The organism is Rickettsia peacockii str. Rustic, from assembly GCF_000021525.1.
GTDB lineage: Bacteria > Pseudomonadota > Alphaproteobacteria > Rickettsiales > Rickettsiaceae > Rickettsia > Rickettsia rickettsii.
This window is the reverse complement of sequence record NC_012730.1, coordinates 922460-980130: the sequence shown is the minus strand read 5'-3', so window position 1 is coordinate 980130 and position 57671 is coordinate 922460. Positions and strand designations below refer to the sequence as shown.

Here is a 57671-nt window from a genome sequence, read left to right as displayed (position 1 = left end):
AAAATAAAGGGCAGCAAACATAGAAATACCTGCTCCTATCGACGAAACCATATTCCAGCTGGCGAAAGCTTCAGGGTAGTCCGGTATTCTTCTTGGCATGCCCGCAAGACCTAAGAAATGCTGCGGGAAGAAAGTTAAATTAACGCCTATAAAGGTAATCCAAAAATGAATTTTGCCTAAAATGTCCGGATATTGTTTACCAGATATTTTGCCAAACCAATAATAAAAGCCTGCAAATGCCGTAAATAAAGCACCGAGCGACATCGTATAATGGAAATGTGCAACAACATAATATGTATCGTGCAGAACTCTATCAAGTGCCGAATTTGATAGGATTATGCCGGTTACGCCGCCGATCGTGAATAATATAATAAATCCTATCGAAAATAGCATAGGAGTTGGGAATGTAATCGAACCACCCCACATAGTCGCTATCCAGCTAAATATTTTAATACCCGTCGGAACTGCTATAATCATCGTTCCGGCAGTGAAATATATAAGTGCATTATAAGAAAGCCCAACAGTAAACATATGGTGAGCCCATACGATAAATCCAACAAAGCCTATGATCACCATAGCCCCGATCATACCTTGATAGCCGAATATAGGTTTGCGTGAAAAAGTTGAAATAACTTGACTTACTATACCAAAGCCTGGAAGTATTACGATATATACTTCAGGATGACCGAAAAACCAAAATAGATGCTGAAATAATACAGGATCACCGCCGCCGTTAGGCTTAAAGAAAGTAGTTCCAAAATTACGATCTGTAAGTAGCATAGTAATAGCTCCACCAAGTACCGGCATCGCAAGAATTATTAGAAATGCGGTAACTAAAATAGACCAAACGAATAATGGCATCTTGAAAAGTCCCATTCCCGGAGCTCTCATATTAAAGATAGTAACGATTAAGTTAATTGATCCAAGGATTGACGATAGACCGGTTAAATGTAAACTGAAAATAGCCATATCAACGGCTGCACCGGGGTGACCGCTTAAATTACTTAAAGGAGGGTAGAGCGTCCAGCCCGTTCCTGGCCCACCGTCAACAAAAGCTGATCCCATAAGTAAAAGAAAAGCAGGCACTAGTAGCCAAAAACTGATATTGTTAAGGCGTGGAAATGCCATATCGGGAGCCCCTATTAACAGAGGTACGAAATAGTTACCAAAGCCACCGAACAAAGCCGGCATAATCATAAAGAATACCATAATAACCGCATGTGCTGTGATAAGCACGTTATATAGCTGGAAATCATGATTTAAGAAAGTGCCGCCGGGCATTGCAAGCTCTAACCTAAAAAGCAGTGAGAACAAACCTCCGACAATTCCGGCAAAAACGGCAAATATGATATACATAATGCCGATATCTTTGTGATTGGTAGAAAAAAGCCATCGCCTCCAACCGTGTGGGGTGTGGTGGCCATCGTGATAAATTTCGGTAGTAGTTATATCCATAATTATTATTCTGCCTGTTTTAATTTTTCGATATCTGCTCCAACAATTGCCGGAATATTCCGAGTGATTTTATCATAATCCCAATCCCACCATTGAATTTCAAGTAATTGCTCAACTATCTCATCAGGAAATCTATATCTTTGCAGGATTACCGACAACAATACTATACTAGTACCCATAGCAATAGCACAAAATTTTCCTATAATCAATTTAGCAAAATGAGCTCCTCTAACATTTTCATATTCAAATTTCTCAGGGTGATTAGCGTCATTGTAATAAGTGTAATCTCCGACTATTATATTTAGATTATGGATAAAATGTTTTAAAAATATCGTTTCTTTTGCTTGTTTAGGAAAAAGATGGGGATAAGGGTTATTGTGGTTAGGCATATATTAAAAAATTTAAAGTAATAGTTTTAGTTTATAAAATACTTTCGTTATAAATTACCATGCTTCTTTACCTGCTGAATCATCACTACTTAATAATTTCTTGATGTCGATTAGAATCGGTTATATCGTTTAGTAATTTATCTAGTTCAGATATTTTTGTATTATAATTTTCCATAGAACTTCTAAATATAATTAGTTAGCTGCCAATTTTGGCTTCTTGCCATTCATAGCAGTCTTATTCTTGCTTGCAATCCAATTGTCGAAATCCTCTTTACTTACTATTTCTATAGCAATCGGCATGAAGCCGTGATGGATGCCGCATAGTTCGGAGCATTGTCCGTAATATACGCCTTTTTTAGCCACTCTTGTCCAGGTTTCGTTTATTCTGCCTGGGACTGCGTCTATTTTAAATCCAAGTGATGGAACGGCAAAACTATGTATTACGTCACCTGCGGTAATGAGAAACCTTACGGTAGCATTTTCAGGGATAACAATTCGATTATCAACATCTAATAATCTTTTGTGGTTAGGTTTTAAATTTTCATCAGAGATCATTACGCTATCAAATTCTAAATTATCATGATCAGGATATATATAATGCCAATACCATTGATAACCTACTACTTTAATAGTTAAATCCGTTTCGGGTATTTTTTCGGCATGACGCAATATTTTAAAAGACGGCACTGCAATAATAACTAAAATTATTATAGGTATTACAGTCCAAATTATTTCTATTAAAACATTATGTGAAAATTTTGCCGGTACGGGATTATTTTTTGCATTAAATCTGATGCATACAAAGCCAAGTAATCCGGCAACAAATAAAACAATAGCTGTTGAGATATAAAGCAGAAAATTATGAAAATGATGTAATTCCTCCATAATCGGACTTGCCGGCGGCTGGAACGTTACTTGCCAAGGTAACGGCTCGGAAGCAAAGCAATTACTGCTAACAATCAAAAAACAAATTAAAGCAATAGATATTTTTCCAAATTTCGCTTTTGGAGGTAATGTATACGTCAATCCGGTACTCGCATCCTCACTTACGCTTTTGTACTCTGCGGTTCGAGGGGAAGTGTCTTCTTTAAATTCCTCTCTATAAGCTGGTTTGGAAAGATGTCTAATAATATTTTTCATAGCACATATAAAGTTATTTACATTTAATATAAATGGATATACACTTTTATTAAAGTAAAAATCGATAAATTTTTGTAAAAACTACATATTTTTAATAATATTTGAGCTAGACAGGGTACCTATATTAGGATGTTGCAGTAAGTCAATAACTTCTATTACTTTCGCATTTCTTAATTTTGCTTGAATTTATTTATTAACTGAGGATCGTGCTTTGTTACGGCGATTACAGAAGGACAAATATTTTGCACTAACCGAGCATAATCATTAAAATCTTTTAGTTTAGGTAATATGAGTACTTTATCAACAAATGTGAAAGAACTTAAAATTTTTGCTTGTTGTAATTGATTATGGATAGGTTGACGTTTTTTATATTGAATAATTGTTTTATCCGGCTCTAAAGCAACGATTTTACCGTGTTTTTTAGCTTTGCGTAGAAATTCTATATGACCGTAATGTAATAAATCAAAACAACCGCCTACTAGAACTATTTCACTATTTATAGGACAGTTTTTATTTAAAGAAATATTCTCATAATATTCTATTTTGGGTAATTTGATAGTATTATGGCTAGATGAGCAGGACATAAGATTTATAAAAATTAATAAAAAATTAATACAAATAGGAAAAGTCTAGGCATAATATTTATCTATATAAGTTAATAAAAATTAACTTATATTAAAAATTAAATTTTAATCAATAAAAAACTAATTAAGACAGAAATAAAACAAAATTTTACAATTTTCTATTGTAATTTGTTTGTATATAGTGCATGTTATTACTAGTAATGAAAAATTGATTCAAATAATCTTCAGAGCAATTTTAATGAATGATACCGCACTATCTTATGATTTTAATGGCATATTACCATCATCTTTTATTAGTGCACGTCTCAGGAAAATCCTCACCTCTGCCTCCTTATTATTATTTATAGGATTAGTTGTTTTTGTCTCTTTTGCTGTTAATAATTATGTTAACAACACTTTATCCATAACCTTAGTACAACCTGATAGTAGTGAAGAAGAAACAATTTCATTTAAAGAAGTAGTAGTAAAAAAAGGCGATACTATAAAGTCAATTTTGATAGAACAACATATCCCTAAAAATGAAATAGACAAAATTGTAAGTTTAATAAAGGAGGGAAAATTATCTTCTGCTCTGAAAATAGGGCAGCAAATTACTTTTGAATATGAAACAAAAATTATCGAAAACGAGGATGAAGATTTAACCTCAGAGGTAGCATTCTTAAATAAAATCGTTATAATTATCGATAAGCTAAAAACTATTGAAGTAATTAGAGAAGGTGATAATTTTAAAGTTGAAGAAATTGTAGTACCTTTAAATAAAAAAGTTGCTAAATCGTCTGTAAGTATTGAGGCAAATTTTATGTCAGCTCTTAAAAAACTGGGCTTATCGGATAACAGTATAATAGAGCTGATTAATGCTTATGCTTATCAAATCGATTTTCAGCGTCAAATAAAAAGCGGTGATACTGCAACCGTAATAATGGAAAAATACGTAACGGAAGATGGTAAATTTTCCCACCACGGTAAAATTCTATATGTTTCATTAAATCTTTCAGGGAAAGAATATAATATATATCGTTATTCTCATGACAATAACGCAAATAATCATGCATTTTTTTCCGAAGACGGTAAAAGCGTAAAAAGAAGCTTACTTAAAACTCCGCTAAAAGTTATAAAAGTTTCTTCACATTACGGTAATAGAAAGCATCCGATACTCGGTTATACTAAAATGCATAGGGGGGTTGACTTTGCAGCTCCAACCGGTACGCCTATATATTCCGCAGGAAACGGAGTTATAACAGAAATAGGTTGGAAGTCGGGTTATGGCAAATTTATTCAGGTAAAACATAGCGGTACGCTATCTACTGCTTATGCGCATGCTTCAAATTTTGCAAAAAATTTAAAAGTGGGAAGTATCGTAAAACAAGGACAAATCATCGCATATGTCGGAAGTACCGGCAGAGCTACAGCTCCACATTTACATTATGAAGTTAAAATTGATGGCAAACATGTTAATCCTATGTCAGTTAAAACAACACCGGGTATAGAATTAAACGGAAAAAATTTAGAGAAATTTAAACAATTTAAAAAAGAAATAAAAACTTTAAGTGTTAAGCTTGATAAGGAATTGCAAGCTGATAAAGCAGCCACAGTTTCATTGTAGAGTGAATCCTTGTCATACCGTAATCAATTTTGTGTTGTACGACTCTTATGTCATTCCCGCGAAAGCGGGAATCTAGTAAAATCTATAAAAAACTTGTTTTTTATAGGTTTATTTTATCAAATATATAATTTTGTATTAATATTAAGGTTGTTTTTTCTGGATTCCCGCTTTCGCGGGAATGACATTTACAATTATGCTCCCACTACTAAAAAAACTATATCTCACATTTGCTCGTAGTAGTCGTATAATAATAACCTTAGTGATTATTGATCAGTTAAGTAAATGGTGGTTTATTGATAATTTGAGATGGAAGCCGGGCTTAATGCTTAAGGTTACTTCTTTCTTAAATATGGTTTATACTTGGAATTACGGTATTAGCTTTGGTCTAATGCGTGAATATTATCAATATAGCAATGCTATTTTCTTAATAACGAACACGATTATTGTCTGTTATTTATATTATTTGATGATACGTTCAAAAACGATCGGAAGCTTTGCCGGTTATAGTGTTGTAATCGGCGGAGCTGTTGGTAATCTAATTGATAGATTTTTTAGAGGAGCAGTTTTTGACTTCATCCATTTTCATTATCAGAATTATAGCTTCCCCGTATTTAATTTAGCTGATTGCTTTATTACAATAGGAGTAATTATCTTAATAGAAGATTATTATAGTACTAAAAAAGTTATTGAAGAAAAGGCTAAAGGGAATTATGATAATGCTCAAATTGAAGCTATGGCTGAAAAAATTCGTAATACCGATAAGGGTGGTAACGATAAAATAGCCTCCTTGCAAAATTAAACTTATAGAGAGGAATTTGAAGGAAACACAGAACGCAGAACCGTAGCGTAGTAGACCTACGTGAGGATTCAAGTACCGGATTGACGTACAAATTACCTTCTAGAAGTTCATTTTGCAAGGAGGCTATTTTAATTTTAATTTATAGGTGTTTAAGTGAAAAAGATTTTTGTATTATTTACTGTTTTATTAATTACTTCTGCTTGTAGTAAAAAGTTAAAAGAAACCGTAGGTATATCAACAGTTGGACCTAATGAGTATCAAGTACAGCGTGCTAAAGCACTAGAAGTTCCGCCTCATTATTATTTACCTGATCCTGGGCATAGCAAAACAACTTACAGTAATGTAAAAGGACAAGGTGAATTTAATGAAGGTGAACAAGCATTAATGCAGGACATGCATTAGTATACTTGATCAACTTCAAAAATTGGCTACGTCGTTTTACAAGATCTGCGGTGCTTACGTATTAAGTATACGCTCCGCTCCTCGACGTGTAAACTCCTTGCTCTTTTTGAAGTTGATCTTCATATACCTGTTCTTGAATACTAAGACTGCAATGTTTTTTCAAATTAATTCATGAATTCTCATACAAAACAAAAAATAGGTGTTTTTGGGCTTGGTAAAACCGGTATATCGGTTTACGAGGAATTGCAAAATAAATATGATGTAATTGTTTATGATGATTTAAAAGCAAATAGAGATATATTTGAAGAATTATATAGTAAAACCGCTATCGCTGCTTTATCTGATTCAAGATGGCAAAATTTAGATACAATTGTCTTAAGTCCTGGAATTCCTTTAACGCATGAGATAGTCAATATTGCAAAAAGTTTTAATATTCCAATCACTTCCGATATAGACTTATTATTTGCAAAATCAAAAAACTTAAAATTTATAGCTATAACCGGTACAAACGGTAAAAGTACTACTACTGCTTTAATAAGCCATATCTTAAATAGTAGCGGTTTAGACTATCCGGTTGCCGGTAATATTGGAGTTTCTGCTTTGCAAGCTAAAGCAAGTAAGGATGGATATGTACTTGAATTGTCTTCTTTTCAGCTAGATCTAGTAAAAACCTTTACAGCTAAAATAGCCGTGCTTCTTAATATAACTCCCGACCATTTAGATAGACATCAGGATATGCCCTGCTATATTGCAGCAAAATCTAAGATCTTTGATCGAATGGATCAAGAGAGTTATGCGGTAATTAATATCGATAATGATTATTGTCGTGAAGTCTTTATAAAATTGCAGCAAGAGCAGCGTATAAAGCTAATTCCTTTTTCGGTTACTCAAATTCTTGAAAACGGTATTTCGGTAGTTGATGATAAAATTAGCGCTAATTTTTTTGATGATATAAGTTTTGAATTACAGCATAATTCAGAAAGTTTTAGACAAGATGAATTTCAAGGTGAGCCTGCGGAGCCGGAGTGTATAAAAATACGTGAGCACAGGCAAGACCTGCAAAATTCGCTTGTATCAAGCTTTATGCATTATGCTGTACCTTTTAATAAAAACCTGCAAGGAATTCATAATTGTGAGAATATTGCAGCAAGTTATGCAGTAGCTAAAATAATAGGAGTAGAACCTAAAAAAATACTTGAATCTATAAGTAGTTTTCAAAGTTTACCTCATAGAATGCAATATATCGGTAGTATAAATAATATAAGTTTTTACAATGATAGTAAAGCGACAAATGCCATATCTGCCGTGCAATCAATTAAAGCACTCGATAATATTTACTGGCTTGCGGGAGGAATCCCTAAAGAGGGTGGTATTGAGGAAATAAAGCCTTATTTCAGTCAAATTAAGAAAGCTTATTTTTATGGTCAAGCTAAAGAAATATTTGCAAATACTGCTAAGAATATAGTAGATTTTGTAATATGTGATAATCTTGAGCAGGCTTTCGATCTTGCTTATAAGGATGCAGTAGGTGATAACTCGGAGGTAAAAAATATCTTGTTAGCACCTAGTTGTAGCTCATATGATCAGTTTAAAAATTTTGAAGAGCGTGGCGAGTTGTTTATAAAATTGTGTAGTATCCTGTCACTCCGTGGCTTGACCACGGGGTCTAGTTAAAAATACTAAATAATATTAGTATTTTTTATTGTTTTTCTGGATACCGTGGTCAAGCCACGGAGTGACATCGAGGGTGTTTTCCGATCCATGCAATAACATTATAAATATAGCCATAATTGAATAACTATAATATGAATAACGAAATATCTAATAACTTTATAAAATTATGGTGGCGGAGTACCGATAGGCAAATAATCATTTCTTTAATTATCTTATTTGCTTTTAGTCTAATGCTTGTTACTACCTCAGGTTCAGCAGTAGCAAGTAGAATAGGTCTTGAAGAAAGTTATTTTGCATCTAGACAAATATTTTATTTAGCTGCCGCTTCAGGACTTATATTATTATTTTCATGTCTTAATAAAAAATGGTTAAGGCGTTTTGCAATAGTTGGATTTATTGCTAGTATAGTTTTATTAATAGTAGTTAAATTTTTTGGCTATGAAGTAAAAGGCGCAGTGCGATGGATTAATATTCTAGGTCTATCTATTCAACCTTCGGAATTTATCAAACCGTTTTTTGCAGTTGTTACGGGCTGGATATTATCGCTAAAATTTAATGATGATTTTCCAAGTTTTACGATTTGTGTAATACTTTATTCTATTGTTGCTATTCTCTTAATTATTCAGCCGGATTTTGGAATGCTTGTAATGATTACGGCAGTTTTCGGTATTCAACTGTTTATTGCGGGTATGCCGATATTTTGGATTGTTTTAGCCGGTTTTTTAGGAATGATAGGAGTAACTATTGCTTATTTTTGGTTACCGCACGTAACGCAAAGAATTAATTCGTTTTTAGATCCAGATAGTAGCGAGAATTATCAAGTTAGTACGTCTCTTAAGGCGTTTGAGCATGGCGGGTTATATGGACGAGGTCCAGGGGAGGGGGCAGTCAAGCAGGTACTACCCGACTCGCATACGGATTTTATTTTTGCTGTAGCAGGTGAGGAGTTTGGAGCTATTATTTGCCTTATTGTTATAGGTATATTTGCTTTTATAGTATTAAGAAGTCTTATTAAGTTATTAAACGAAACAGATAAATTTGTACAATTCGCTGCTAGCGGTATAATTGCACAATTAGGGCTTCAGGCAATAATTAATATGGGTGTGACTTTACATTTACTTCCTACTAAAGGTATGACATTACCGTTTATTAGTTACGGTGGTTCTTCAACGCTTGCAATAGCTATCGCTACCGGTATGCTTCTTGGCTTTACAAGATACCGAACGCCGTTAAATTCGTACAAAATTCGTAATATTGAAATATGAAAAAAATCATTTTGGTAGCAGGAGGTACGGGGGGACATTTTTTTCCGGCAGTTGCTCTTGGAGAAGAATTAATCAAACGTGGCTATGAAGTTCATTTTATTACTGATTTAAGATGCAAACAATATATAAAGCAGGATATGAAAGTAATTTTTCATATCCTAGATTTAAAACGCTCAGGTAATATTTTCTTGTTTTTACCTAGGTTATCAATTGCAGTTTTAAAGGCTATTAAATTATTATATAATATGAAGCCTTCCGTTACTGTAGGGTTTGGCGGTTATCCTGTTATAGCTCCAATGTTTGCGGCAATTTTTTTAAGAGTACCGATTATAATTCATGAACAGAATTCTTACCTTGGAAAAGTTAATAAATTTTTTGCAAGCTTTGCTAAAAAGATAGCTATTTCTTATGAAAAAATAAAGAATTTACCGGAATTTGCAAAAAGTAAAATAGTAGTTACCGGTGGGGTAGTTAGAGAGAATATTAGGGAATTAAAGGTTATAGAAATGTCGTCCCGTGGCTTGACCACGGGGTCCAAAAAGTCTTTAATAAAAGCACTGGACTCCGTGGTTAAGCCACGGAATGACAAGCTTTTTACAATATTCATCTTTGGCGGTAGTCAAGGAGCTAAGTTATTTTCAGAGCTGATACCTGCAAGTATCCAAATTTTGATGCAAAAACAGCCAAGTCTTGAATTAAATATAATCCAGCAAGCGGCATTAGATGATCAAGTAAAAATAAAAGATATATACTCGAAATTAAACATTACCTATGAATTTGCTGAATTTTTTGATAATATGGCATTGCAATATAAAGAAGCCGATTTAGTGATTTCAAGAGCAGGAGCATCTACTATAGAAGAATTGACCTATATAGGGTTGCCGGCAATCTTTATTCCACTGCCTAGTGCTGCGGATAATCATCAATATTACAATGCACAATTATTGGAAGATGAAAAAACAGGATGGTGTTTAGAGCAGAATAATATTTCTGCAGGAAAATTAGCAGATAAAATACTCGATTTGATAAGTAATCCAAAAATATTAGAGGATGCTTCACAAAATTTATTAAAAAGAAGAAAAGAAGGGCATAAGCTATTAAGTAACCTAATAGAAGAGGTGATTTAGATTTTGTTTTCCGTCATTGCGAGGAAAGACTGTAAGTTTTGACGAAGCAATCTCGTGCTAAAGTCCTGAGATTGCCACGCTCCTTTTAGTCGCTTGCAATGACGGGGTGGAGACATACAACAAGACCAAAAATACCTCAGAATAACAATAATTTAATTAAGCACATAGCAGTTCGGCTCTTTATTCTTGCAAGTTTGGCTATTATGTGGCATTAATCATATTAGACTTTCTGCATAACTTGCTTCTAAGGGTAATTTGTGCGTCGATCCGGTACTCGTGTATCCTCACGTACCAAAGCGTACGCTGCGGTGTTGCGTTCCGTGTCTTCTACAAATTCCTCCTTATTAGCTAAGTTGTACAGGAAGTCTAATAAAAGTTTTGGAATAATATAAATATATGTTAAAAAAAATTATAATATTATTTTTAGGAATGTTTTTACTTTCATCTTGTACAGATAATTTTAGAAGCTATTTTCAAAGATCAGCAAATAACAGATTGGTTGATAGCAAAGGTGCTAAAGGCGGCAAGAGAAAACCTGTATATAATAATAAATATATTACTTTGGCTAAAAAGAATATAGTAGAAGATAATCTTGATTATGATAACGATGATGACTATGATAGTGATAGTCCTTTAAGAGGAGAAAGAATCGATCCTGTAAAGAGAAATCGTGAAATGTATCTTAAGATGATTAAAAGGGATATAGCAAGGCAAAAAGCAGAAGCCGGTTTCGCTGAATCCGATGATGATATGACTTTAAGTAGAGCGAATAAAAAGGTTAGAAAAGACGATAGCGATAAAGAAAAAAAGATACAAGAGGAATTAAATCAGATAAAAGCCATGCTTAGAGAAACTAAGCGTGATATATCAAAATATACTTGTCCAAATGCTGTAGTAAATCAAAATTATGCCCCGCCCGTTACAAATTATGAGCCTGTAAATTATCCACCGGTAAAAAATAGTAAGCCGTATAATAACAATTCTAAGGTAAAGCAAAAATTTATCCTTGAAGATGATGATAACGACAGTAATGCTTGTTCGATATAATAAGCCTATTCTTAGCTAAAAGCAGAAATCTCCAGTCTTTAGATATATACAGCAATCTCTGATGTGATATATTTATCACTACCAATAGGTTTATTATTTATTAATAAAAATTAATATTTGAATATAGAAATATGTTAAATTTATTAATAGGTATATTATGAAAAGTAAACTTTCAGCAAGTACTGCTAGTCTTACCTTTATAAAAGGCCTTCAAAACCCTATTGTTACTGAAATAAAAGAATTAACAAAAAAATTACATTTTTAAAGATCAAGAGCTTGAAAAAGCTTACGGTATGGCTTCATCAGATGATGTTTCTATTCAAGCAACAAGAGAACAGATATTATATGCTTTAAGAGCTGTGGAATCTGCAAAACAACATTCAACAGACAAGACACAAGCATTTATTAAATGACTACGGTAAAGTTAATATTAACTCATTATATTCTTTAACATTTTGTAATTGCCCAGGGGCGCTAATGCTTGAGTAGATATCTGTACCGTATAAAGCTCCGGTCGGTAAATTAACGTTAGCAGAGCTGATAATGTTTGATACTTGGTCAAGCCCTATATTATTTGCTGCCATTTTAACAGGGTCAATCTGCACACGCACTGCATATTGTTGTGAGCCGTAAACTTGTATCTGTGCAACACCCGGCAGCATAGATAAACGCTCAGCCATAATTGTTTCGGCGTAATAGTCCACGGTATATAAGGGGAAGAGTCTCAGAGGTTAAAGATAAATAAAATATAGGTGCGTCGGCAGGATTTACTTTACAATATGAGGGCGGGGTAGGTAAGTCGTTCGGTAGTTGCTTGTATGTCTTGTGCCGCTGCATCTATATTTCGGTCTAAATTAAACTGCAAAGTAATTTGAGTAGTACCGTTACTATTAACCGAACTCATCGAGTCAATATCTGATATCGTCGAGCATTGCTTTTCAAGCGGTAATGCAACTGAAGATGCCATAGTAGTAGGGTCAGCTCCAGGCAAGCTTACTGAAACCGGAATAGTCGGGCAGTTGATGTCAGGTAAAACGCTTACCGGTCATATCCTATAGCCGAATGCTCCAAACAGCAAAATAGTTGCCATGAATAAAGTAGCAAGAACCGGACGCTTAATAAATATTTCTGAAATACCCAATTATTTTTTCCTGTTTTATGGATTTTTTCTGTCATACATATCGTCATTGCGAGCGACTGTAAGAAGCGTGGCAATGTCATGAAATAATGACAAACTCCTAAGATTGCTTCGTCAATTAATTTGTAATTTCCTCGCAATGACGATTTGACACTACTCCTCCCTAACACTCACCTCTGCTCCGTTAGATAATCGTAGCTGCCCGTTGGTGATTACCGTTTCTCCCTCATCTATACCGCTTTTAATAACAATAAAATCATCATTAGAAAACACTATATCTATATTCTTGACCACGGCTTTATTATCTTGATCGACAACAAATATATAAGGACCTTGATCGTTAGTTTGCATGGTTTTAGACGGAACTATTAAAGCCTCTTGTTCGATGTAAATCGTTAGGGATACACGAACACACTGTCCCGGCCATAATATTTCGTTTTGGTTAGGTAGTGTTGCTTTAACTTTGATAGTGCCGCTATTTGGATCAATCGAATTATCGACAAAAACGATCTCACCGTCTTTAATTTCTTGGTCGCTTACGGTTCTAACCGTCAAAGCTAAATCATTAGATTTTTGAGATTTATTAATACGATCGAGATATTTTTCAGGTACGGAGAAGCTGACATAAATAGGCGAGCTAGTATTGATAGTTACTAGACGCACAAAATCCGGCGATACTAAATCACCTATATCCACATTACTCTCACTAAGTTTACCATCAAAAGGAGCTACTATTTTTGAATACTCGATTTGTAAATTAGCGTCTGCAATAATTGCTTTATCGCGTTCCACGGTGGCCCTAAGCATATTCATATTAGTTAGCATCTGTAAATACTGCTCTTCCGAAACGGCTTTTTCCTCGTATAAAGCACGATATCTTGCCTCTTCTTTTATAGCATCTTCAAGGTTATAAGTATCACTTAGTAAATTTGCTTGTGCTTGCTGTAATTGATTTTGAAAAGGACTAGAATCGATTTCATATAATCAATCACCTGTTTTTACTTCTTGTCCGTCATCAAAATTTACACTTGATATTTGGCCCGTAACTTGAGATTGAATATCGGCACTTTGGTCAGTTTCAGCTACTCCTGCAAGTTCTATCACATCAGATACGTCTTTTCTGATAACTTGTGTTACCTCAACCGGAGCTGCTATAGTGATTTGTTTACTGCTTTTATTATGATGTTTTATTACCCAAACCACTAATATTACTATTTAGTACTAGTAATGTTATCAATATCAAATTCCGCATTATTGTTTTAAGCATTGTTATTTGCCAAAATCAAAAATAGGTCCTGCTATGTTGCCGTCTACCTGCCAAGTCTCAGCTGAGTTAGTAAACAGAGTATTAAGTTTATTGCTACCGAATCCTAATAAGCCTGTTAAAGAAATTTGTGGAAAATAAGTAGCTTTTATTGTTTTTAAGTTTACATCTGCTGCTAGTAAATTCTGCTCTGCTGTTTTAATATCCGGTCTTTGCTCTAAAAGCTCTGATGGTAATATTTTAGGTAATACCGGTAGAGCAGGGAAGTAATCTATTGGTTTATTACGATAAATTAAGCCGTTTACTATATTTTCAGGAATTCTACCTACTAAAATTTTTAATGCGGTTTCCTGCTCATGTCTTTGTTGTTTTAAAGGCGGCAATGATAACTTAGTAAGTGCAAGCTCGGAAGCAGCTTCACTAACCGATATTAAATCACCTACGCCAAGATTATATAATTTCTGATTTAATTTATAAATTTCCGTTTGAGCCTCAATTAGCTTTTCAGTTAGATAGATTTGTTTGTCTAATACTAAAAGATTAAACTAACTTATAGTGACGTTACTTATAACTGATAAACGTACCGCTGCCTTGCTATACTCACTTGCAAGGAAAGTTTTTTTAGCTGATTCGCTAGCGTTGGCGGCTGCTTCTATAAATCCAGCTCGTAATTAAGCACGCTTGCTAGCCCCAAATTATTAGAGAATTTTGGTTCATTCGGTGCTTTTGTTTCTTTACTGTTTTTTGTTTGATTTGCTCCGCCTCGTAAATTGATTTGTGGAAATCTATAAGAATTAATAAGGTTAAGCTGTGCTTGCGCTGCTAGCACATTACTCATTGCCAGCTCAATATCGGAGTTACCGGTTAAAGATTCTTCGATTAGGTTATTTAACACCGGATCGTTAAATTGCAGTCACTACTTGGAGGATGCATTATTATTTTGTTCTAGAGAATAATTATTCCAAGTAGTAGGTAATGAGAGTTTAGGGGGACTATTATCGTGTTTTGCATTACAACCACATAGAAGAAATGATGAAATCGATAAAACTAGAATATATTTTAAGTAAATGCAAAATCGGCATATGAAGTTCATCGATTAGGTTCATTAAAATAAATTCATATTACTTAATATTAATTAAGAATCTTTAAACCGTTATGTCAATATAGACTATTATTTTTTCAACTAACTATTTTTATAATTACGTAATAATGTTGCTATAGCATATTTTAGAAAGCTTGATATAAGTGAATTTTGCAGGATTCGCTTGTGTTCACGTATTTTTATAAGCTGTGTAGGCTCACCCTTAAATTCATCTTATCTGAAGCTTTCTAAAATATGCTGTAACTTTTCAGAAACAACTTTAATTTCATAATTTTGTTTGAGAGTAAGGTAGGCGTTTTTAGAAAATTCTTTTGCTTTTATAGGGTTCTCTATTAGATAGACAATTTTTGCTGCTAAATCTTCAGCAGAGCCGGCTTTACAAATAAGCCCGTCTTGCATGTCGTTTAAGATTGCTGCAGGCCCTTCAGTATCTGTACTAACGATAGGCATGCTTGCCTCCATTGCTTCAAGCACTATAATTCCAAACGGTTCATGAAGAGACGGTAAGCAAAAAATATCTATTTGTTTAAAGAATTTATCTCTATCGTGAACCCATCCCGTAAATGATATTTGATCTTGTAAATTAAGTTTATGTGCTAAAGCAATTAAATTATCTTTTTCCTCGCCGCTTCCACCTATAACTGCATGAAGATCATATTTTTTTTCTTTTAAAATTTTGATAGCTTTAATAAAAACATCAACACCTTTCTTAGCTACAAATCTTGCTAGTACACCAATTACGACAGGTTTTCTATATGTTTTATTTGGAATAAAGTCTTTAGCAATATTTATCATATTCGGTAGGATGCATATCCTAGATTCGGCAAAGTGATTTTTTAATAAAAATTCTTTCATATGATGCGTCAAGGCAATAACAAAATCACATTTACGTAGTCCTTTTAAACTATAATTATGAGCGATACCGATTAATTTTATATTTTGTGATTTAGCAAATTTACTAAAATTTATTGCTCTATTACCGTGTGCTATAATTATATCGGGTTTAGTCTTATGAATTATATACTTAAAAATAAGTACCGAGAGTAAATCAAACGGTACTATATTAGGTAGTTTTAAGCTTTGTTTGTGTAGAAGAAAGGAATTTATTTTTGCCTTGTAAGAAGTGATATTTATAACCTCAATTTTTTGCATCTCTAAAGCAGTGCTATAATCTAAAAATGCTTGTTGAATGCCGCCAAGGTCACGACTTAGCATAATATTAAGGATCTTCATTACTTTAATTGCTCGATTTCTTTTTCTGTTAAACCGGTAAAATCTATAATTTTATCTAAAGGTTTATTTTTTGCTAACATTTTTTTAGCTATAGAAATTTTTTGTTTTGCTTCCCCTTTGGCTTCCCCTTTAGCTTCAGCATCCATAATTTTCTGCTCTTCTACGGCTAGATTATCCATTTCGGTTTTTATCATTTTTTCATAAGTATTTAACTCTTTTTCAGACCAACTAGCTTGATCCAAAGCATAAAAAGCTTTTTTAATAATAAAATCATGACCTATCAAATTCTCCATTTCTTCTAGAGTGCTTTCATGTGCATGTTTAAAGAAATATGCCCATTTTTCTTGAAGGTTCTCTAATTGATCTAATTCTTTATTAAATTTCTCAAGCTCTAAAAAGATAAAATAAAAATCTTGTAGGTCGTTCTCATAAGTTTTAGTATCAAGTAATCTATGATTTGATCTCCAATCTTTTTTATCGGGCAATAAAATAAAATCGGCAATAGCTAAGAATATTACTCCTCGAAGTTTTGCATATACTGCCATTTTTTTTTATGATCTTCATCTTTGTTTATTATTTTTCTTGAATAGGCCTTTGCTGTATAAAGCTGAGCTCGTTTTTCAAAACCTGGATGTTTGCTAACCTGCATCTCTACAATAAATTGAGTACCGTATTTATCTCTACATAATACATCAACTATAGATTGTCTATAAGTAGCGATGTCGGAACCTTAGATTGTTTTTAAAAAAGTAACTTCGGTAATTACTTCTTTTCCCGTATAACCTAAAATGTTATTTAGAGAATGAATAAGTATATCCTTATTTTTTTCTGTACCGAAAATTTTTAAAAATGCATAGTTATTTTTAGGGTCTAAGAAACGTGAAATTAGCATAATAGTCTATATTTTTATATATTATCACTTCATTATAGCAAATTCCAAGAAATTTGCTATAATACAATTTCCTAATATGTAAAACATTATGATTAGTAAAATTAATTTTGTAAAAATGCATGGTCTCGGTAATGATTTTGTTATTGTTAACAAACGAGATTTATCAAGTTCATATGATTTATCGCAGTTAGCAAAAAATATGGCTGAGCGTCATACAGGTATCGGTTGCGATCAGTTTATTATTTATGAAGAGCATAATGATTTTTATGAAATGATTATATATAACATAGACGGCTCTAGTGCTAAATTATGCGGTAATGCTACAAGATGTTTAGCCAAGTTAATTTATCTTGATACGGGAAAGCAAGATATTACCGTAATGGTAGGCAATAAAAAATTGCTATGTAATGTCAATGATGAAAATAATATTAGCGTTAATGTAGGAAGCGTGAGTTTTAATGAAGCTTGGATGCCAAGTCGTGATAAAGTTTGGGAATTTGCAGAGCGTTATATGATTGATTTAAAGGAAACTATTTGCGTTGATATAGGTAATCCGCATGTAGTTATTTTTAGTAAGTTAGAACCTCAAGATCAAAAAATTGTCGGTGAAAGATTGCAGGCTAAGGAATTATTCGCAGATGGGGTAAACGTTAATTTTGCTGAAGTAAAAGATAATAAAATCTATTTATCCGTTTGGGAGCGGGGGGCAGGGTTAACGCTTGCTTGCGGAAGCGGAGCTTGCGGTAGTTTTGCTGCCGGTTTAAAGCGCGGTTTTATCCATTCACCAAGTACTATAGTCTTTAAGCACGGTAACCTTACTATGAAAGAAGAAAACGGTAATATAATAATGCAAGGGGCAGCTACGCTTGTAGCACGTGGGGAATATTATTGTGAGCAATAATTTAAGACAAAACATAGTAACATTTGGCTGTAGACTTAATATTTACGAAAGTGAGATAATACGAAAAAACTTGGAATTGTCGGGTATCGATAATGTAGCAATATTCAATACTTGTGCGGTAACTAAAGCAGCTGAGAAACAAGCAAGACAAGCTATACGCAAGGCTAAAAAAAATAATCCTGATTTAAAAATTATTGTTACCGGCTGTAGTGCTCAAACAAGTCCGCAAATGTACGGTAATATGCCGGAAGTTGACAAAGTTATAGGTAATGAAGAGAAGTTATTACCTAATTACTACCAAATTACCGATGCAAAAATAACAGTTAACGATATAATGTCGGTGAAAGAGACGGCAAGTCATTTAGTAAGTTGCTTTGACTGTAAGTCTCGTGCTTTTATTCAGGTACAAAACGGTTGTGATCATTTTTGTACTTTCTGTATTATCCCTTATGGTAGAGGAAAAAGTAGATCAGTAGCAATAGGAGCTATAGCAGAGCAGGTAAAGCATTTGGTATTAAACGGCTTTAAAGAAGTAGTTTTTACCGGTGTCGATGTCACGGCTTATGGTAGTGATTTGCCAGGAAGTCCAACATTCGCACAAATGATTAAACGAGTGTTGAATTTAGTCCCTGCATTAAAGAGGCTTAGATTATCTTCAATAGATGTTGCAGAAATAGATGATGAACTTTTTGAGCTTATAGCTTATAGTGAAAGGATAATGCCGCATTTTCATATTAGCTTGCAAGCAGGTGATGATATGATATTAAAACGTATGAAAAGACGTCATAATAGAGCAAACGTAATAGAGTTTTGTCGGAAGCTGCGGGCAATAAGACCGGAAGTATCTTTTGGTGCGGATATTATAGCTGGTTTCCCGACTGAAACCCCTGAAATGTTTGAAAATACAAGAAAATTAATTTCAGAAGCGGAATTACAATATTTACATGTTTTTCCTTATTCGGAAAGAGAAGGAACGCCTGCAGCACGTATGCCACAAGTACCTAAAAATATAAGAAAAGAAAGGGCAGCAATTTTAAGGCAAGAAGGGCAAAACCAGTTGACCGAATTCTTTAAAAAACATATAGGACAGAAAGTGGAGTTATTAGTAGAGAATAATAATATTGCCCATACCGAAAATTTTATTCCGGTAAAGCTAGATAAACCTTTAGAAATAGGGCAGATATTTAAAGCGAAGTTGGTGGCGATAGAAGAGAATTATATGAAGTGTATGTTGGTTTAACGTCATTGCAGGGAGGTATTGTTGCGTAGATACTGAAGGTCGTCATTGCGAGGAGCCGTAGGTGACGCGGCAATCCAGAAAATAATTAAAAAAATTCTGATTTACAGAATTTTTAACTGGATTGCTTCTCATCAATTGCTATGCGATTTCCTTGCAATGACGGATAAACAGGTCCACGCAACAATGCCCGCTCGCAATGACGTTCTACCGTACAATAAAAAATCAAAAACAAAAAAACAATCATGGAAAATATAGAAACAATATTAAGGCTTGCTGAGGACAAAATCTTATTAGTACAAAACTTAAAAGCTCTGCAAGAATATAAAGTAGAATTTTTAGGCAAGAACGGTATAGTGACCGGTGAGCTTAAAAAATTAGGTAGTTTAAATGAACAGGAACGTAAAGAATTTGGCTTAAAAATCAATAAATTAAAAGATAAAATACAGAATATAATAAAAGCAAAAGCAGAAATTTTAGAGGAGCAGGAACTAAATTTTAAACTTGCTGCCGATAAAATTGATTTAACAATCCCTGCACGGAGATATAAACAAGGTTCTATTCATCCAATAACACAATGTAGTGAGGAGTTAATACAAGTATTTTCGCAGTTTGGTTTTACTATAGAAAACGGACCGAATATCGAGAATGATTTTCATAATTTTACCGCTCTCAATTTTGAAGATGATCATCCCGCAAGGCAAATGCATGATACTTTTTATTTGAAAAGTCAGGAAAATAATAAGCCGCTGTTATTACGTACTCATACCTCAACAGTGCAGATTAGAGCTATGAAAAACGGCAAACCGCCTTTTAGGTTTATAGCACCGGGTAGGACTTATAGATCGGATTCGGATATGACGCATACGCCAATGTTCCACCAAATAGAAGGGCTTGTTATGGATAAAAATATCAATATGGGACATTTAAAATATGTTATCACGACATTTATAAAAAGCTTTTTTGAAAATTCTAATATTGAATTACGGTTTAGACCCAGCTTTTTCCCATTTACCGAACCTTCTGCCGAAGTTGATATTCGGATGAATAAAAACGATAAATGGCTTGAGGTCCTCGGTTGCGGGATGGTTCATCCAAACGTGCTTAAAAATGTTGGTATCGATAGCAGCGAGTATCAAGGTTTTGCTTTTGGGCTTGGAGTAGAGCGTTTTGCAATGTTAAAATATAATATCAAAGATTTAAGACAATTTTTTGAAGGAGATATGCGTTGGCTTAAACATTATAATTTTGGGAGCTTTGATATACCGAATTTAGCAGGAGGGCTTACGAAATGAAATTTACGTTATCATGGTTAAAACAATTTTTAGAGACATCGGCTTCAGTTACTGAAATTGCCGAAGCCCTAACAGCTATTGGCCTTGAAGTGGAAGAGGTGATAGATAAAGCGGCGGAATTACAAAAGTTTGAAGTAGCATATATTACAAATATTAAACCTCACCCGTCAGCTGATAAATTAAAGCTTTGTGATGTTGAGACTAAAAGCGGTATGTTGCAAATAGTTTGTGGTGCGCGTAATGCAAGAGCAGGTATAAAAGTAGTACTTGCAAATATCGGAATAGAAATACCAAACGGTAAATTTAAGATTAAGAAATCTGTTATTAGAGGCGAAAAAAGCTGTGGTATGCTTTGCTCTGAAGAGGAATTACTGCTAGCTTCAGAGTCTGAAGGGATTATAGAGCTATCTGAAGATGCCGTAGTTGGAGAGAATTTTACTAAATATTACGGTTTAGATGATCCTATATTTGTTATTAACGTTACTCCTAATCGTGGTGATGCACTTGGAGTTTACGGCATCGCAAGAGATTTAGCAGCTAAAGGAATAGGCATACTTAAAGAGCTAGAAATTTCGGCAATAAAGAGTACATTTATTTCTAAAATGAAGCTTAACGTGCAAGATAAGGAAGCCTGTCCGTTATTTACTTTTAGAGAGATAAGAAATTTAAAAACTAAACCAAGCCCTGATTGGTTACGGAAATTATTAAAAAATGTTGGGGTAAAAACTATTTCAAGCTTAGTGGATGTAACAAATTATATTTCCTATAGCTTTGGGCAGCCGATGCATGCTTACGATGCAGATAGGATAAAGGGGGGAATTACTGTAGCACGTCATTGCGAGAAGCGTAGCGACGAAGCAATCTCAGGACAACAAAATGAGATTGCCACGGCTGCTTTGCAGCCTCGCAATGACGTAGCTAAATGCCACGCCCTAAACGGTAAAGAATATTTACTTACAGAAAATGATTTAGTTATAAAAGATGAAAGCGGTATTCAAGGTCTGGCCGGTGTCATTGGCGAGGCTGATAGTAGTTGTACTGATAGTACGACTAATATAATACTCGAGGCTGCTTGTTTTAATGCTAAAATGGTTGCAGCTAGCGGGCGAAGGTTCCAAATTGATACGGATGCTAGATATCGTAATGAGCGTAATATCGATAGAAATTTTACGGAAAAGGCTTTGGATATAGCAACTAATCTTATTTTGTCAATATGCGGAAACGGTGAAGTATCGGAAGTAGTGAAAGTCGGTGAAAAAGAGTCACAAAAAAAACCTTTAGATTTTTCAGCATGTTATTTAGAAAAAATTACAGGAATTAAACTAAATATCAAAGCGATAGAAGCCATATTAAATAAACTAGGATTTATTACGGATGTTAAAGGTGAGATTATAAAGGTAATAGCTCCTTCTTGGCGTCACGATATAACTATTTTAGAAGATATAGCTGAAGAAATCGCTCGTATTTACGGCTATGATAAAATAGAGAGTATAAAATTACCTGAACTAGACCAAGATAATAATAAGCTAAGAGAGCATAAAAGAATATCTAGTTTTAAAAGGATATTAGCAAGCAAAGGTTATGATGAGGTAGTAACTAACTCTTTTATGAGTAGTGAAGATGCAAAGTTGTTTGCTGAATTAAAAGAAGAGTTATTTTTGCTTAATCCTATTAGCATAGGAGACAATTATATGCGTCCTACTATACTGCCGAATTTGTTAAGTATAGTAAGTAAAAATCTAGCACGCTCTATAAAAGATATGGCTTTTTTTGAAGTTGGACCAAGTTTTATAGATTTAAATACGGAAGCAACTTATTTGACGGCAATTATAAGTGGTTCATATAATAATAAAAACCCTCATTCGCTTGGACGAGGCTATGATGTTTTTGATCTTAAAGGCGATTTAGAGTTGGTAGCTGATTATGCAGGACTATCTATAGATAAATGTATAGCAACAAATGGGACAGCATTGCCACAATATTATCATCCAACTAGAGCAGTAAATATAGGGCTTGGTAAAAATGTATTAGGTCATTTTGGGCAGATACACCCTAAAATCTTGAAATATTACGATATTAATCAGGAAATATTTGCATTCGAGCTAAATATTACGAATTTGCCGTTGATAAAAGCTAAATTTGGTAAAAGAGACGAATTTGCAGTATCGGATTTCCAAGCTAATTTTAGAGATTACGCATTTATTGTTGGTCAAGATCATAGAGTCGGTGAAATAATATCATATATAAATAATTTTAATAAAAAGCTTATCAAATCAGTTATATTATTTGATATTTATAGCGGTGATAAATTACCTGAAGGTAAAAAATCTATAGCGGTTAAAATAGAGCTACAAGCAGATGATCGGACGTTATCTGATACTGATTTAAATTCGTTTAGTAAAGATTTAGTTGCTGCCATCTCACAAAAATTTCAAGGAACATTAAGAGAATAACAATATGTTAAAATTAATAGTTGAAACAAAAACATTAGTTCAGTCCCTAGGGTTTGCAAGTTCCGTTGTTGAAAAACGTAATGTCATACCTGAATATGCAAACATTAAATTATCGGCACAAGACGGCAATCTAGAGCTTAGTTCTACTAATATGGATTTGTACTTAAGTCAAAAAATAGCAGTACAGGTAGTAAGTGAAGGTGAATGTACCGTTTCTACGAAAACTCTAAATGATATAGTCCGAAAACTTCCGGATTCCGAGCTTACATTAACAGATCTCGGTACAACGGGACTTGAGATCAAAGGAAAAAATTGTAAATTTAATTTATTTACTTTGCCGGTTAGTTCTTTTCCTGCAATGGATAGTATTAATCCTGAAGCAAGTTTTAAAATTTCCTGCACGGATTTTGCTAAAATAATCGAATCGACAAAATTTTCGATTTCTTTAGATGAAACTCGTTATAATTTAAACGGTGTTTATTTACACATAAAAGACAAAGAGTTTTGTTCGGCAAGTACCGATGGGCATAGACTTTCGATTTCATGGGTAACATTAGAAAAACAAATAAAGAATTTTGGAATTATATTACCCCAAAAAAGTGCAGAGGAAATTTTAAAAATCGTTAAAGATCCTAAAAATATAAATGAAGATATAGAAATTTTATTAAATAGCAATAAGATTAAATTTATATGTAACGAAAATACTATTATGCTATCAAAGCTTATAGACGGTACTTTCCCTGATTATAGTACTTTTATTCCGGAAAGCAGCAGCTCAAAATTAGTAATTAATCGAAAAATATTTGCAGATAGTATAGAAAGGATAGCGATAATAACCGTTGAAAAATTTAGAGCAGTAAAATTATCGTTATCTCGTGAAACCTTAGAGATTAGTGCCGTCGGTGAAGCAAGAGGTAACGCAAAAGAGGTTATTAATTCTTCACAAGATAAGGAAAGTTTTTATGAATATAATAGTGATGAGTCTTTAGCTATAGGCTTTAACCCGCAATATTTGGAAGATGTCTTAAAAGCAGTGAAATCGGATTTAGTAGAACTATATTTTTCAGATGTTTCAGCACCGGTACTTATTAAATTTCCTGAGAATCCTAAAGATATTTTTGTCGTCATGCCTGTTAAGGTGTAAGTGTTATGAGAACCGGAATATATAAGCATTACAAAGAAAAATTATATCAAGTTATAGATACTGCAAAACATACTGAAACTTTGCAAGAGTTATATGATAATTTCCAGCTTCTTGGTAAGGCCGCTTGAAATGTTTAACGAAAAGGTTTTATTACACGGCAAAAATATTCCACGTTTTGAATTTATTTCTGAGAAATAATTAAATCTGCCCTATGTCATTCCCGCATAGGCGGGCATGACATCGAGTGGGTTTTTTTGAGCCATATAACAATGCCAAAGAACGGTGGGAAGAAATAATTTTTGACTAATAGCTAAAGCTTCTCTATTATTTCCCTCAAGCACACTAATTAAATATTGGTTATGAAGAAAATTATCGGATTATTTTTTGTAATTATACTTAGTGCAATAAGTACTAGTATCTTAGCGGGTGATTATCCAAAAACAGAACGAGAGCAGAAATGGGACGAAGTAGGTTCTATAGCAGGTGAAGAAGGATTAGTTTTTAGACCGGGTAGGGTTAAGAATGAATCTACTAAAGCTGTAGGAGGTTCAGTTAATAAATATCTCTGGCAAGCAGCATTAGAGACTATAAGTGTTGCTCCTCTTGCATCAGCCGACTCAAACGGCGGCGTGATTATTACGGAATGGTATAGCCCACGTTCTAATCCTAATTTTCGATTTAAAATAAATATATTTATTAAAGACGATGTAATCAGCCCTGATGCAATCGAAGTGAAAGTATTTGAAGAAATGCTTAAAAATAAACAATGGGTACTTAATGAAAACACCTCAAATCTTGCTATCACGCTTGAAGATAAAATTTTAAGAAAAGCTAGAGAGATATATATTAATAGTGTGAGGTAATAACAGTATTGCCGTCATTGCGAGGAAATTACGGAGTAATTGACAAAGCAATCTCAGGATATTTGATGAGATTGCCGTGCAGTCTACGACTGCTCGCAATGACAATGCAGTATATAAATTAAAAAAATATGAACCAAATAGAACAAAAATGGCAGTACATTTGGCAAGAAGAAAAAGCTTTTGAGGTATCAAACGCGAGTAGCAAGCCAAAATATTACGTACTTGAAATGCTGCCTTATCCTTCCGGTAAAATCCATGTAGGTCACGTACGCAACTATTCTATAGGTGATGTTATTGCAAGGTTTATGACTATGCAAGGTTTTAATGTGCTTCATCCGATGGGCTGGGATGCTTTCGGGCTACCTGCCGAAAATGCCGCAATAAAAAATAATTCTCACCCAAAAAAATGGACATATTCTAATATCAAGAATATGAAAAAGCAGCTAAAATCTATGGGCTTTTCTTATGATTGGTCTAGAGAGATAAATAGTTGCGATCCTGAGTATTATAAACATGAGCAGAAATTCTTTTTAGAGCTTTATGAACGAAATCTTGCTTATCAAAAAGCATCATTTGTTAATTGGGATCCGGTTGATAATACCGTGCTTGCGAATGAACAAGTTGTAGACGGGCGTGGTTGGCGTTCAGGTGCAATAGTTGCAAAACGTTATTTAAAGCAATGGTTCTTAAAAATTACCGATTATGCTGAAGAATTATTAAACGAAATTCAGAATTTAAAAGAGTGGCCTGAAGCTGTTCGGTCTATGCAAGAGAAATGGATAGGTAAATCGATAGGTGCTAATTTTCATTTCAAAATTAAGGATAATGAAGAGACTACTATAGAAGTATTCTCAACCAAACCTGAAACCATTTTTGGTGCTAGCTTTATAGGAATTGCCTTTAATCATCCGATAATAGAGCGGTTAGTTTCTAAAACACCTGAAATACTCGCTTTTATAACTCAATGCTCGCATATTACAAGAAGTAGCGAACTAGAAAAGGCTGAAAAGGAAGGTGTATTTACCGGTCTTTTTGTTACTCATCCTTTCGATTCAAATATAGTTTTACCGGTTATTATTACTAATTTTGTGCTAATGGATTATGGCACTGGTGCAATATTTGGTTGCCCTGCTCATGACGAATGTGACCATGAATTAGCTGTTAAAATGAATTTATCTATTAAACAAGTAATTAAAGCAGATATGGATGTACAAAAGACCGCTTATACGGAAGATGGAATTTTAATTAATTCGGATGTTCTAAACGGCTTAACTAGTAACGAAGCAAAACAAGAAGTCATCGGAGAATTTGAGAAACTAGGCATAGGTAAACGCAGCGTAAATTATCGTCTAAAAGATTGGGGGATTTCAAGGCAGCGCTTTTGGGGATGTCCTATTCCTATGATTCACTGCGAAATTTGTGGCATAGTGCCCGTACCTTACAAAGACTTACCCGTTACTTTACCTGATGATGTCAATTTTGACGGTCACGGTAATCCGCTTGATCATCATCCTAGTTGGAAACATGTTAATTGTCCGAAATGCGATAAGCCGGCTGTGCGTGAAACCGATACTTTTGATACATTTTTTGAATCATCTTGGTATTTTACGAGATATTGCAATAGCAATGCTACAGAGATGACTGATAAAAAAGCGTGTGATTACTGGCTACCGGTCGATAAATATATAGGCGGCATTGAACATGCGGTAATGCATTTATTATATGCAAGGTTTTTCACAAAAGTAATGAACGAACAGAATTACGTAAGCGTTCGAGAACCTTTTAAAGGGCTATTTACTCAAGGTATGGTGCTGCATGCCACTTACAAAGATGAACATAATAATTGGTTATATCCTGAAGAAGTAGTTAAAAAGGGTAATGAATTTTTTCATAAAGAAAGCAATAATAGAGTAGTGCAGGGACGCATTGAAAAGATGAGTAAGTCTAAAAAGAATCTAATCGATCTTGAGACAATGCAAGAGCAATATGGGGCAGATGCTATTAGGCTTTTTGTACTGTCCGATAGTCCGCCTGAGAAAGATCTAGAATGGTCGGCAAGCGGTATTGAAGGCTGCTCACGTTTTATTAATAAGCTTGAGTATATGTTTAAGGCGATAGATTCTCTAAAAGATGATGTGAATAGCGAGGTTAATAAAGAGCTTAATAGGTTAGTACATTTTACAATAAAGCACGTCGCCGAAGATATAAAGCATTTTGCCCTAAACAGAGCAATAGCACGTATGCGCGAGCTTTCTAATGCTATATCTGCTGAAATATCCAAAGATAAAATTGATGTTAAAATCGTAAGGCATGGCTTTAATGTTTTAGTACAGCTACTAAATCCTTTTATCCCGCATATTACGGAAGAAATTTGGCAAAAGCTTGGCAATAAAGAGCGATTATATAATTTGTCTTTTCCTGCATTTGATGAATCAATGCTAGAGTTAGATACATATATTATGGCAGTGCAGGTTAACGGCAAACTCCGTGATACCTATGAGTTTAAAACTTCCGTAAGTGAAGATGAAATAAAGCAAGTTACCGTCAGTCTGCCAAAGGTACAAAAGTGCTTAGAAGGGAAAGAGCCGAAGAAGATTATCCTCGTTCCTCGTAAAATTGTGAATATACTCGTTTAATTTGGAAAATTGGCTACGTCGTTTGGTAAGTCTTCGGATGCTCACGTATTAAGTATATGCTCCGCTCCTCGGCTTACAGATTCCTTGCTCTTTCCAAATTAAACTGCGTCTATCTACTTTTCATTTATCAGAAGTATATTATTTTTTGAATCTGTCATCCCGCGACTTGATCGTGGGATCTAGTTTAAAATACTAAAATTATTAGTACTTTAAGTTGTTTTTAAATACCGTGGTCAAGCCGCAGTATGACACCTAGTATACTTTTATTGTATTACCACCATACTAACCCAAAAAAAAGTAGTAGTATGACCTAAAACTACCTCCTTATGTTTATCTAATGAAGCGTCATAATGCTGCTTCGTCTCATTTATAAAATTACTGCAATTATTATGGTAAGTACCTTTTTGAAGCACCCTTATAACTCTGATAAGATGAAGTGTCATAATGCCCCTTCTCTAAGGTAATAGTAAATATTGTTTATTAGCATTAATACTTTATCTATTATATAATTGGTTGCCTACCAAAATGCGGCAAAAACACCGCCATCAATACTTAAAGTGTCTTCTTCTGTTTCACAAGTTATTATCCTAGGATAACAGAGGTTTGCTATACTATCTAGACTTAGATTTAAATCTGACTCTGAATCTAGCACGTCTATTTTTTTTCTATTAGTCATAAAGATTCCCTTTTAGTTACTAATTAATTAAACTTTTTGTATAACTTGCGTCTAAGGGTAAAATTTGTATGTCAATCCGGTACTCACATCCTTACGTATTTTTATGTACGCTGCGGTGGCAAGTGTTTCCGTGTTTTCTTCAAATTCTTCCTTATTAGCTACATTATGCAATAAGTCTATTGTAGGCTCAGTAATTTAAAAAAATCAATTAGCTACTAATAGACTGTCTGTAATAAATTTTAACCGGTAATTTAATTTTTTTTGCTGTAAATTATAAGATTTTTTTGAAATAGGAACTGCTATTTCTGCAAAAATCTTCAATTATTAATTAAAATTTATTACAGATAGACTATTAAGTAGTGCGCCTGATTTTATACCTGAAATCAATAAATGGTATTAATAAATTAATGCATGAAAATATCGATTTCATTCCAACCGATAAGGTCTAAATTAGCTCTTATCGGTAAAAAACGGAAAATATCTTGGGCAAGTTCATACCTATTTTCTTTAAGTAGCATTTTTTGTAAAATATCTTTTAACTGATGCAAATAAAGCACATCTTTTGCTGCATATTCTTTTTGTTCTGAAGATAAATTATCTGCACCCCAATAGGAAGATTGTTGTTGTTTTGAAATATTTATATTAAGCAATTCTCGGCACAAATCCTTAAGCCCATGACTATCGGTATAAGTTCTAACTAGTTTTGAAGATATTTTAGTACAAAAGATATTTTCTAAATCTATACTTAAATATTTTTTTATGGATGCTAGATCAAATCTAGCAAAATGAAATATCTTACATCTAGTTTTATCTAGTAATAATGCTTTGACATTAGGAGCTGTATAATCTTGATTTGTAAAATGAACAAGATGAGCTTCACCATTGCCGTTACTAAATTGTAGCAAACATAGTTTATCTCTATGTAGATTTAGTCCCATTGTCTCGGTATCTATAGCTAGATCTCCTTCAAGTTTAAAATTATTAGGTAGGTCGTTTTGATAAATTTTTATAGTCATAAATGATTTTTAATTCCTTTGAATCAATAATGTTGTTGTGCGGATCGAAAAACGCGTTCTGTGTCATACCGTGGCTTGACCACGGTATCAAAAAAAAATTAAAAAAGACTGGATCCCGCGATCAAGTCGCGGGATGACAACAAAGTTTTGTTATTGGTGATTAAACACCTGCTCATTTGGAGCAGCTACTCCTAAAACTTTCTTTGCTTGTTCTTCTAACATATCTTTATTTAGAGATTCCGTTCGAAGTAATTTGACGTTATGCTCAAGTTCTACTCTTTCTGCTCGTAAGCCTTTTAGTTCATCATAAGCTTTTTCAAGCTGCCTATTTACTTTTAAATATGCAATAATCCCTTTGTTACCATATATGCAATGAAAAACAAAATATCCAAGCAGTAAAGCTAAAAAGATATTTAAAATTATTTTTTTAGAATGATTATTTAAATGTATTATCATCAATATATATTCATAAGAAATAATATCAGAGCGGTTAAAATAATACTATCAAATCTGTCTAGCACTCCTCCATGACCGGGTATTATATGACCGCTATCTTTAATATTAAATTTTCGCTTAAAATATGAAATAAATAAATCACTTAATTGAGCTATTAATGCTAATATACAACTAATTATAAACAAATAAATTTTATTTGAAAAATAGTAATTTTCAATATGAAAGTTTGGTATAAAACTAACTAATACCGCAACTAAACCTGCTGATAATACTCCCGTCACTAAACCGCTCCAGGTTTTGTTAGGACTAAGTTTCGGAGCAAGTTTTGCTCCTTTAAAAGTTTTGCCACCAATCATAGCGAAAGTATCTACCGACCACATTATGCAAAAATAAAGCATAATAAGCCATCTATTGGTATCTTCCATACTTAAAAATATTAATAGGCTTATAGGAATTGGAATAATAATTAGCCCGATTAATAGATCAGGAATAGAAGAGTAGGTCATATTATACCATTCACTTAACATTCCCGTACCTACTAATATCATTAGAATATAGAATAAAGGCTTACACCATAATATAGCTATGACAAATAACGGAACTAAAACTATACCGGACAGGATTCTTAAATATATGTTTGATTTTTGTTTATCTTTTACCAAATGTTCTTTTCCTTTTTGAGTAATCATTTATAGCTTCTTGTATATCATATTTATTAAAATCAGGCCAATATTTGGGTGAGAAATATAATTCAGCATAAGCTGCTTGCCAAAGCAAGAAATTACTGATGCGATAAACCCCGCCCGGTCTTATTAATAAATCTACATCCGGCATTTCAGGATCATATAAAGCGTGTTGTATATCGCTATCACTTACTGCTTTTTTACCGCTTGTAATAATTTTTGTGCAGGCATCAACTATTTCTTGACGACTTCCATAACTAAAAGCTATACAAAGCGTTATTTTATTATTATTTTTTGTTAATTCTATAGCATTATTTATTTGTTTTTGCAATGAGCTACTTAATAAAGTCAGCCTACCTATTACTTTTATTTTAACGCCGTTTTTATGTAAATTATTTAATTCGGTTTTTAAATAAATACTTAATAATTTTATTAAGAAATCTACTTCCGTGCTTGAGCGTTGCCAATTTTCGGAAGAGAAAGTATATAAAGTTATATAAGGTATGTTAAGGTTAAGAAACTCAGGCAGTAATTCACGAATTTTATCGGCTCCTGCTTTATGCCCTTCAGATTTTGTTAAGTTATGCTGATCTGCCCAACGAGCATTACCGTCCATTATTATTGCTAAATGTTTTATGTTAGTCATTATTTTATATTTTAGATGTTGCTGCATGGATCGATTTTTCCGTCATTGCAAGCGACTAAAAGGAGCGTGGCAATCTCATGAAACAATATAAAATTTCTGAGATTGTCACGCCCTCGGCTTTGCCTATCCTTGTAATGACGATTTGGCATCTACACGGGCATGACATCGGTAGTCATATTTTAGGTATTTCGATTCTTACCGATAGCCCGCCTAAATCCTTGCTATCTTCTAAATAAATAGAGCCTTTATGATCGTTTATTATTTCTTTAGTAATAGCAAGCCCAAGCCCTACGTTACTTACATTATCAAGCTGTCTTGCTTTATCCGATCTATAAAACGGTTTAAATACAAGGTGTGTTTCCGTATCATCTATACCGGGACCGTTATCCTCAATAATTATAGCTACGGTAGATGAATTATCTTTTGAGGATATCTTAATTTTAGTTCCATATTTTATAGCGTTACCGATTAAATTAGACAAGGCTCTTTCAAAAGAATGCGGCTTAATGCATACTTCTAGTTTATCTAAATTAGTAGATTTTATAAATTCAATATTTACATGTGACCATTTGTTAAAAAAACGTTCCATCCAAGGTAATAATAAAATGTCTTCAAATTCTTCTGTACTTGCACCTTTAGCAAAATCTAAATAAGAATTTATCATTTGCTGCATAGTTAATATATCTTGTTTTAACCCTTCGATTTCTTCGCTTTCTTCCATCAATTCAAGTTGTAGCTTCATTCTTGTTAAAGGAGTTCTCAGGTCATGAGAAATCATAGCAAGCATAGTGGTTTTTTTAGTAATTTGTTTTTCAATACGAGCTTTCATTTTTAAAAAAGCAAGCCCTGCTTTTCTTATTTCTAAGGCTCCTGAAGGTTTGAAATTTTTGCCTTTTAAAACACCTCGACCAAATTTATCCATGCTATCCGCAAGAGTGAGTATTGATTTAATTTGATTTTTGGAGAAAATAATAGAAACAGAAAGTAATATAACAGTTAAAGATATAATCCATAAAACAAATATATATACTGTAGGATTAAGTAGTAACTTTGCAGGAAAAGTAATATATAATACTCCATCTTTTAATTCTAAAAATACTTCAATTTTATTTTCCTTATTTAGTTTAACTATATTTTTTTCATGGATTTTTGTAGCTAAAATATTTTTGAATATAGTTAAAGGTTCACCTAATTTAGGCTGTTTTATAGATAACTTTTTATTAAGCTGAAACTGATAAGATAAATTAAGATAATTTTCCGATAAATGGGTTATCTCTCTTGAATTATTTCTATGTTCTTTAATCAATGATTCTATTTCATTGATAATAATAGTACTAGTATAATATGAAACATTATACCAATGACGATCGTAAAACAAAAATATAGCAACGATTTGTCCTATTAAAATCGGAATGATTATAATAAACATAAACCGTACAAATAATGTTTTTGGTAAAGCATATTTCAAAGAGCTTGATACAAGCGAATTTTTCAAGATTCGTCTGTGCTCACGTATTTTTATACGCTGTGTAGGCTCGCTTTTAAATTCATCTTGTCTGAAGCTCTTTGAAATATGCTGTAATAATTTAGATATAAAGTGCATAGCCCTCATTACGCACAGTTTTTAAATATTTCGGCTCTTTTGGGTTGTCTTCTATTTTGCTTCTTATTCTTGTAATTTGTACATCGATAGAACGCATACTAAGCCCTCCCATTATTTTTGACAGTTCAAAACGACTAGTAGATTTACCGGAATTTTTTATTAATATCTCAAGTAATTTTTGTTCAGTAGAGCTAAGAGATACAATTTGATTATTCTTGGTAAATTCTTTTGTATCGGAATTATAAAAATTATTGCCGAATTTAATTATATTCGTTTCTTTTTTAAAGTTATTATAATTATTGATTAAGTTATTTATCCGAAGTAATAATTCTCTCGGTTCAAAAGGTTTAGTTATATAATCAGAGGCACCGGCTTCAAGTCCTTTAACACGGTCATCGGCTTCCGATAAAGCAGTAAGCATAACTATAGGAATATTATTACCGGCATCCCTTATAGTAGTAGCAAAATCAAGCCCTGTTATTTCAGGTAACATAACATCTAAAATAATTAGATCATAATTAGAAGTTTTTAATAGATTTTTAGCTTCCATGACTGAGCTTGCCGTTGATACTAAAAACGCGTTTTTATTTAAAAATTGCTTTAAAAGTGCTAATATTCTGCTATCATCATCAACGATTAAAATATGTGCTTTGTATGTATGCATGTATACTCGTTTAATTTAAAAAAATTGTATTTCACTATTGTCATCCCGTGGCTTGACCACGGGATCTTATGTCGCAGGCTGTGTTCTGAGATCCTGCGATCAAGTCGCGGGATGACGTTAAATACTACTGGATTCCCGCTTTCGCAGGAATGACATGAGAACTACGGCCGTATAGCTCATGACGATTGACAATACTTTAATATAAATATAGATTAATGACAATGGTAAAACTAGAGCAAATTTTTTGGCATGTTTGGATTAACGGTGATTTAGTTCCTTATCAATTTGCAAGGATTCATGTTTTGACTCATAGCCTGCATTATTCAGGATCGGTATTTGAGGGTGAGAGAGCTTATAACGGCAAAGTTTTTAAACTAAAAGAACATACGGCAAGATTAATAAAATCAGCAGAAGCATTAGGTTTGAAAGTACCTTATAATGTAGACGAGATAATAAAAGCTCATGAACGTGTAATAAAACAAAATAATATTAAGGATGCATATATAAGACCGCTTATTTGGTGCGGAGACGAGTCGCTAAATATCACTAATCAGTATTTATCTACTAATCTTTTGATTTCCGGTATTCCATCTATGCCGAGGTCTTTTGAGAAAGGTATAAATTTGCATGTAAGCCGCTGGCGTAAAGCAATGCCTGATAGCACCCCGGTACAATCTAAATCCGCCGCTCAATATAATATGGCAATAACGAGTAAAAAAGAAGCTAAGGCTCTTGGCTATGAGGATGCATTATTACTTGATTATGAAGGGTATATTGCTGAATGCACTACAACAAATATTTTCTTTGTTAAAGATAAAATATTATATACTCCAATTGCCGATAGGTTTTTAAACGGTATAACAAGACAGACTATTATTGAAATTGCAAAAGATTTAGGTCTAGAAGTAAAAGAAGAGCGTTTAAAATTAGAGCAAATAAAGGATTTTACCGGATGTTTTGTTACAGGCACGGCAATTGAGGTACAAAATATTGATTCTATAGATCTTGGCAATAAAAAGATTATTTTTGATGATCATAAAATTGCAGATCGTTTGAAAGAAGAGTATAGGCGTGTTGTTAGGGAGTAGAAGAAACGTCATTGCGAGGAGGTATTGCCTGTGTATGGATACTGAGTCGTCATTGCGAGCAGTCGTAGACTGCGTGGTAATCTCATGAAATAATAACAAACTCCTGAGATTGCTTCGTTGAATTACTACGTAATTCTTCTCGCAATGACGATTTAATAAGCTAAACAATTAAAATCAAAAAAATCATGCATAACATATTTAAAGGTTTAATTACCGCACTTATAACACCTTTTAAAGATAATAAGTTAGACTTATATGCTTTAGAGAGAATTGTAAAACATCAAATAAAGCATGAAGTCGATGCAGTATTAATTGCAGGCTCAACGGGAGAAAGTAGTAGTTTAAGCTTTGAAGAATATAAATTATTACTGCAAACTAGCGTAGAAATCGTTAATAAGTGTATTCCTATAATAAGCGGGTGTTCATCAAATAATACTACTTATGCAAGAGCACTTGCAGCGGAATCTACAAAAATCGGCGTAGATGGTTTTATGGCTAGTCCACCATCTTATGTCAAACCTACCCAACACGGGATTTATAAGCATTTTGAAGCATTGCATGAAGCGTGTAATCTACCTATTATGTTATATTCAGCTCCAACTAGAAGCGGAGTAGATTTTTCTGATGAGACAATATTGAGACTTAGCAAGCTACCGCGTATTGTAGCATTAAAAGATTGTGGTGTAGATTTAGAACGTCCATTGCGGATCAGAGCAACAGTTAAAAAGGATTTCAATATTTTAACCGGTAATGATGAAGTAGTCTTAGCTTTTAACGCTCAAGGTGGGGTGGGGTGGACTTCTGTAGCCTCTAATATTGTTCCTAATATATGTAAAGAGCTATTAGAAAAATGGAATAAGAACGATACTAAAGGAGCATTAGAAATCCATCAGAAATTACTACCTTTATATACAGCATTATTTGTAGAATCTAATCCGATTCCGATAAAATATGCTGCATATTATTTAGGTTTATGTGAAAATGAAATTAGACCCCCATTAACTGAAGCAAGAGATAGTGCCAAAAAACAAATTGAAAACATCATAACATCACTATCTATAAAAATATGACTGAATATAAGAAAGTTATTGCACACAATAAGAAAGCCCTTTTTCAATATTTTATTGAAGAAAGGTTAGAAGCGGGTATTGTATTAAAGGGTAGTGAAGTACGGTCTCTGCGTCAAGGCAAAGCGTCTATAGAAGAAAGTCATGCGGCAGATACCGGACATGAGGTATTTTTGTATAACTGCCATATTGCAGAATATGAAAAAGCGAATAGATTTAATCATGCTACTCGTAGACCGCGTAAATTATTGTTGCATACTAAAGAGATAAAGAAAATTATCGGTAGAATTAGAATAAAAGGCTATACGCTAGTAGCTCTTTCTATGTATTTTAATAAAAAAAATAAAGTGAAAGTTGAACTTGGTATTGCTAAAGGTAAGAAATTACATGATAAAAGAGAGTCAATTAAAGAAAAAGACTGGAAAAGAGATCAGAGCAGATTAATAAGACAGAAGTAATGGACTTTGCTACACCGGATGACAAGCCGGCTTTGTTACATAGCTCGTTTTATGTCATTCCCGCTTTCGCGGGAATGACATATAGAATTACTTAGACTTTAGGAAGATATAAAATTAAAAAGTGTAATAGTTGAGATTATATCTTACATTTAGTAAAATAAATTAATTATTAAATGGAGATGAAAAATGAACTTAAATCAAAAAATAATAAAGCCAAAAATAGGGTTACTAGAACTAGCTAAGAGTCTTGGTAGCATATCATCAGCATGTAAAGCGATGGGCTATAGTAGAGATAGTTATTACAGATTTAAAGCACTGTATGAAACTGGTGGCGAAGAGGCATTATATGAAATTAGTCGAAGAAAGCCAATAATAGCGAATAGAGTTGATCCAGCGATAGAGAAAGCAGTAATGGATATGGCAATAGAATATCCAGCATATGGTCAGCTAAGAGTATCAAATGAGCTTAAGAAGAGCGGTATACTTGTATCGCCTGGAGGAGTGCGATCAATTTGGTTACGTAATGATTTAAACAATATCAGTAAAAGGCTTAAAGCATTAGAAGCAAAGATGGCTCAGGATGGTATTGTTCTTACTGAATCTCAATTACAAGTGCTAGAGGAGCGTCGTAATGAAAGAGAAGCTCATGGAGAAACTGAGACGCAGCATCCAGGTTATCTAGGATGTCAGGATACGTATTATGTAGGTAATTTCAAAGGTATAGGTAAGGTTTATTCTCAGGTATTTATTGATAGCTATACTAGGGTAGCTGATGCTAAACTATATACTGATAAAACAGCTTTAACTGCTGCTGATATGCTTAATGACCGCGTGTTACCATGGTACGAGACCCAAGGGATACCAATACTTCGTATTCTTACAGATCGTGGGTCAGAATATAAGGGGAATATAGAGCATCATGCTTTTGAGTTGTTTCTAAGTATCGAAGGTATAGAGCATACTACAACTAAGGCATATTCTCCCCAAACAAATGGTATGTGTGAGCGTTTTAATAAAACCATGAAACAAGAATTCTTTGATACAGCTATGCGGAAAAAGATTTATACAGATCTTGATGATTTACAATTAGATCTTGATATTTGGTTAGAGCATTTCAATAATGAGCGACCACATTCAGGAAAATATTGTTATGGAAAAACTCCTATGCAAACTTTTAAGGATAGTAAAAAATTAGCTGTTGAAAAGAATAATGAAATCTTGTATCTTGAATACGTCTCTGACAGTCAAAATTTAACTGACAATCAGGTGCAAAATTTATAGTGTCTGTAAGATCAAATCTTGACTTCTACAAATTATCGAAACAATTTATCTTATACAAGATATATAGTTGCCTTAATTAATTATTTCTAAAGATATTATCTTCGTATTTTTTTCTATAATATATTTTGTAATTCTCATTTCTTATATCATTAAACCATTGGTCTTGTTGTTTTTTAATATAATAATTTAGGGAATTAGATTTACTTTTACTAGTTTGAAAATTATCTTCACAAAATTTTAAAAAACCTGATATTAAAGTTTCTACTCCATTAGTCTCAGATTTTTTCTCAAGAAATTGCATAGAAAAATTAGTAGGATTATTATGTTTTAAATAAAATTGTTTATATTTCTCACGAATTTTATTTTCTTTTTTTATTTGTTGTTCTGAAAAAGATAATTTTTCCTCTAATAATTTATGAATTTCGGTACAATCGCTCCAAGGTAATTCTATTATTAATTGCTCTTCCTGATATTCAAAATTATCTTGAATATTGTTAAAATCGGCATTTACTTTTACCGCACTTACTAATATTAAAAAACATGTAATTAATTTAATATTCATAGAATTAATTAATTTTAGCAGGAACCGGTATCATAATACTACTTCTGTATCTTTTATTGCCACTAAAAAGTGATTTTTTTTGAACTTTGTTATTATTTACTGGAATTGTATCTTCTAAAGCCCCTTCATTATTATTTAGATAACTATGTAAGGATGCTTTATAAAGAGCCATATTACTTGCTATTTTAACTACATCTTGTTGATATTTAAACCCTAAAGAATGTGTAGCCGAATGATAATAAGCTATCGCCTTGTGCCAGCTCCCTAGCTGATCATATTTTGAACGCAAAAATTCTGCACCGTAACGAATGTTATTATTTGGATCAAATGCCTGTTCAAGGGAATTAAAAGCCCCTAAATGATGCCTTAAGTTAATCTGCATGCATCCGACATCAATACTCTCTCGCCCTTTTATAAGCTCTACTCTAACAAAACTTACGGCTTCTCTTTTTGTGTTAAAATAATAGCCTTTTCCTTCAACATTTACTGTCCAAGGCCATACTACTCTAATTTTACGGGTTGTATGTTTTTTCCCCGATTCTTTTAAAGCTATTGAATGTAACGTATTAGATGGGATATTAAATTTTTTTTCAAAGTAAGGAAAAAGTTTTGAACATTTAAAGGATTCAGCTATTTCAGGATCGGCAATAGCCGGCTTAGAGAAGAGGATAAAGGATAATAATAGGAGTAGTATGGTTTTAACGTCATTGAGAGGAAAATTACGGAGTAATTGACGAAGCAGTCCAGTAAAAAATTCTGATTTACAGAATTTTTTTATCGTTTTGCTGGATTGCCACGCTCCTTGTAGTCGCTCGCAATAACAATTTTGGCATAATTCCCAAACCATACCGGCAACGCTAAAATAACTTGAGTTACAATAAGATAAACTATCCTACCATAACTTATCTTATGAAGCAAGGGAAGTTATAGCATTTAAGAGGTAAGGATTTAATCTAAATCCCAAGCAGCATCATTAGTGTTTTGAGGATTACCTAATATATCGGGTACCATATCCAACAAATTATTAATATCGCCTCCTGTCGCTTGCAAAAGATTACTTACTTGTGTTACAAAGTCTTCAGCAGTGCTACCTTGAGCATCTTGAGGATTAGTAGTCCCATCTAAAGCTTGAACTCCGGCATTAATTAATGTTACTAAATCCTTAGCTTGCATACCTAAAATAGTATCTTCTGTACCGCTCTCTCCTCTATTAGAACTAGTAGAAGGTTGTATATGTGGTATTGCCTCTCTGTTAGCGTGAGCAGTTGCTTGATGAACCAAAGCTGCAAGTTGTTGATCGTTAAGATTATTTTGTTCCTTTGACATTTCTGGAGATATAGTAGAATCATCCTCAGATAGATCAATTAGATCTTTTTCTTGCAATATAGAGCTTGTATCCACACTTTAGCTTAAAGCTTAACATTGAAAAATCATCATCTTTAATTACGCTTTCATACCATTTTTTATGTTCGTTAGCTGCATGTTTTGCATTTTCATTATTTTTATAATTATTTGGAATAGCGTATAAGCCGTATTCTCCTTTATTTGCTTCGTCTATTATGATTTTAGCTATCTTCAGTTCATCTATACTTCAGTCAATATTTTGTTTCACTTTGTTTAAAAGAAGTTTCAGTATCTGATCGCCTTGTGCTGCCCCTTTATTATTTTCCCAGCCTCTTATTAAACTACAATAATCTATACCTGATGTTTTAGCATGCTCTAATACTGCTTTTATAGCTTTCCATTGATTATTAGCTTTTTCATTTTCACCTTGCTGCGCATCTTTAATAGCATTCTCAGCCCATTTAGCAAGTTGAGCATATGATGCTAGCTCCCCTACTGCATTAAATATGGATACATGTTTACCTGGATAATCTATAATCTACTGTTGTAATTATTTCAGATAGATCAAATTTTTGAACTAATTTCGGTAATTCAACAAGAAATTCATCATAATATGGTTTGTTTAAACTCCATTCTCTTCCATTTTGCTTGATTTTATTTATGGTTTCTTGAGTAAAGTTATATAATGAATATTTATTCATAATTTGATCCCTTTGTAATTATTGGTTAAATTTATAGTTAAAAACCACGAAACATGGTATTTTTTAAAAATGCTTTAAATTGTTAGGTCCTGTACACTTTTGATTAATGATTATAATTTTGAGATATTTTTTAGCAAAAATTAATAAGATTTTTGCAGAAATAGTTATTCATATTTCAAAAAAATCTTATAATTTGCAACTAAAAATGGCCATAATTATGATTATTCTATTACAAGAGTACAGAACCTAATTGACTGATTAAATAAAAATGTTTATTATCAATCCAAATTAAATGTAAAAGTATATTTTATGAAAGTTGTTAGCTCATTAAAATCGTTAAAAAAACGTGATAAAGATTGTCAGATCGTTAAAAGAAGAGGCAAAATTTTTGTAATAAATAAAAAGAATAAAAGATTTAAAGCAAAACAAGGTTAATTAATCATTTTTGGAGAAAAAAAATATACTCGATGAACTTGAAAAATTAGCTACTTCGTCTTTGTAAGTCCTCGGATGCTGAGTGTTTATTATATGCTCCGCTCCTCGGTTTGCAGACTCCTTGCTCTTTTTCCAGTTGATCTTCGTATATTACTTTTCATTTTACTTCAGAGTATATAATACTACTTTTGAAAGAAAAGAAATAAATATGGCCGGTCATTCAAAGTTCAAAAATATTCAGCATCGTAAAGGGGCTCAAGATACAAAAAGAGCAAAAGTTTTCACTAAATTAATTCGTGAAATAGTTATTGCAGCTAAAACCGGTTCTTCTAATAACCCTGAAAATAATCCACGTCTTAGAAATGCTTTAACCGCTGCACGTATTCAAAATCTCCCTAAAGAAAGAATAGATAAAGCTCTTAATAGTGCTAATGATTCTTCTAATAACGAAAATTATACGGAAATTAGATATGAAGGTTATGCACAGAATGGTATTGCTATAATAGTTGAAGCTTTAACCGATAATAAAAACCGCACTGCTGCAGAAGTACGCTCTAGTTTTACTAAATATGGTGGGAGTTTAGGCGAAACCGGTAGTGTCAATTATTTATTCAACCATTGCGGAGTTATTCAGTATCCAATAAATATAGCATCTAATGAAGATGTTTTAGAGGCAGTCATAGAAGCCGGGGGGCATGATATTATATCCGATGATACCACCCATACAATCTATACGGATATTGAAAATTTCTCTAAAGTTCTAGAATTTTTAACTGGCAAATACGGCATACCTGAAGATTCGTATATAGGCTGGATCCCATTAAATACAATAATTATAGATGATAAGGAAAAAGCCGAAAAATTACTAAAGCTTGTGGAAGTTTTAGAAAAAAGCGATGATGTGCAAAAAGTTTTTGGGAATTATGAGTTATCTGATGATGTTTACGAAATAATACAAGGAGAACCATGACTTATAACGATGCAAATTATCAAATAATTATTTTAGCAGCCGGTAAAGGTACTAGAATGGAGTCCGATTTACCGAAAGTAATGCATAAAGTCGGTGGAGTTCCAATGCTTGAAACGGTATTAAAGAATTCGCTTAACGTTACAAATGATGTAATTATAGTGTATTCAGAAGAACTTAAAAAACATTTAATGCCCTATGAAAATATGTGTCGCTTTGTACTGCAAGCAGAACCTAAAGGCACAGCTCATGCTACTTATGCAGCCATAGATTTAATTAATAAAAATAAAACAATATTAGTTTTATACGCTGATCATCCTCTTATTACTCCAAAACTTATGCATGAATTAATAGCTTATTTAAGCCTTACTAATTCTGCATTAGTGACTTTAAGCTTTGAGAGAGCAAATCCGGTTCAATATGGGAGAATATCTACTGATAAAAATGGTGAATTTTTAGAGATAATCGAACATAAAAATGCAAGTGCAGAAGAGAAAAACATAAAGCTTTGTAATTCAGGTATTATGGCTTTCAGTAGCGAAATTTTAAATAAATACTTACCTTTATTTGCTACTAATACTAACGGTCATAAGGAAGTTTATTTAACTGAAATAGTAAAAATATGTAAAAATCACGGTGAAAAAGTTTCATATTTATTATCTACTGATCATGATTTAATTGTTGGTGTTAATAATAAAAATGAGCTAGAAGAAGCTAATAATATTTTTTCTCAGAATAAGTCTTAGCTTTGTCGTATGGATACCCGAGTCGTCATTGCAAGCGACTAAAGGCTTTGTGGCATAGATTGTTTTATGTCATTCCCGCGAGAAACCGGGAATCCAGTAAAACCTATAAAAAACTTGTTTTTATAGGTTTATTTTTTGGGATCCTCGCTTCCGCTGGGATGATATCGAGTAGGCTTTTTACTCTATGCAACAACATCAATACCTTGTGAGAATGACATAGGAAGCCATACAGGCAATGCTAAAAATTTGGGAGAGATGGCCGAGTGGTTTAAGGCGCACACCTGGAAAGCGTGTTCACGGCAACGTGTCGGGGGTTCGAATCCCCCTCTCTCCGCCAGCTCAGTTTATGGTATACTCGCATGTAGAAGTCAAGATTTGATCTTACAGACACTATAAATTTTGCACCTGATTGTCAGTTAAATTTTGACTGTCAGAGACGTATTCAAGATACAAGATTTCATTATTCTTTTCAACAGCTAATTTTCTACTATCCTTAAAAGTTTGCATAGGAGTTTTTCCATAACAATATTTTCCTGAATGTGGTCGCTCATTATTGAAATGCTCTAACCAAATATCAAGATCTAATTGTAAATCATCAAGATCTGTATAAATCTTTTTCCGCATAGCTGTATCAAAGAATTCTTGTTTCATGGTTTTATTAAAACGCTCACACATACCATTTGTTTGGGGAGAATATGCCTTAGTTGTAGTATGCTCTATACCTTCGATACTTAGAAACAACTCAAAAGCATGATGCTCTATATTCCCCTTATATTCTGACCCACGATCTGTAAGAATACGAAGTATTGGTATCCCTTGGGTCTCGTACCATGGTAACACGCGGTCATTAAGCATATCAGCAGCAGTTAAAGCTGTTTTATCAGTATATAGTTTAGCATCAGCTACCCTAGTATAGCTATCAATAAATACCTGAGAATAAACCTTACCTATACCTTTGAAATTACCTACATAATACGTATCCTGACATCCTAGATAACCTGGATGCTGCGTCTCAGTTTCTCCATGAGCTTCTCTTTCATTACGACGCTCCTCTAGCACTTGTAATTGAGATTCAGTAAGAACAATACCATCCTGAGCCATCTTTGCTTCTAATGCTTTAAGCCTTTTACTGATATTGTTTAAATCATTACGTAACCAAATTGATCGCACTCCTCCAGGCGATACAAGTATACCGCTCTTCTTAAGCTCATTTGATACTCTTAGCTGACCATATGCTGGATATTCTATTGCCATATCCATTACTGCTTTCTCTATCGCTGGATCAACTCTATTCGCTATTATTGGCTTTCTTCGACTAATTTCATATAATGCCTCTTCGCCACCAGTTTCATACAGTGCTTTAAATCTGTAATAACTATCTCTACTATAGCCCATCGCTTTACATGCTGATGATATGCTACCAAGACTCTTAGCTAGTTCTAGTAACCCTATTTTTGGCTTTATTATTTTTTGATTTAAGTTCATTTTTCATCTCCATTTAATAATTAATTTATTTTACTAAATATAAGATATAATCTCAACTTTTACATGTTTCCAAACTTCAAGATAGTCAGCATATCCTGCTTTAACAGGTAATTTTGGATGAGTTTCATCAATTAAAAACCCATCATCATAACCCATTAAACTTATAGCAATTTTAAATGTTGAGCATGGAGCATAACGAGACTCACAATTACCTTCTTGTTTTATAATTTTCATTAACTAAAAAACAATCCGCTTGAGTTATAAAAGTTATAGTAAGTGATATTAGGGCAGTGAGATATAAAATAATTTTTTTCATAGGTTAAAATAAAAATAGGTGGTTTTGTTGCATGACATAGAGAACAGGGAATGATATCGGCTTAAACTAATTATACAGTTTAGTAAATTTCCTGCGATTGATCTTCCTTACTCGGTACATAATCAAAAATATCATTATTATCTTGATTATCAATCATATATTCATTCTCAAGCATCTGAACATTATTTACTTTAAATGCTTCTATAACAGTACCGCTTGGTGTAATTTTACCAGTTGCTCTATCTACGGCGATTAGCTTAATTGAATCTGGAACTTTGAAAGGCAGCGATGGCTTATCCTTATAAGCATTACTCATAAAATCAATAAAAATCGGTAATACTACGTTTGAGCCTGTTGCTCTTTTTCCAAGCTCTTTCGGTGTATCATAACCCACATAACTGCCGACTACTATTTTGGGTGTAAAACCTACAAACCATGTATCTTTACTATCGTTACTAGTACCGGTTTTTCCGCCGATAATTTTCCCTAACTTCTTCGCAGCATAACCGGTACCTCTATCTATTGCTCCGGTTAAAAACGAAGTAATTTGATAATCACTAGCTTCATCCGTAACTCTATAGATATATTCTTTCGGTATTTCTAATATTGCGGTATCTAAATTACTATCCGAAACATTACAAGCAAGACATTCTCTATCATCTCGCCTATAAATAATTTTACCGTTACGATCTTTAATTAATTCTACAAAATGAGGCTCAACTTTTTTACCGCCGTTAGCAATAATTGCATAAGCATTAGTCATTCTGCTAAGTGTGGTTTCAATTGAACCAAGTACCATAGAGTAAACTTTTTTTGGTTCATTATTAATACCGAAACGCTTAATTATATCAACGATTTTTGTAAGTCCTACGGCAGTTGCAACTCTTACGGTTATAAGATTACGAGATTTTTCAAGACCAGTACGCATAGTGATTTCACCTAAAAACTTACCCTCATAATTTTTAGGACGCCAACTAGGCATCCCTGGACCTTGTGAAATCTCAATAGGTCCATCATTAAAAATCTGATTCGGCTTAACACCGTTTTCAAGAGCTGCTAAATAAACAAAGGTTTTACTCAAAGAACCGGGTTGACGCAGTGCTTGAGTTACTCTATCAAATTTACTTGTGGAAAAATCATAACCGCCAACGCTTGCAAGTACCTGTCCGGTATTTGGGTTCATAACCATAATAGCACCGTTTACTTCAGGAATCTGACGAAGAGCATACCCCTCTTTTATAGCCTCAACCACTATCACATCACCTTTTTTAAGCAAGGTCTTAACTGATTTAAGATTACTTCTTGCCCATTTCATTTCAGCAATAGGCATCTTAGATTTGCTGCCGTCTATAAGTCCAATCTCTACATGATTATCGGCTACATCTAGAACTACAGCTAATTTATACTCTAAAAGCGATGGAGGAGTCGGTAGTTTTTTTAGTTCTCCTTGCCAATTATCAAGAGAAATATTAGCTATAGGCTTTCTAAAACCACGCCTTCTATCAAACTCCCTTAGACCTTTTCTTAGAGAGTTTTCAGCTAATTGCTGCATCTTTGCATCTAAAGAAGTAATGATAGTAAGACCTCCGGTATAAAATTCTTCCTTACTATTTAACATCCTAATTACTTCTTCTCTGACCTGTGCAGCATAATAATCTGCCATAACAGTTTCTTCCTTAGCTCGTTTACGTAAAACTATCGGGTTATCCATAGCTTCTTTCGCAGCGTCTCTTGTTATATAACCATCTTCAAACATACGTGCTATTACGTAATCACGACGAGCTTTTACTCTAGCATAGTTTCTCTCAGGATTAAGTTCGGAAGGGGCTTTAGGCAGTGCCGCAATAAAAGCTGATTCTGCAATAGTAAGTTCCTCTACGGATTTATTAAAATAATTTTGTGCAGCTACCGCAACACCGTATGCACCACGACCAAAAAATGTTTGATTAAGATATAATTCTAAAATTTGATCCTTAGTAAATACTCTTGAAATCATATAAGAAAGAATCGCTTCTTTAATCTTACGTTCAAGAGAAACTTCGTTAGTTAGCAGAAAATTTTTAACCACTTGCTGAGTAATGGTAGACGCTCCTTCCATACGCCTATGATGTAAATAATTAGATATGTTTAAAAATGCCGCTCTAACTATTCCAAACAAATCAACGCCGGGATGGTTATAGAAATTCTTATCCTCAGCTGCAATAAAACTTTCTATTAGCGAACTCGGTACGCTATTAATCGGTACAAATACACGACGTTCAAAAGCGTACTCCTCAATTAATTTGCCGTCACGGGAATAAATACGCGTTACCGACGGCGGATAATAACGTGCAAGCTGTGAGTAATCAGGCAAATCACGTGAATAGTGGTATATTATATAAGCAGTAATCCCGCAACCTACTAAAATAAGGAAGACAAAAATTTTTAAACAAAAAAGAAGAGATTTATACATGACTTATAATATTTCGCCGGTTAAACTATTAAGTGAAGCCTTAGTAATGTTTACATCAATGATTTTACCAAGTAAAGATTTATTAGGGTTTTGGATATATACGGACTGCATGTATGGAGTTTTACCTATTATCTGGTCGTCGAATTTACCATTGCGATCAAATAGAACTTTCATAGTACTACCAACACAACTTGTATTAAAAGCTAGTTGCTGAGCCATGAGTTCTTGTTGTAATATAGTTAATCTCTCTGATTTTATATGTTCAGGTATTTGGTCGGTTCTAGTTGCACCAGGTGTGCCGGGACGTGGGCTATATTTAAACGAATAACACTGACCGTATTTTACTCTACGGACCAAATCTAATGTATCTTCAAAATCTTCATCTGTTTCACCGGGAAACCCGACAATAAAATCAGAGGATAAAACTATATCAGGCCTTGCTTCTCTTAAGCGATTAATTATATCAAAATAATATTCCCGATCATGTTTGCGGTTCATGGCTTTTAATATTTTATTTGAACCTGACTGCACCGGTAGATGTAGAAACGGCATTAATTTAGGTTCGGTGCCGTACAGCTTTATTAGATCATTATTCATATCTATCGGGTGTGAGGTGGTATAACGTAATCTCTCTAAATTGGGAATTTGTGCTAGATGTTTGAGTAAATCGGCTAGACTAAATATTTTATCTGCAGGACCTTTACCGTGATATGCATTGACATTTTGTCCAAGTAACATAATTTCTTTAGCACCGCTACTAACTACTTTTAGTGCTTCTCTGTAAACCTGCTCTACATTTCTTGAAAATTCAGCACCTCTAGTATAAGGTACTACGCAGAAAGTACAAAATTTATCGCACCCTTCCTGTACCGATATAAAGGCACTTGTTCCTTGCGGATATAATTGCTCAGGTAGCTGATCAAATTTTGCTTCTTCAACAAAATCAAGATCGATTAAGTGCTTTTCGTGTCTAACGACTTTTGAGATTAATTCCGGTAGGTTATAATAAGATTGCGGACCGACAACAATATCAACATAAGGAGTTCTTGTAAAAATCTCCTCCCCTTCCGCCTGTGCAACACAACCGGCTACAACTATTATTGCAGAACTTAAACCTTGTTTTGTTCTGGTATCTTGTAGTTTCTTAATACGACCAAGTTCAGAATAAGTTTTCTCAGCTGCTTTCTCTCTGATATGACAAGTATTTAGAATAATAACATCTGCTTCTTCAATATTTTCAGTAGGTTCATAGCCAAAGGGATAAAGCAAATCCTGCATCTTAACGGAATCATAAACATTCATCTGACATCCGTAGGTTTTAATATAAAGCTTCTTACTCATAATTTTATATATATATCTTTAAACTAAAAGCCTAGTATACGAAGATCAAATTCAAAAAGAGCGAGGAGTTCACAAGGCAAGATGAGCTGCGTATAACGTAATACGCGAGAACCGAAGCTCTTGTAGAACGACTCAGCCAATTTTTGCAGTTCATCGAATATACTAAAGTTTTATATTATACTATATTTATATCAATCTTTAAACTAAAACCTTGATGGGCATTGCTCAATAACTATAGATATCTTTAAAAGCCCCGTCATTGCGAGGAAAAACTGCAAGTTTTGACGAAGCAATCCAGTTAAAAATGCTAATATTTAGATTTTTATTATTTTTGCTAGATTGCTACGCTCCTTGCAGTCGCTCGCAATGACGACTCGGTATCCACGCAGGTAATGCTGAGTTAGTAATGACACTCAATCCTTACGGATTAATTCTTGTTGTACAGATTCTTGCGGTGATTTCTTTTAATTTTTCTATTCTTTCAATAAGACAAAGCAGCTGTTCTTTAGTAATTTTATAGTTTTTATCGTATCTTGCATCAACATAAGCTTTTTCAAGAAGCTCAAAACACTTTTTTTGTTCTTCGGTTAATTGAAGAAATACACTCCATAATTCATTGTCATAATTTCCTGCCATGCTACCTAGTTCTTGTAAATTATGTAATTGAGGTTTGTAGTTTGAGGAAACTAATAAAATAGTACTGTAAAGACTTTCCGTAGCTTGATGAATGGCAAAGGCTGATAAAAAGCATACTACAAATCGCTTAAATAAGTAGTTGCCCCTTTTAAAAAACCTTTACCTCTACCAATCGCTCCAAGATAAATCTTTAGCCTCGCTATGTATAAATTCACCACTATCATATAAAAGAATACCTTCTTTTTTTATATCGGTATAAAAATAACGTCCTTTTTCTAACTGCCTACTTATTTCCTCTATTGACTCTAGAATTATCGATATTCTTGAATCATACGGAATAATTTGCTTAGGGTTTATTATTCCTGTGTTTTCTAATCTTATATATTTATATTATCTTTTAATCTTAAAGCAGTGTATCCTTTATATTTACCTTTTTTCAGAATTATCAAAATATCAGTATCGCTATGATAGCCGTAAGGTAGATCATGTACCCAATCGCCTCTAGCAAAAGAGCCGTACAAGATAATCATAGCGATTTTTCCTGTGCAATATCTAAAATCTGCTGCACTATCTATGCGGAAAAAGATTTATACAGATCTTGATGATTTACAATTAGATCTTGATATTTGGTTAGAGCATTTCAATAATGAGCGACCACATTCAGGAAAATATTGTTATGGAAAAACTCCTATGCAAACTTTTAAGGATAGTAAAAAATTAGCTGTTGAAAAGAATAATGAAATCTTGTATCTTGAATACGTCTCTGACAGTCAAAATGTAACTGACAATCAGGTGCAAAATTTATAGTGTCTGTAAGATCAAATCTTGACTTCTACATTTCTAATAGGCTTGTTAACTTCTTATAAATTTTTGTTTTACTGCCCCATGCATTTCTTATTTGCTAATCCTGTGATGATTCCTATAACTTTTTTAAATTCTTGAGGGTCAGTTTTTTTATTTTGTAATTTTTCATTTACTGTTTTAACAATCGCTTCCGATAAATAACCACTGTCTATTATATGTTGTTCCCAACCTGTAATATCTTTTAGCACAACTTCATCTATTAAATTTTGTATTTGTTTTAAATTCGGTATTCTACTATCAAATTTCCCGTTAATGTTGCTTTGAGCTAATAAATGCATTAATAGTATAATCTTTCTTTCAATCCCTAACTCTAATATCCTATCCACATTACATGTTACAGCTTTCCAAAATATTTCTATTAACTCTTGATTATTTTCATTACTTACCATCCCTGCTAGAAACTTTAGAGTCATTAGATATTTCGGATCGTTTCGATGCGCACCTATAAAATTTGCTGCTGTATATTTTGTGTTGTTATCTGCTAACTGATTTTTTAAATAACATGCAGCTAGATATTCTTGAAATGTTAAATGAATAAATTGAAAATTTTGCCCTTCTATTCTTAATAGCCCTTGTTCTATAACTTCGTCTATATCTAATATATCTTTCTTGCTTTCTACTACTTTGTTCTCTACTCACTTCCCTGTTGCAACAAACGACTCATAAGCTATTTGCTCTAAAAAACTCATTTTGTTTTTTAAGTGATTATTAGCTTCAGTTTTATTTTTATATTTAAGTCGTTTATATAGTGAAATAATAAACTGGCTTAATAATAGGCATTTAGAAAAAAAACAAATTATTATTTCACTATATAAACGACTTATATTAAAATCTTGATTACTGTTTTTTTTTGAAATTTATCCCTTATTGCTTGATCGCTCCAAACCAAACATATTAATGCAGTATTGATAGGAACTGCACATATTTCTTTTATTTGGCCATGAGTATCCAAAAAGATTTTTAATGGTGTTCCAAGCTCTTTATCATACTCAAAATTTTTATGTACATATTGCTCTATTCCCTCACTATCCCAGCCTGTATTGTCTACTTTCTGCTCAAATCTGTTGCTCATTTCTTCTATAACCGCATTAGGCCTAGAACTCATTACGATATTTTTATACTGAAATACCGAATCCATAATATCTCGGTAATCACGATTACTCTGTGATAAAAACGCTACCTCATCATAACCATCCAGTAGTAATAATATCCTATCTTTATCTTGTATGCTTTTTATATCTTCAAGTTTTATATCGTTAGAATCTAAACAATAATGGACAAAACAACTTAGTATATCGTCATCTATATTAGTACCATAACGTACTGTCCAGCTTAACAATTCCTTTAACCTGATTCTAAATACATAATCAAATTTGTTGTTTCATAGTTTTTCTTTTCCCCATTTATAAGATAGATAATGCATTAACGTGGTTTTACCTATTCCTGCACTACCGAGTAACAATACTTTACCTATATCAACTTGCATTCTGTTTATTTTCTCAACTATATTTTTTATTTCTGAGGTACTTTTATTAGTTAGATTTCTGCGAAGTATCGCAAACTTATTTTCTTCATTTAGTGACTTAACTATATTATCAATTTTTTCTTCTTGAACTTGATAATTTTTATCAAACAACTCCCTTATCTTTTCTTCCGTATCTATGGCTTTAAAAATATTCTCTATTTCTGCCGGTGATGAGACAGAAGTAGATTTCGGTACGTGGGCTAGTCCTTTTGTCGGCAATAGTCCTCAAAAGGCACAAAATAATCTAAGCGGTTATAAATCTAACTCAACCAGCAGTACTGTCGGTTTTGATAGTTGAATAGGCGATGATTTCTTACTTGGCGTTGCTAGTGCATGGCACACGAACTCTTACGACTGATATGGCACTGAGATTAGGTAAATATTTTCACACTTCAGCCCAGTTATGGATTAATTTACAAGCAAGATATGATTTAAAATTAACCTAGCGTAATGAATGGCCTCATATTAAAATCGTATTCGTACTATGGAAACAGCAAGAAAAGCTAGTTGATCATTTCCTAGCAACGGCAAAAGATTCAGGATGTCTTATGGCAATATCGATATCCTGCATAAATCTTATTCTTATACTGTCGCTTGTACCAAGTGCATAAGGGTTAACTAACACATCTAATACGCCCCATTGCCCGACATAAAATATTAAATAATACTTTTTATCACGGAGTAATACATTATAAAAAAGGCAACAAATACTACCCTCATATTTACAAGCCTATTGTTACTAAAGAATTATAGAACAAATAGAAAAAGTTTTTGCATCAATGTATATTGAGCATGATTTATTGAGCAAAATAATTAAAAGTGTTAAAGAATCGGCAAAATATGAAAAAGATTATTATAACACAAGAATAACAGAATGAAATAAAGAGCTTATCAGTGTAAAAAATAGCCTTGATAAGCTTAGAAGTAAACTTTTAGACGGTATATTCACAAATGAAGAATACGAAGAAGATAAATATAAATTAACAACACGTCGTGATAAAGTAATGTTAGAGATAGCAGAGCATAATAAAGGTGATGATTGTTTTACGGACAAAATGATAGATATACTAAATTGTAGAAGTCAAGATTTGATCTTACAGACACTATAAATTTTGCACCTGATTGTCAGTTAAATTTTGACTGTCAGAGACGTATTCAAGATACAAGATTTCATTATTCTTTTCAACAGCTAATTTTCTACTATCCTTAAAAGTTTGCATAGGAGTTTTTCCATAACAATATTTTCCTGAATGTGGTCGCTCATTATTGAAATGCTCTAACCAAATATCAAGATCTAATTGTAAATCATCAAGATCTGTATAAATCTTTTTCCGCATAGCTGTATCAAAGAATTCTTGTTTCATGGTTTTATTAAAACGCTCACACATACCATTTGTTTGGGGAGAATATGTCTTAGTTGTAGTATGCTCTATACCTTCGATACTTAGAAACAACTCAAAAGCATGATGCTCTATATTCCCCTTATATTCTGACCCACGATCTGTAAGAATACGAAGTATTGGTATCCCTTGGGTCTCGTACCATGGTAACACGCGGTCATTAAGCATATCAGCAGCAGTTAAAGCTGTTTTATCAGTATATAGTTTAGCATCAGCTACCCTAGTATAGCTATCAATAAATACCTGAGAATAAACCTTACCTATACCTTTGAAATTACCTACATAATACGTATCCTGACATCCTAGATAACCTGGATGCTGCGTCTCAGTTTCTCCATGAGCTTCTCTTTCATTACGACGCTCCTCTAGCACTTGTAATTGAGATTCAGTAAGAACAATACCATCCTGAGCCATCTTTGCTTCTAATGCTTAAAGCCTTTTACTGATATTGTTTAAATCATTACGTAACCAAATTGATCGCACTCCTCCAGGCGATACAAGTATACCGCTCTTCTTAAGCTCATTTGATACTCTTAGCTGACCATATGCTGGATATTCTATTGCCATATCCATTACTGCTTTCTCTATCGCTGGATCAACTCTATTCGCTATTATTGGCTTTCTTCGACTAATTTCATATAATGCCTCTTCGCCACCAGTTTCATACAGTGCTTTAAATCTGTAATAACTATCTCTACTATAGCCCATCGCTTTACATGCTGATGATATGCTACCAAGACTCTTAGCTAGTTCTAGTAACCCTATTTTTGGCTTTATTATTTTTTGATTTAAGTTCATTTTTCATCTCCATTTAATAATTAATTTATTTTACTAAATATAAGATATAATCTCAACTATTACAAATAAAAAAACTAAAAGTACACAAGGTTGCAGTACAAAGACAACAACCGTTGTAATCGGCATGATAGAGAGAAACGGTAACGCTAAGGCTCAAGTTATAACAAAGGTTAATTCAAAGACCATAGAAAAAATTGCAATAAATAATATTCTAATAGGGTCAACTATTTTATCTGATGAATGGGGAGCTTACAAGGTATTAGAAAAGTTATATAATCATGAATATATAAATCACGACTTAGGTAAATATATAAGAGAGTCTGTGTAAACACGATAGAAAGCTTTTGGGCGTTGTTTAAGCGTGGTATAATCGGACTCTTATTCTATTAGAAAAAAACACATAGAGAGATATTTAAACGAGTTTGTATTTAGGTGCAACCATAAAAACTATAATGTAAGCAATATGTTTAATGCTATACTTTTAAATACAGGTAATTATTTATTTTATAAAGCCTTGGTAGGTCGGTATGAAACTCAAAGTAGTTAAAAACGGAGAATTATCTTTTAACGAGGTTTTAGCAATGATAGGTCAAGCTCCGTTAAAAATTAATTCTCCAGAGATTGCAGAAGACAAAATCCCTAAACCATTTATAAAATTTATAAAATGGACAGGGGAAAAAGAAGCCTTATCAAAGAGTTGTGCTTACGCTTACCTGCTAGTTACAATAATCATTATGAGCCTTTAGGAGGAGCACTTTTTTTTGCACTCGTTCCAGGCAAAGCTATTATATCAGATATAAACTTAGATTTCATACAAGGCAGTTAAGGATGAAGCTCGAGCATTAATTGAGCTGTTAGCTAAGCATAAAGCTAATCACTCTCAAGATTATTACTATGCTGTTAGAAAGAACGCAAATAGCGATAACCCTATTGAGATAGCAACACGTTTCATATACCTTAACAACAAGACTTTTGTTATAATGTATATCATCCAGAACGTCACCCTAATTGCCTAGTTATAGAATCTAAGTGGCAACAATCAGGAGGATCGGTTGATGAAAATATACTTATCTTGTGCTAAACATAAAAAAACAAGGCATTTATGATACTATAATAATAATTGATGGTGATGGATATAAAAAAGAAGCCTTGAAATGTTTCAAGGATCAAGTTGGCAGTAATTTAATAGAAGTGTTTAGTATGTCTGAATTTACATCTTGGGTAAATAAAAAGAAAATATTAGGTTATACAAGTATATAATTCCCTTAATTTATTTCAGTACTTGATGCATATATTATTTAATTTATATTAACTGTTAATATACAGGGTTATTTATGTTAAAGAATTTTATATTAGTATTGTTGTGTATAAGTAGTTATAAATCTCTAGGAGAATCTAATAAGACCGATAACAATGTTTCAGCGATAGAAAGAAAAAAAGTTTCTAGTAATGATAAACAACTAAAACCTGTCTACTTAGAGCATTTTGATCTAACTTCGGATTTAAATCATACAGAAAAAAGCCTGTTGAGTTTAGAACCTTTATCACCTAATAATAACAATACGAAATCTATAATTGTAGATATTCAGGAGAATTTTGAAGGGCTAGATAGAGTTAAAGGGGATGATATTCGCACTGCAAGACAGAGAGAACTTGTTCAAAATAGTTTGCTAGGAGATTTTTTAGAGGGTTTTATTTCTCGACCGCCACCAACAATTTTAGGAGAGAAAATTCAAGATAGGAGAGGATTATATATTCAACAGACTAAAGCTAAAAAATCACCGAAATAATGCAGTAGAGGCGATAAGTAACAGCTTATTTATCAAGCATGCAGCTAATGATATAATAAGTCGATTAGGGATGATTGATAAGGATTTTTCGGATATTCTAGAAATATCGGCTAAATGCGGTTATCTTACGAGCTTACTAAAAAATGCTTATCGAAGTGCCGATATTACCGTAACAGATATGTCGCCTTTATTGCTTGATTCTTTTGAGCATAATCATAAATTATTAATCGATGATGAAGATTTAGCATTGCCAAAAGACTCTTTTGATTTAATTATTTATTCATTAGGGTTACACTGGATAAATGATGTACAACGCTTTTTATCTAATATAAGAATTTTTTTAAAGTCTGACGGTATTTTTATCGGTAATTTTGTCGGAGGAAATAGCTTAAAGAATTTACGTAAATCCTTAATAGATGCCGAAATAGCAAGTGATTTTAAGCACTCTCCTCATATTGCTCCTTTTATTCATTTTGATCATGTTCCGATTTTATTTTCGCAAGCAAGATTTGCCGAAGTAATTGTTGACTATGAAAATATAGAGCTAAAATTTGATAATCCTTTAGCTTTAATGAGAGAAATAAAAAATATAGGTGAGGCAAATTCACTAAATGCTAGTCATAATTATGCTATTTCTAAAAAGATGTTTTCTTTACTACAAAATTATACAAACGGCTTTGAAGATAATATTAATTTAATTAGTTTTATTGCTTCACCAAATAAGAATAGTATAAGATTAAAGTTGTTATAAAGGTGATAGTGGTGTATTTTAGCAGTATTACATCATTGCGAGGAAATTATGTAAGTAATTGACAAAGCAATCTCAGGATATTTGACAAGATTGCCACGCAGCCTATGGCTGCTTGCAATGACGATCCAACAATTTATTAAGGTCAAACAAATATGCAAGAATTTGATTTAGTGGTAATAGGTAGCGGTCCAGCCGGTTATACAGGCAGTATTAGGGCTGCTCAACTTGGTATGAAAGTAGCGTGTATTGAAAAAAGCGATACTCTTGGCGGCACTTGTTTAAATATAGGATGCATACCATCGAAAGCTTTACTTAATTCTTCCGAAAAATATGAAGCAGCTCTAAAACATTTTGAGAATATAGGTATTACTGCGGATGTAAAACTAGACTTACAAAAAATGCTAGCTAATAAAGATAAAGTAGTTCTTGATCTCACAAAAGGTATAGAAAGTCTCTTTGCCAAAAACAAAGTTACTAGGATAAAAGGTGAAGCTAAAATTAGTTCTAGTAATATTGTTGAAGTAAATAAAGAGCAAATTAAAGCCAAAAATATCCTAATTACTACAGGTTCCAGCGTCATAGAAATACCGAATATCAAAATAGACGAAGAATTTATTGTTTCATCTACCGGTGCTTTGAAACTTTCTAAAGTACCTGAGAACTTAATAGTAGTCGGCGGAGGGTATATAAGCTTAGAACTTGGTTCAGTTTGGCGTCGTTTGGGAGCTAAAGTAACGGTTATTGAGTATGCACCGAGCATTGTACCTATGCTTGATAAAGAAATTGCTACACAATTTATGAAACTACAGCAAAAACAAGGTATAGAGTTTAAACTGAATACTAAAGTGCTATCTGCTGAAGTAAAGTCAGGAAAAGTAAATCTAACAATAGAGGAGGACGGTAAGAGTTCAGTAGTAACAAGCGATGTTGTGTTGATGGCGGTAGGCAGAAAAGCCTATACGCAAAATCTAGGGCTTGAGTCTGTCGGTATTATTACGGATAAGCAAGGTAGCATTGAGATTAATGACCGGTTCCAAACAGCAGTTTCAAATATTTATGCAGTTGGTGATGTGGTAAAAGGAGCTATGCTTGCTCATAAAGCCGAGGAAGAGGCTGTAGCTGCCGTAGAAATTATGGCAGGGCAGGCAGGACATGTTAACTATAACTTAATTCCAAGCGTAATATATACTTATCCTGAAGTAGCAAGCGTCGGTGAAACGGAAGAACAGCTAAAAGAAAAAGGCATTAATTATAAAGTCGGTAAGTTTCCGTTTTTAGCAAATAGTAGAGCAAGAGCAATCGGTAGTACGGAAGGTATGGTTAAGATCCTTGCCGATAGTAAAACCGATAGGGTTTTAGGAGCTCATATTATAGGAGCTGATGCAGGTACATTAATTGCCGCGCTTACGGCTTATATGGAATTCGGAGCAGCTTCAGAAGATATAGCAAGAACCTGCCACGCTCACCCAACTTTAAGTGAGGCTATAAAAGAGGCAGCACTTAGTGTAGATAAGAGGACTATTAATATGTGATATATTTCTACGTCATTGCAAGGAAAAACTGTAAGTTTTGACGAAGCAATCCAAGCGTCCTGCTTTATGAGATTGCCACGCTCCTTGCAGTCGCGGCGTTGTTGCATGGCTTGAAAAACCAGTTCGGTGTCATACCGTGGCTTGACCACGGTATCCAGTAAAACCACTCAAAATACTAATAATATTAGTATTTTTAACTAGATCCCACGAACAAGTCGTGGGATGACAGAGATGAAGCGAGCCATACCACAAGGCCTTCAGTCGCTCGCAATGACGAATTTAAGGATATTTATGACCAAACAAGAGCTGCGTCTTTATTTCAAAGAATTTTTAATAAAAAACCAAGATAAGATTAATTTCGATTTAGTCAAAAACTCTCTAATCAATAAAATTAGCCGGTTATTACAGGAGTTAAAAGTAAAGACAGTAGGACTTTACTTTCCTCTAAAATGCGAAATTAACTTACTTGAAATAACAAACTTACATCCTGAAATAAGATTCTTCCTACCGAAAATCATAAAAAATGAGATAAAATATTGTTCTTATCATTATAACGATCAATTGGCTTTAGGGGCTTTTAAAACCTATGAACCTATAAATAATGATTTTTTTATTCCTGAGTTAGTTATTATCCCAGGACTTGCGTTTAGTAAGGAGGGTTATAGACTTGGATACGGCCAAGGACATTTTGACCGATATCTTAATAATAACCGAAATATATTAACCGCCGGAGTTTGTTTAAAAG

Annotated in this window: 64 protein-coding genes, 1 tRNA gene and 6 pseudogenes (2 of these 71 running past the window's edge); 34 read left to right on the top strand and 37 right to left on the bottom strand. The window is 33.3% G+C overall.

All coding sequences use genetic code 11. The annotated features are described in order from the left end of the window. From ctaD to RPR_RS05800, 4 genes are all read right to left on the bottom strand, one after another. Nucleotides 1-1455, bottom strand: the 5' portion of a protein-coding gene (gene ctaD, locus RPR_RS05815; protein WP_012736905.1) for a cytochrome c oxidase subunit I. Its footprint begins 144 nt before the window's first position; only the first 1455 of its 1599 coding nucleotides appear in the window; it begins with the start codon at nt 1453-1455; the stop codon falls past the left edge of the window. 5 nt (nt 1456-1460) lie between these two features. After that, nucleotides 1461-1844 carry an acetyltransferase gene (locus RPR_RS05810; protein WP_012736904.1) on the bottom strand — a complete coding sequence of 128 codons (384 nt, stop codon included), beginning with the start codon at nt 1842-1844 and terminating at the stop codon, nt 1461-1463. A gap of 192 nt (nt 1845-2036) precedes the next feature. Continuing rightward, on the bottom strand, nt 2037-2984 hold the full coding sequence (gene coxB / locus RPR_RS05805) for a cytochrome c oxidase subunit II (RefSeq protein ID WP_012736903.1): 948 nt from the start codon (nt 2982-2984) through the stop codon (nt 2037-2039). A 170-nt stretch (nt 2985-3154) separates the two neighbouring features. Further along, nucleotides 3155-3568, bottom strand: coding sequence for an adenylyltransferase/cytidyltransferase family protein (locus RPR_RS05800; protein ID WP_012736902.1), 414 nt, complete (start codon nt 3566-3568; stop codon nt 3155-3157). 238 nt (nt 3569-3806) lie between these two features. Here RPR_RS05800 and RPR_RS05795 point away from each other — a divergent pair, with 238 nt between their 5' ends. The 6 genes from RPR_RS05795 to murG all read left to right on the top strand — a co-directional run bounded on the left by RPR_RS05795 (nt 3807) and on the right by murG (nt 10438). After that, the gene (locus RPR_RS05795) at nt 3807-5171 is read left to right on the top strand and encodes a M23 family metallopeptidase (protein ID WP_012736901.1); all 1365 of its coding nucleotides are present in this window, start codon (nt 3807-3809) and stop codon (nt 5169-5171) included. A 193-nt stretch (nt 5172-5364) separates the two neighbouring features. Then, entirely contained in the window at nt 5365-5970 is a 606-nt protein-coding gene (gene lspA, locus RPR_RS05790) for a signal peptidase II (RefSeq protein ID WP_085065733.1), read from the top strand. 153 nt (nt 5971-6123) lie between these two features. After that, nucleotides 6124-6372: a DUF3035 domain-containing protein gene (locus RPR_RS05785; RefSeq protein WP_004995830.1), complete on the top strand. Its 249-nt coding sequence runs from the start codon at nt 6124-6126 to the stop codon at nt 6370-6372. A 171-nt stretch (nt 6373-6543) separates the two neighbouring features. Continuing rightward, nucleotides 6544-8046, top strand: a complete 1503-nt coding sequence (murD, locus tag RPR_RS05775; protein WP_012736899.1) for a UDP-N-acetylmuramoyl-L-alanine--D-glutamate ligase — start codon at nt 6544-6546, stop codon at nt 8044-8046. 131 nt (nt 8047-8177) lie between these two features. Next, nucleotides 8178-9311 (top strand): putative lipid II flippase FtsW, encoded by a 1134-nt coding sequence (gene ftsW, locus RPR_RS05770; protein ID WP_012736898.1) that lies wholly within the window; start codon nt 8178-8180, stop codon nt 9309-9311. After that, nucleotides 9308-10438, top strand: coding sequence for an undecaprenyldiphospho-muramoylpentapeptide beta-N-acetylglucosaminyltransferase (gene murG / locus RPR_RS05765; protein WP_012736897.1), 1131 nt, complete (start codon nt 9308-9310; stop codon nt 10436-10438). Before ftsW ends, murG begins: the two co-directional genes overlap by 4 nt. A gap of 233 nt (nt 10439-10671) precedes the next feature. On the opposite strand, the pseudogene RPR_RS05755 reads toward murG, so the two are convergent. Further along, nucleotides 10672-10808 (bottom strand): annotated as a pseudogene (locus RPR_RS05755) (palindromic element RPE1 domain-containing protein); the annotation flags it as partial. Nucleotides 10809-10834: 26 nt separating this feature from the next. Between RPR_RS05755 and RPR_RS05750 the strand changes: the two are divergent. Then, on the top strand, nt 10835-11485 hold the full coding sequence (locus RPR_RS05750; protein ID WP_012736896.1) for a hypothetical protein: 651 nt from the start codon (nt 10835-10837) through the stop codon (nt 11483-11485). A 413-nt stretch (nt 11486-11898) separates the two neighbouring features. On the opposite strand, the gene RPR_RS05745 is transcribed toward RPR_RS05750, so the two are convergent. The 10 genes and pseudogenes from RPR_RS05745 to RPR_RS09555 all read right to left on the bottom strand — a co-directional run bounded on the left by RPR_RS05745 (nt 11899) and on the right by RPR_RS09555 (nt 17114). Then, a complete protein-coding gene (locus RPR_RS05745; protein WP_266105310.1) occupies nt 11899-12165 on the bottom strand; it encodes an efflux RND transporter permease subunit in 267 nt (88 codons plus the stop codon). Between the two features lie 92 nt (nt 12166-12257). Next, nucleotides 12258-12476, bottom strand: a complete 219-nt coding sequence (locus tag RPR_RS05740) for an efflux RND transporter permease subunit (RefSeq protein WP_010977204.1) — start codon at nt 12474-12476, stop codon at nt 12258-12260. Between the two features lie 300 nt (nt 12477-12776). Further along, nucleotides 12777-13598, bottom strand: a complete 822-nt coding sequence (locus RPR_RS05730; protein ID WP_085065730.1) for an efflux RND transporter periplasmic adaptor subunit — start codon at nt 13596-13598, stop codon at nt 12777-12779. A 9-nt stretch (nt 13599-13607) separates the two neighbouring features. Continuing rightward, nucleotides 13608-13826 (bottom strand): biotin/lipoyl-binding protein, encoded by a 219-nt coding sequence (locus RPR_RS05725; protein WP_085065729.1) that lies wholly within the window; start codon nt 13824-13826, stop codon nt 13608-13610. A 66-nt stretch (nt 13827-13892) separates the two neighbouring features. Beyond that, on the bottom strand, nt 13893-14270 hold the full coding sequence (locus tag RPR_RS05720) for a TolC family protein (protein WP_266105309.1): 378 nt from the start codon (nt 14268-14270) through the stop codon (nt 13893-13895). Next, nucleotides 14271-14384: pseudogene (locus RPR_RS09565) on the bottom strand (TolC family protein); the annotation flags it as partial. A gap of 155 nt (nt 14385-14539) precedes the next feature. Next, nucleotides 14540-14782 carry a TolC family protein gene (locus RPR_RS05715; RefSeq protein WP_187145783.1) on the bottom strand — a complete coding sequence of 81 codons (243 nt, stop codon included), beginning with the start codon at nt 14780-14782 and terminating at the stop codon, nt 14540-14542. A 420-nt stretch (nt 14783-15202) separates the two neighbouring features. Next, complete coding sequence (locus tag RPR_RS05705; protein WP_012736895.1) at nt 15203-16222, bottom strand: glycosyltransferase family 4 protein; 1020 nt, start codon at nt 16220-16222, stop codon at nt 15203-15205. Next, entirely contained in the window at nt 16222-16767 is a 546-nt protein-coding gene (locus RPR_RS09560; protein WP_085065727.1) for an Rpn family recombination-promoting nuclease/putative transposase, read from the bottom strand. Before RPR_RS09560 ends, RPR_RS05705 begins: the two co-directional genes overlap by 1 nt. Beyond that, nucleotides 16737-17114: pseudogene (locus tag RPR_RS09555) on the bottom strand (PD-(D/E)XK nuclease family transposase). Before RPR_RS09555 ends, RPR_RS09560 begins: the two are co-directional and overlap by 31 nt. Nucleotides 17115-17202: 88 nt before the next feature. Here RPR_RS09555 and dapF point away from each other — a divergent pair. From dapF to leuS, 9 genes are all read left to right on the top strand, one after another. Continuing rightward, the gene (dapF, locus tag RPR_RS05685) at nt 17203-18015 is read left to right on the top strand and encodes a diaminopimelate epimerase (protein ID WP_010977213.1); all 813 of its coding nucleotides are present in this window, start codon (nt 17203-17205) and stop codon (nt 18013-18015) included. Then, nucleotides 17990-19255 (top strand): tRNA (N(6)-L-threonylcarbamoyladenosine(37)-C(2))-methylthiotransferase MtaB, encoded by a 1266-nt coding sequence (gene mtaB / locus RPR_RS05680; RefSeq protein ID WP_012736894.1) that lies wholly within the window; start codon nt 17990-17992, stop codon nt 19253-19255. The genes dapF and mtaB overlap by 26 nt, the downstream gene beginning before the upstream one ends. A gap of 242 nt (nt 19256-19497) precedes the next feature. Then, on the top strand, nt 19498-20547 hold the full coding sequence (gene pheS, locus RPR_RS05670) for a phenylalanine--tRNA ligase subunit alpha (RefSeq protein WP_010977215.1): 1050 nt from the start codon (nt 19498-19500) through the stop codon (nt 20545-20547). After that, on the top strand, nt 20544-23000 hold the full coding sequence (pheT, locus tag RPR_RS05665) for a phenylalanine--tRNA ligase subunit beta (protein WP_012736893.1): 2457 nt from the start codon (nt 20544-20546) through the stop codon (nt 22998-23000). Before pheS ends, pheT begins: the two co-directional genes overlap by 4 nt. Before the next feature lie 4 nt (nt 23001-23004). Beyond that, nucleotides 23005-24144 (top strand): DNA polymerase III subunit beta, encoded by a 1140-nt coding sequence (dnaN, locus tag RPR_RS05660; RefSeq protein ID WP_012736892.1) that lies wholly within the window; start codon nt 23005-23007, stop codon nt 24142-24144. Nucleotides 24145-24149: 5 nt separating this feature from the next. Next, entirely contained in the window at nt 24150-24272 is a 123-nt protein-coding gene (locus tag RPR_RS09550) for a DUF1653 domain-containing protein (protein WP_012262374.1), read from the top strand. Further along, nucleotides 24238-24342 (top strand): DUF1653 domain-containing protein, encoded by a 105-nt coding sequence (locus RPR_RS09545; RefSeq protein ID WP_085065723.1) that lies wholly within the window; start codon nt 24238-24240, stop codon nt 24340-24342. Before RPR_RS09550 ends, RPR_RS09545 begins: the two co-directional genes overlap by 35 nt. Before the next feature lie 161 nt (nt 24343-24503). Continuing rightward, the gene (locus tag RPR_RS05645; protein WP_012736891.1) at nt 24504-25007 is read left to right on the top strand and encodes a DUF3576 domain-containing protein; all 504 of its coding nucleotides are present in this window, start codon (nt 24504-24506) and stop codon (nt 25005-25007) included. Between the two features lie 128 nt (nt 25008-25135). Continuing rightward, nucleotides 25136-27643 carry a leucine--tRNA ligase gene (gene leuS, locus RPR_RS05640; RefSeq protein ID WP_012736890.1) on the top strand — a complete coding sequence of 836 codons (2508 nt, stop codon included), beginning with the start codon at nt 25136-25138 and terminating at the stop codon, nt 27641-27643. A gap of 263 nt (nt 27644-27906) precedes the next feature. On the opposite strand, the gene RPR_RS05635 is transcribed toward leuS, so the two are convergent. From RPR_RS05635 to RPR_RS05600, 8 genes are all read right to left on the bottom strand, one after another. After that, on the bottom strand, nt 27907-28086 hold the full coding sequence (locus RPR_RS05635) for a hypothetical protein (RefSeq protein ID WP_085065722.1): 180 nt from the start codon (nt 28084-28086) through the stop codon (nt 27907-27909). Between the two features lie 74 nt (nt 28087-28160). Continuing rightward, nucleotides 28161-28319 (bottom strand): hypothetical protein, encoded by a 159-nt coding sequence (locus tag RPR_RS08645; RefSeq protein ID WP_010977220.1) that lies wholly within the window; start codon nt 28317-28319, stop codon nt 28161-28163. 404 nt (nt 28320-28723) lie between these two features. Continuing rightward, the gene (locus tag RPR_RS05625) at nt 28724-29335 is read right to left on the bottom strand and encodes a ribonuclease D (protein ID WP_004995765.1); all 612 of its coding nucleotides are present in this window, start codon (nt 29333-29335) and stop codon (nt 28724-28726) included. A 150-nt stretch (nt 29336-29485) separates the two neighbouring features. Next, a complete protein-coding gene (locus RPR_RS05620; RefSeq protein ID WP_012150781.1) occupies nt 29486-29791 on the bottom strand; it encodes an FtsB family cell division protein in 306 nt (101 codons plus the stop codon). Further along, nucleotides 29791-30480: a phosphatidate cytidylyltransferase gene (locus RPR_RS05615; RefSeq protein ID WP_012736889.1), complete on the bottom strand. Its 690-nt coding sequence runs from the start codon at nt 30478-30480 to the stop codon at nt 29791-29793. The genes RPR_RS05620 and RPR_RS05615 overlap by 1 nt, the downstream gene beginning before the upstream one ends. Continuing rightward, entirely contained in the window at nt 30440-31147 is a 708-nt protein-coding gene (gene uppS / locus RPR_RS05610) for a polyprenyl diphosphate synthase (RefSeq protein WP_010977222.1), read from the bottom strand. Before uppS ends, RPR_RS05615 begins: the two co-directional genes overlap by 41 nt. Nucleotides 31148-31292: 145 nt before the next feature. Continuing rightward, nucleotides 31293-32723, bottom strand: a complete 1431-nt coding sequence (locus tag RPR_RS05605) for a palindromic element RPE3 domain-containing protein (protein ID WP_187145782.1) — start codon at nt 32721-32723, stop codon at nt 31293-31295. Continuing rightward, on the bottom strand, nt 32707-33387 hold the full coding sequence (locus tag RPR_RS05600) for a response regulator transcription factor (RefSeq protein WP_012736887.1): 681 nt from the start codon (nt 33385-33387) through the stop codon (nt 32707-32709). The genes RPR_RS05605 and RPR_RS05600 overlap by 17 nt, the downstream gene beginning before the upstream one ends. 215 nt (nt 33388-33602) lie before the next feature. Between RPR_RS05600 and RPR_RS05595 the strand changes: the two genes are divergently transcribed. From RPR_RS05595 to RPR_RS05580, 4 genes are all read left to right on the top strand, one after another. Next, the gene (locus tag RPR_RS05595; RefSeq protein ID WP_012736886.1) at nt 33603-34475 is read left to right on the top strand and encodes a branched-chain amino acid transaminase; all 873 of its coding nucleotides are present in this window, start codon (nt 33603-33605) and stop codon (nt 34473-34475) included. Nucleotides 34476-34660: 185 nt separating this feature from the next. Further along, the gene (dapA, locus tag RPR_RS05590; protein ID WP_012736885.1) at nt 34661-35545 is read left to right on the top strand and encodes a 4-hydroxy-tetrahydrodipicolinate synthase; all 885 of its coding nucleotides are present in this window, start codon (nt 34661-34663) and stop codon (nt 35543-35545) included. Continuing rightward, nucleotides 35542-36000 carry an SsrA-binding protein SmpB gene (gene smpB / locus RPR_RS05585; protein WP_012736884.1) on the top strand — a complete coding sequence of 153 codons (459 nt, stop codon included), beginning with the start codon at nt 35542-35544 and terminating at the stop codon, nt 35998-36000. Before dapA ends, smpB begins: the two co-directional genes overlap by 4 nt. 186 nt (nt 36001-36186) lie before the next feature. Further along, entirely contained in the window at nt 36187-37281 is a 1095-nt protein-coding gene (locus tag RPR_RS05580) for an IS481-like element ISRpe1 family transposase (RefSeq protein WP_012736747.1), read from the top strand. 76 nt (nt 37282-37357) lie between these two features. Here the strand turns inward: RPR_RS05580 and RPR_RS05575 are convergent, their stop codons facing one another. The 4 genes from RPR_RS05575 to RPR_RS09785 all read right to left on the bottom strand — a co-directional run bounded on the left by RPR_RS05575 (nt 37358) and on the right by RPR_RS09785 (nt 39888). Then, the gene (locus RPR_RS05575) at nt 37358-37843 is read right to left on the bottom strand and encodes a DUF2532 domain-containing protein (RefSeq protein WP_012719801.1); all 486 of its coding nucleotides are present in this window, start codon (nt 37841-37843) and stop codon (nt 37358-37360) included. Between the two features lie 4 nt (nt 37844-37847). Beyond that, the gene (locus tag RPR_RS05570; RefSeq protein WP_012736883.1) at nt 37848-38690 is read right to left on the bottom strand and encodes a lytic transglycosylase domain-containing protein; all 843 of its coding nucleotides are present in this window, start codon (nt 38688-38690) and stop codon (nt 37848-37850) included. A 101-nt stretch (nt 38691-38791) separates the two neighbouring features. After that, entirely contained in the window at nt 38792-39244 is a 453-nt protein-coding gene (locus RPR_RS05565) for a hypothetical protein (protein WP_012736882.1), read from the bottom strand. A 461-nt stretch (nt 39245-39705) separates the two neighbouring features. Then, on the bottom strand, nt 39706-39888 hold the full coding sequence (locus RPR_RS09785) for a hypothetical protein (RefSeq protein WP_012736881.1): 183 nt from the start codon (nt 39886-39888) through the stop codon (nt 39706-39708). A 309-nt stretch (nt 39889-40197) separates the two neighbouring features. Between RPR_RS09785 and ykgO the strand changes: the two genes are divergently transcribed. The 4 genes from ykgO (at nt 40198) to RPR_RS05530 (ending at nt 42373) form a co-directional block, all read left to right on the top strand. Next, a complete protein-coding gene (gene ykgO, locus RPR_RS05550; protein WP_004998227.1) occupies nt 40198-40323 on the top strand; it encodes a type B 50S ribosomal protein L36 in 126 nt (41 codons plus the stop codon). Nucleotides 40324-40531: 208 nt separating this feature from the next. Then, nucleotides 40532-41293, top strand: a complete 762-nt coding sequence (locus RPR_RS05540; RefSeq protein ID WP_012736880.1) for a YebC/PmpR family DNA-binding transcriptional regulator — start codon at nt 40532-40534, stop codon at nt 41291-41293. Continuing rightward, nucleotides 41290-42036, top strand: a complete 747-nt coding sequence (locus RPR_RS05535; protein ID WP_012736879.1) for a sugar phosphate nucleotidyltransferase — start codon at nt 41290-41292, stop codon at nt 42034-42036. Before RPR_RS05540 ends, RPR_RS05535 begins: the two co-directional genes overlap by 4 nt. A gap of 249 nt (nt 42037-42285) precedes the next feature. Continuing rightward, a tRNA-Ser gene (locus tag RPR_RS05530) sits at nt 42286-42373 on the top strand. A 53-nt stretch (nt 42374-42426) separates the two neighbouring features. Here RPR_RS05530 and RPR_RS05525 read toward each other — a convergent pair. The 6 genes from RPR_RS05525 to RPR_RS08640 form a co-directional block, all read right to left on the bottom strand. Further along, nucleotides 42427-43521: an IS481-like element ISRpe1 family transposase gene (locus tag RPR_RS05525; protein WP_012736483.1), complete on the bottom strand. Its 1095-nt coding sequence runs from the start codon at nt 43519-43521 to the stop codon at nt 42427-42429. A gap of 33 nt (nt 43522-43554) precedes the next feature. Further along, nucleotides 43555-43677, bottom strand: a complete 123-nt coding sequence (locus RPR_RS09780; protein ID WP_343230978.1) for a hypothetical protein — start codon at nt 43675-43677, stop codon at nt 43555-43557. 239 nt (nt 43678-43916) lie between these two features. Continuing rightward, nucleotides 43917-46289: a penicillin-binding protein 1A gene (locus RPR_RS05515; RefSeq protein ID WP_012736878.1), complete on the bottom strand. Its 2373-nt coding sequence runs from the start codon at nt 46287-46289 to the stop codon at nt 43917-43919. A gap of 3 nt (nt 46290-46292) precedes the next feature. After that, a complete protein-coding gene (gene miaB, locus RPR_RS05510) occupies nt 46293-47630 on the bottom strand; it encodes a tRNA (N6-isopentenyl adenosine(37)-C2)-methylthiotransferase MiaB (RefSeq protein ID WP_012736877.1) in 1338 nt (445 codons plus the stop codon). 420 nt (nt 47631-48050) lie between these two features. Then, on the bottom strand, nt 48051-48326 hold the full coding sequence (locus RPR_RS05505; protein ID WP_266105339.1) for a HEPN domain-containing protein: 276 nt from the start codon (nt 48324-48326) through the stop codon (nt 48051-48053). Between the two features lie 317 nt (nt 48327-48643). After that, on the bottom strand, nt 48644-48796 hold the full coding sequence (locus RPR_RS08640; protein ID WP_004997297.1) for a hypothetical protein: 153 nt from the start codon (nt 48794-48796) through the stop codon (nt 48644-48646). 40 nt (nt 48797-48836) lie between these two features. Here RPR_RS08640 and RPR_RS05500 point away from each other — a divergent pair. Next, a pseudogene (locus RPR_RS05500) lies at nt 48837-49073 on the top strand (IS481 family transposase); the annotation flags it as partial. Nucleotides 49074-49141: 68 nt separating this feature from the next. Here RPR_RS05500 and RPR_RS05495 read toward each other — a convergent pair. The 3 genes from RPR_RS05495 to RPR_RS08635 all read right to left on the bottom strand — a co-directional run bounded on the left by RPR_RS05495 (nt 49142) and on the right by RPR_RS08635 (nt 50874). Then, nucleotides 49142-49543: a hypothetical protein gene (locus tag RPR_RS05495; protein ID WP_085065719.1), complete on the bottom strand. Its 402-nt coding sequence runs from the start codon at nt 49541-49543 to the stop codon at nt 49142-49144. Nucleotides 49544-49950: 407 nt separating this feature from the next. Beyond that, complete coding sequence (locus RPR_RS09210; protein WP_228368824.1) at nt 49951-50469, bottom strand: NACHT domain-containing protein; 519 nt, start codon at nt 50467-50469, stop codon at nt 49951-49953. Between the two features lie 42 nt (nt 50470-50511). Continuing rightward, nucleotides 50512-50874: a hypothetical protein gene (locus tag RPR_RS08635; protein ID WP_187145781.1), complete on the bottom strand. Its 363-nt coding sequence runs from the start codon at nt 50872-50874 to the stop codon at nt 50512-50514. Here RPR_RS08635 and RPR_RS09775 point away from each other — a divergent pair. After that, nucleotides 50804-50953 (top strand): autotransporter outer membrane beta-barrel domain-containing protein, encoded by a 150-nt coding sequence (locus RPR_RS09775; protein ID WP_317133660.1) that lies wholly within the window; start codon nt 50804-50806, stop codon nt 50951-50953. The genes RPR_RS08635 and RPR_RS09775 overlap by 71 nt on opposite strands. 7 nt (nt 50954-50960) lie before the next feature. Continuing rightward, on the top strand, nt 50961-51101 hold the full coding sequence (locus RPR_RS09930; RefSeq protein WP_085065718.1) for a HigA family addiction module antitoxin: 141 nt from the start codon (nt 50961-50963) through the stop codon (nt 51099-51101). A 657-nt stretch (nt 51102-51758) separates the two neighbouring features. Here the strand turns inward: RPR_RS09930 and RPR_RS05475 are convergent. Further along, nucleotides 51759-52853 (bottom strand): annotated as a pseudogene (locus RPR_RS05475) (IS481-like element ISRpe1 family transposase). 124 nt (nt 52854-52977) lie between these two features. On the opposite strand from RPR_RS05475, the gene RPR_RS05470 reads away from it, so the two are divergent. From RPR_RS05470 to RPR_RS05435, 7 genes and pseudogenes are all read left to right on the top strand, one after another. After that, the gene (locus tag RPR_RS05470; protein ID WP_266105308.1) at nt 52978-53181 is read left to right on the top strand and encodes a transposase; all 204 of its coding nucleotides are present in this window, start codon (nt 52978-52980) and stop codon (nt 53179-53181) included. 199 nt (nt 53182-53380) lie between these two features. Further along, nucleotides 53381-53599, top strand: a complete 219-nt coding sequence (locus tag RPR_RS05465; RefSeq protein ID WP_014364794.1) for a hypothetical protein — start codon at nt 53381-53383, stop codon at nt 53597-53599. A gap of 236 nt (nt 53600-53835) precedes the next feature. Continuing rightward, a pseudogene (locus tag RPR_RS05455) lies at nt 53836-54113 on the top strand (PD-(D/E)XK nuclease superfamily protein); the annotation flags it as partial. 74 nt (nt 54114-54187) lie between these two features. Then, nucleotides 54188-54643 (top strand): hypothetical protein, encoded by a 456-nt coding sequence (locus tag RPR_RS05450; RefSeq protein WP_012736876.1) that lies wholly within the window; start codon nt 54188-54190, stop codon nt 54641-54643. A gap of 31 nt (nt 54644-54674) precedes the next feature. Next, nucleotides 54675-55394 carry a methyltransferase domain-containing protein gene (locus RPR_RS05445; protein WP_228368922.1) on the top strand — a complete coding sequence of 240 codons (720 nt, stop codon included), beginning with the start codon at nt 54675-54677 and terminating at the stop codon, nt 55392-55394. Between the two features lie 152 nt (nt 55395-55546). Beyond that, the gene (gene lpdA, locus RPR_RS05440; RefSeq protein WP_012736874.1) at nt 55547-56926 is read left to right on the top strand and encodes a dihydrolipoyl dehydrogenase; all 1380 of its coding nucleotides are present in this window, start codon (nt 55547-55549) and stop codon (nt 56924-56926) included. Nucleotides 56927-57217: 291 nt separating this feature from the next. Then, nucleotides 57218-57671 carry the 5' portion of a 5-formyltetrahydrofolate cyclo-ligase gene (locus RPR_RS05435; RefSeq protein WP_012736873.1) on the top strand. Its footprint extends 68 nt past the window's final position, so only the first 454 of its 522 coding nucleotides appear in the window; it begins with the start codon at nt 57218-57220; the stop codon falls past the right edge of the window.

Coding starts and splice junctions, on each gene's coding strand:
- RPR_RS05810 (WP_012736904.1), bottom strand. CDS start 1,844: ATGCCTAACCACAATAACCCTTATCCCCATCTTTTTCCTAAACAAGCA.
- coxB (WP_012736903.1), bottom strand. CDS start 2,984: ATGAAAAATATTATTAGACATCTTTCCAAACCAGCTTATAGAGAGGAA.
- RPR_RS05800 (WP_012736902.1), bottom strand. CDS start 3,568: ATGTCCTGCTCATCTAGCCATAATACTATCAAATTACCCAAAATAGAA.
- RPR_RS05795 (WP_012736901.1), top strand. CDS start 3,807: ATGAATGATACCGCACTATCTTATGATTTTAATGGCATATTACCATCA.
- lspA (WP_085065733.1), top strand. CDS start 5,365: ATGCTCCCACTACTAAAAAAACTATATCTCACATTTGCTCGTAGTAGT.
- murD (WP_012736899.1), top strand. CDS start 6,544: ATGAATTCTCATACAAAACAAAAAATAGGTGTTTTTGGGCTTGGTAAA.
- ftsW (WP_012736898.1), top strand. CDS start 8,178: ATGAATAACGAAATATCTAATAACTTTATAAAATTATGGTGGCGGAGT.
- murG (WP_012736897.1), top strand. CDS start 9,308: ATGAAAAAAATCATTTTGGTAGCAGGAGGTACGGGGGGACATTTTTTT.
- RPR_RS05750 (WP_012736896.1), top strand. CDS start 10,835: ATGTTAAAAAAAATTATAATATTATTTTTAGGAATGTTTTTACTTTCA.
- RPR_RS05745 (WP_266105310.1), bottom strand. CDS start 12,165: ATGGCTGAGCGTTTATCTATGCTGCCGGGTGTTGCACAGATACAAGTT.
- RPR_RS05705 (WP_012736895.1), bottom strand. CDS start 16,222: ATGAAGATCCTTAATATTATGCTAAGTCGTGACCTTGGCGGCATTCAA.
- RPR_RS09560 (WP_085065727.1), bottom strand. CDS start 16,767: ATGGCAGTATATGCAAAACTTCGAGGAGTAATATTCTTAGCTATTGCC.
- dapF (WP_010977213.1), top strand. CDS start 17,203: ATGATTAGTAAAATTAATTTTGTAAAAATGCATGGTCTCGGTAATGAT.
- pheS (WP_010977215.1), top strand. CDS start 19,498: ATGGAAAATATAGAAACAATATTAAGGCTTGCTGAGGACAAAATCTTA.
- pheT (WP_012736893.1), top strand. CDS start 20,544: ATGAAATTTACGTTATCATGGTTAAAACAATTTTTAGAGACATCGGCT.
- dnaN (WP_012736892.1), top strand. CDS start 23,005: ATGTTAAAATTAATAGTTGAAACAAAAACATTAGTTCAGTCCCTAGGG.
- RPR_RS09550 (WP_012262374.1), top strand. CDS start 24,150: ATGAGAACCGGAATATATAAGCATTACAAAGAAAAATTATATCAAGTT.
- RPR_RS09545 (WP_085065723.1), top strand. CDS start 24,238: ATGATAATTTCCAGCTTCTTGGTAAGGCCGCTTGAAATGTTTAACGAA.
- RPR_RS05645 (WP_012736891.1), top strand. CDS start 24,504: ATGAAGAAAATTATCGGATTATTTTTTGTAATTATACTTAGTGCAATA.
- leuS (WP_012736890.1), top strand. CDS start 25,136: ATGAACCAAATAGAACAAAAATGGCAGTACATTTGGCAAGAAGAAAAA.
- RPR_RS05635 (WP_085065722.1), bottom strand. CDS start 28,086: ATGACACTTCATCTTATCAGAGTTATAAGGGTGCTTCAAAAAGGTACT.
- RPR_RS08645 (WP_010977220.1), bottom strand. CDS start 28,319: ATGACTAATAGAAAAAAAATAGACGTGCTAGATTCAGAGTCAGATTTA.
- RPR_RS05625 (WP_004995765.1), bottom strand. CDS start 29,335: ATGACTATAAAAATTTATCAAAACGACCTACCTAATAATTTTAAACTT.
- RPR_RS05620 (WP_012150781.1), bottom strand. CDS start 29,791: ATGATAATACATTTAAATAATCATTCTAAAAAAATAATTTTAAATATC.
- RPR_RS05615 (WP_012736889.1), bottom strand. CDS start 30,480: ATGATTACTCAAAAAGGAAAAGAACATTTGGTAAAAGATAAACAAAAA.
- uppS (WP_010977222.1), bottom strand. CDS start 31,147: ATGCAGCAACATCTAAAATATAAAATAATGACTAACATAAAACATTTA.
- RPR_RS05605 (WP_187145782.1), bottom strand. CDS start 32,723: ATGCACTTTATATCTAAATTATTACAGCATATTTCAAAGAGCTTCAGA.
- RPR_RS05600 (WP_012736887.1), bottom strand. CDS start 33,387: ATGCATACATACAAAGCACATATTTTAATCGTTGATGATGATAGCAGA.
- RPR_RS05595 (WP_012736886.1), top strand. CDS start 33,603: ATGACAATGGTAAAACTAGAGCAAATTTTTTGGCATGTTTGGATTAAC.
- dapA (WP_012736885.1), top strand. CDS start 34,661: ATGCATAACATATTTAAAGGTTTAATTACCGCACTTATAACACCTTTT.
- smpB (WP_012736884.1), top strand. CDS start 35,542: ATGACTGAATATAAGAAAGTTATTGCACACAATAAGAAAGCCCTTTTT.
- RPR_RS05580 (WP_012736747.1), top strand. CDS start 36,187: ATGAACTTAAATCAAAAAATAATAAAGCCAAAAATAGGGTTACTAGAA.
- RPR_RS05575 (WP_012719801.1), bottom strand. CDS start 37,843: ATGAATATTAAATTAATTACATGTTTTTTAATATTAGTAAGTGCGGTA.
- RPR_RS05570 (WP_012736883.1), bottom strand. CDS start 38,690: ATGGTTTGGGAATTATGCCAAAATTGTTATTGCGAGCGACTACAAGGA.
- RPR_RS09785 (WP_012736881.1), bottom strand. CDS start 39,888: ATGAATAAATATTCATTATATAACTTTACTCAAGAAACCATAAATAAA.
- ykgO (WP_004998227.1), top strand. CDS start 40,198: ATGAAAGTTGTTAGCTCATTAAAATCGTTAAAAAAACGTGATAAAGAT.
- RPR_RS05540 (WP_012736880.1), top strand. CDS start 40,532: ATGGCCGGTCATTCAAAGTTCAAAAATATTCAGCATCGTAAAGGGGCT.
- RPR_RS05535 (WP_012736879.1), top strand. CDS start 41,290: ATGACTTATAACGATGCAAATTATCAAATAATTATTTTAGCAGCCGGT.
- RPR_RS05525 (WP_012736483.1), bottom strand. CDS start 43,521: ATGAACTTAAATCAAAAAATAATAAAGCCAAAAATAGGGTTACTAGAA.
- RPR_RS09780 (WP_343230978.1), bottom strand. CDS start 43,677: ATGGGTTATGATGATGGGTTTTTAATTGATGAAACTCATCCAAAATTA.
- RPR_RS05515 (WP_012736878.1), bottom strand. CDS start 46,289: ATGTATAAATCTCTTCTTTTTTGTTTAAAAATTTTTGTCTTCCTTATT.
- miaB (WP_012736877.1), bottom strand. CDS start 47,630: ATGAGTAAGAAGCTTTATATTAAAACCTACGGATGTCAGATGAATGTT.
- RPR_RS08640 (WP_004997297.1), bottom strand. CDS start 48,796: ATGATTATCTTGTACGGCTCTTTTGCTAGAGGCGATTGGGTACATGAT.
- RPR_RS05495 (WP_085065719.1), bottom strand. CDS start 49,543: ATGACTCTAAAGTTTCTAGCAGGGATGGTAAGTAATGAAAATAATCAA.
- RPR_RS09930 (WP_085065718.1), top strand. CDS start 50,961: ATGATTTCTTACTTGGCGTTGCTAGTGCATGGCACACGAACTCTTACG.
- RPR_RS05470 (WP_266105308.1), top strand. CDS start 52,978: ATGATAGAGAGAAACGGTAACGCTAAGGCTCAAGTTATAACAAAGGTT.
- RPR_RS05465 (WP_014364794.1), top strand. CDS start 53,381: ATGAAACTCAAAGTAGTTAAAAACGGAGAATTATCTTTTAACGAGGTT.
- RPR_RS05450 (WP_012736876.1), top strand. CDS start 54,188: ATGTTAAAGAATTTTATATTAGTATTGTTGTGTATAAGTAGTTATAAA.
- lpdA (WP_012736874.1), top strand. CDS start 55,547: ATGCAAGAATTTGATTTAGTGGTAATAGGTAGCGGTCCAGCCGGTTAT.